Source organism: Paraburkholderia sejongensis (assembly GCF_020880815.1).
Classification (GTDB): Bacteria; Pseudomonadota; Gammaproteobacteria; order Burkholderiales; family Burkholderiaceae; genus Paraburkholderia; species Paraburkholderia sejongensis.
Genome location: NZ_JAJITD010000021.1, coordinates 1 through 57,671, shown reverse-complemented (window position 1 = coordinate 57,671; position 57,671 = coordinate 1). Strand labels below are relative to the sequence as shown.

Annotated in this window: 39 protein-coding genes and 7 pseudogenes; 30 read left to right on the top strand and 16 right to left on the bottom strand. The window is 57.9% G+C overall.

The genetic code is table 11. The features are described 5' to 3' along the window. The first annotated feature begins 455 nt into the window (after positions 1-455). On the top strand, positions 456-1,499 hold the full coding sequence (locus LJ656_RS30075; RefSeq protein ID WP_230513115.1) for an MFS transporter: 1,044 nt from the start codon (positions 456-458) through the stop codon (positions 1,497-1,499). A 50-nt stretch (positions 1,500-1,549) separates the two neighbouring features. Further along, positions 1,550-2,002: an alpha/beta fold hydrolase gene (locus LJ656_RS30070; RefSeq protein WP_230513114.1), complete on the top strand. Its 453-nt coding sequence runs from the start codon at positions 1,550-1,552 to the stop codon at positions 2,000-2,002. A gap of 157 nt (positions 2,003-2,159) precedes the next feature. Here the strand turns inward: LJ656_RS30070 and LJ656_RS30065 are convergent, their stop codons facing one another. The 3 genes and pseudogenes from LJ656_RS30065 to LJ656_RS30055 form a co-directional block, all read right to left on the bottom strand. Further along, on the bottom strand, positions 2,160-2,816 hold the full coding sequence (locus LJ656_RS30065; RefSeq protein ID WP_230513113.1) for an FAD-dependent monooxygenase: 657 nt from the start codon (positions 2,814-2,816) through the stop codon (positions 2,160-2,162). Positions 2,817-3,254: 438 nt separating this feature from the next. Continuing rightward, on the bottom strand, positions 3,255-4,154 hold the full coding sequence (locus LJ656_RS30060) for a LysR family transcriptional regulator (protein ID WP_230513112.1): 900 nt from the start codon (positions 4,152-4,154) through the stop codon (positions 3,255-3,257). A gap of 113 nt (positions 4,155-4,267) precedes the next feature. Next, positions 4,268-5,002 (bottom strand): annotated as a pseudogene (locus tag LJ656_RS30055) (IS6 family transposase). Between the two features lie 556 nt (positions 5,003-5,558). On the opposite strand from LJ656_RS30055, the pseudogene LJ656_RS30050 reads away from it, so the two are divergent. Continuing rightward, positions 5,559-5,847, top strand: a pseudogene (locus tag LJ656_RS30050) (DDE-type integrase/transposase/recombinase); the annotation flags it as partial. 554 nt (positions 5,848-6,401) lie between these two features. Here the strand turns inward: LJ656_RS30050 and LJ656_RS30045 are convergent. Further along, on the bottom strand, positions 6,402-6,731 hold the full coding sequence (locus tag LJ656_RS30045; RefSeq protein ID WP_230513111.1) for a TM2 domain-containing protein: 330 nt from the start codon (positions 6,729-6,731) through the stop codon (positions 6,402-6,404). A 508-nt stretch (positions 6,732-7,239) separates the two neighbouring features. Between LJ656_RS30045 and LJ656_RS30040 the strand changes: the two are divergent. The 11 genes and pseudogenes from LJ656_RS30040 to LJ656_RS29990 form a co-directional block, all read left to right on the top strand. Further along, positions 7,240-7,903 (top strand): annotated as a pseudogene (locus LJ656_RS30040) (IS6 family transposase); the annotation flags it as partial. A 373-nt stretch (positions 7,904-8,276) separates the two neighbouring features. Next, positions 8,277-8,534 (top strand): Mu transposase domain-containing protein, encoded by a 258-nt coding sequence (locus tag LJ656_RS35155; protein ID WP_425606039.1) that lies wholly within the window; start codon positions 8,277-8,279, stop codon positions 8,532-8,534. A gap of 75 nt (positions 8,535-8,609) precedes the next feature. Then, a complete protein-coding gene (locus LJ656_RS30030) occupies positions 8,610-8,849 on the top strand; it encodes a hypothetical protein (protein ID WP_230513109.1) in 240 nt (79 codons plus the stop codon). Positions 8,850-8,855: 6 nt separating this feature from the next. Continuing rightward, positions 8,856-9,627 (top strand): annotated as a pseudogene (gene istB, locus LJ656_RS30025) (IS21-like element helper ATPase IstB); the annotation flags it as partial. 494 nt (positions 9,628-10,121) lie between these two features. Then, positions 10,122-11,006, top strand: coding sequence for an alpha/beta hydrolase (locus tag LJ656_RS30020; protein ID WP_230513108.1), 885 nt, complete (start codon positions 10,122-10,124; stop codon positions 11,004-11,006). Between the two features lie 120 nt (positions 11,007-11,126). After that, positions 11,127-11,767, top strand: a pseudogene (locus LJ656_RS30015) (IS6 family transposase); the annotation flags it as partial. 118 nt (positions 11,768-11,885) lie between these two features. Continuing rightward, positions 11,886-13,253, top strand: a complete 1,368-nt coding sequence (locus LJ656_RS30010) for a right-handed parallel beta-helix repeat-containing protein (protein WP_230513107.1) — start codon at positions 11,886-11,888, stop codon at positions 13,251-13,253. Positions 13,254-13,516: 263 nt separating this feature from the next. Beyond that, positions 13,517-13,924 carry an IS66-like element accessory protein TnpA gene (tnpA, locus tag LJ656_RS30005; RefSeq protein ID WP_124522380.1) on the top strand — a complete coding sequence of 136 codons (408 nt, stop codon included), beginning with the start codon at positions 13,517-13,519 and terminating at the stop codon, positions 13,922-13,924. Continuing rightward, positions 13,921-14,268 carry an IS66 family insertion sequence element accessory protein TnpB gene (tnpB, locus tag LJ656_RS30000; RefSeq protein ID WP_230513172.1) on the top strand — a complete coding sequence of 116 codons (348 nt, stop codon included), beginning with the start codon at positions 13,921-13,923 and terminating at the stop codon, positions 14,266-14,268. Before tnpA ends, tnpB begins: the two co-directional genes overlap by 4 nt. A gap of 51 nt (positions 14,269-14,319) precedes the next feature. Further along, on the top strand, positions 14,320-15,867 hold the full coding sequence (tnpC, locus tag LJ656_RS29995; protein ID WP_230513106.1) for an IS66 family transposase: 1,548 nt from the start codon (positions 14,320-14,322) through the stop codon (positions 15,865-15,867). A gap of 874 nt (positions 15,868-16,741) precedes the next feature. Then, entirely contained in the window at positions 16,742-18,082 is a 1,341-nt protein-coding gene (locus LJ656_RS29990) for a sigma-54 dependent transcriptional regulator (protein WP_486651457.1), read from the top strand. Positions 18,083-18,117: 35 nt separating this feature from the next. Here the strand turns inward: LJ656_RS29990 and LJ656_RS29985 are convergent, their stop codons facing one another. The 6 genes from LJ656_RS29985 to LJ656_RS29960 all read right to left on the bottom strand — a co-directional run bounded on the left by LJ656_RS29985 (position 18,118) and on the right by LJ656_RS29960 (position 25,408). After that, positions 18,118-20,610, bottom strand: a complete 2,493-nt coding sequence (locus tag LJ656_RS29985; RefSeq protein WP_230513105.1) for a glycoside hydrolase family 2 protein — start codon at positions 20,608-20,610, stop codon at positions 18,118-18,120. A 149-nt stretch (positions 20,611-20,759) separates the two neighbouring features. Continuing rightward, positions 20,760-21,773: a DUF1839 family protein gene (locus LJ656_RS29980; RefSeq protein ID WP_425606038.1), complete on the bottom strand. Its 1,014-nt coding sequence runs from the start codon at positions 21,771-21,773 to the stop codon at positions 20,760-20,762. After that, positions 21,770-22,744: an amino acid--[acyl-carrier-protein] ligase gene (locus tag LJ656_RS29975; RefSeq protein ID WP_230513104.1), complete on the bottom strand. Its 975-nt coding sequence runs from the start codon at positions 22,742-22,744 to the stop codon at positions 21,770-21,772. Before LJ656_RS29975 ends, LJ656_RS29980 begins: the two co-directional genes overlap by 4 nt. A gap of 12 nt (positions 22,745-22,756) precedes the next feature. Continuing rightward, positions 22,757-23,989 (bottom strand): acyl-CoA dehydrogenase family protein, encoded by a 1,233-nt coding sequence (locus tag LJ656_RS29970; RefSeq protein WP_230513103.1) that lies wholly within the window; start codon positions 23,987-23,989, stop codon positions 22,757-22,759. After that, positions 23,986-24,237 (bottom strand): acyl carrier protein, encoded by a 252-nt coding sequence (locus LJ656_RS29965; protein WP_230513102.1) that lies wholly within the window; start codon positions 24,235-24,237, stop codon positions 23,986-23,988. Before LJ656_RS29965 ends, LJ656_RS29970 begins: the two co-directional genes overlap by 4 nt. 361 nt (positions 24,238-24,598) lie before the next feature. After that, the gene (locus LJ656_RS29960; RefSeq protein WP_230513101.1) at positions 24,599-25,408 is read right to left on the bottom strand and encodes a Crp/Fnr family transcriptional regulator; all 810 of its coding nucleotides are present in this window, start codon (positions 25,406-25,408) and stop codon (positions 24,599-24,601) included. A gap of 970 nt (positions 25,409-26,378) precedes the next feature. On the opposite strand from LJ656_RS29960, the gene LJ656_RS29955 reads away from it, so the two are divergent. The 4 genes from LJ656_RS29955 (at position 26,379) to LJ656_RS29940 (ending at position 31,266) form a co-directional block, all read left to right on the top strand. Further along, the gene (locus tag LJ656_RS29955) at positions 26,379-27,185 is read left to right on the top strand and encodes a Crp/Fnr family transcriptional regulator (protein ID WP_230513100.1); all 807 of its coding nucleotides are present in this window, start codon (positions 26,379-26,381) and stop codon (positions 27,183-27,185) included. A gap of 17 nt (positions 27,186-27,202) precedes the next feature. Then, positions 27,203-28,585: an undecaprenyl-phosphate glucose phosphotransferase gene (locus LJ656_RS29950; RefSeq protein WP_230513099.1), complete on the top strand. Its 1,383-nt coding sequence runs from the start codon at positions 27,203-27,205 to the stop codon at positions 28,583-28,585. A gap of 107 nt (positions 28,586-28,692) precedes the next feature. Continuing rightward, positions 28,693-29,964 carry a polysaccharide biosynthesis/export family protein gene (locus LJ656_RS29945; protein WP_329958914.1) on the top strand — a complete coding sequence of 424 codons (1,272 nt, stop codon included), beginning with the start codon at positions 28,693-28,695 and terminating at the stop codon, positions 29,962-29,964. Between the two features lie 57 nt (positions 29,965-30,021). Further along, positions 30,022-31,266: a glycosyltransferase family 4 protein gene (locus tag LJ656_RS29940; protein ID WP_425606037.1), complete on the top strand. Its 1,245-nt coding sequence runs from the start codon at positions 30,022-30,024 to the stop codon at positions 31,264-31,266. A 201-nt stretch (positions 31,267-31,467) separates the two neighbouring features. Here LJ656_RS29940 and LJ656_RS29935 read toward each other — a convergent pair whose 3' ends face one another. Further along, positions 31,468-32,733, bottom strand: coding sequence for an oligosaccharide repeat unit polymerase (locus LJ656_RS29935; RefSeq protein ID WP_230513098.1), 1,266 nt, complete (start codon positions 32,731-32,733; stop codon positions 31,468-31,470). 1,308 nt (positions 32,734-34,041) lie between these two features. Here LJ656_RS29935 and LJ656_RS29930 point away from each other — a divergent pair. The 4 genes from LJ656_RS29930 to LJ656_RS29915 all read left to right on the top strand — a co-directional run bounded on the left by LJ656_RS29930 (position 34,042) and on the right by LJ656_RS29915 (position 44,944). Then, positions 34,042-36,336 carry a polysaccharide biosynthesis tyrosine autokinase gene (locus LJ656_RS29930; protein ID WP_230513097.1) on the top strand — a complete coding sequence of 765 codons (2,295 nt, stop codon included), beginning with the start codon at positions 34,042-34,044 and terminating at the stop codon, positions 36,334-36,336. 580 nt (positions 36,337-36,916) lie between these two features. Next, positions 36,917-42,391 carry an autotransporter outer membrane beta-barrel domain-containing protein gene (locus LJ656_RS29925; RefSeq protein ID WP_230513096.1) on the top strand — a complete coding sequence of 1,825 codons (5,475 nt, stop codon included), beginning with the start codon at positions 36,917-36,919 and terminating at the stop codon, positions 42,389-42,391. Between the two features lie 203 nt (positions 42,392-42,594). Next, complete coding sequence (locus LJ656_RS29920) at positions 42,595-43,605, top strand: glycosyltransferase family 2 protein (RefSeq protein ID WP_230513095.1); 1,011 nt, start codon at positions 42,595-42,597, stop codon at positions 43,603-43,605. Between the two features lie 40 nt (positions 43,606-43,645). Continuing rightward, on the top strand, positions 43,646-44,944 hold the full coding sequence (locus LJ656_RS29915) for a lipopolysaccharide biosynthesis protein (RefSeq protein WP_230513094.1): 1,299 nt from the start codon (positions 43,646-43,648) through the stop codon (positions 44,942-44,944). A 446-nt stretch (positions 44,945-45,390) separates the two neighbouring features. Here LJ656_RS29915 and LJ656_RS29910 read toward each other — a convergent pair whose 3' ends face one another. The 3 genes from LJ656_RS29910 to LJ656_RS29900 all read right to left on the bottom strand — a co-directional run bounded on the left by LJ656_RS29910 (position 45,391) and on the right by LJ656_RS29900 (position 49,272). Further along, a complete protein-coding gene (locus LJ656_RS29910) occupies positions 45,391-46,959 on the bottom strand; it encodes a mannose-1-phosphate guanylyltransferase/mannose-6-phosphate isomerase (RefSeq protein WP_230513093.1) in 1,569 nt (522 codons plus the stop codon). Continuing rightward, on the bottom strand, positions 46,956-47,582 hold the full coding sequence (locus LJ656_RS29905; RefSeq protein ID WP_230513092.1) for a GNAT family N-acetyltransferase: 627 nt from the start codon (positions 47,580-47,582) through the stop codon (positions 46,956-46,958). The genes LJ656_RS29910 and LJ656_RS29905 overlap by 4 nt, the downstream gene beginning before the upstream one ends. 388 nt (positions 47,583-47,970) lie before the next feature. Then, a complete protein-coding gene (locus LJ656_RS29900; RefSeq protein ID WP_329958913.1) occupies positions 47,971-49,272 on the bottom strand; it encodes a glycosyltransferase family 4 protein in 1,302 nt (433 codons plus the stop codon). A gap of 356 nt (positions 49,273-49,628) precedes the next feature. On the opposite strand from LJ656_RS29900, the gene yfiR reads away from it, so the two are divergent. The 7 genes from yfiR to LJ656_RS29865 all read left to right on the top strand — a co-directional run bounded on the left by yfiR (position 49,629) and on the right by LJ656_RS29865 (position 56,306). Next, positions 49,629-50,249: a regulatory sequestration protein YfiR gene (yfiR, locus tag LJ656_RS29895; RefSeq protein ID WP_486651437.1), complete on the top strand. Its 621-nt coding sequence runs from the start codon at positions 49,629-49,631 to the stop codon at positions 50,247-50,249. Further along, a complete protein-coding gene (dgcN, locus tag LJ656_RS29890; protein ID WP_486651435.1) occupies positions 50,246-51,529 on the top strand; it encodes a diguanylate cyclase DgcN/YfiN in 1,284 nt (427 codons plus the stop codon). Before yfiR ends, dgcN begins: the two co-directional genes overlap by 4 nt. Further along, on the top strand, positions 51,526-52,047 hold the full coding sequence (yfiB, locus tag LJ656_RS29885; protein WP_230513089.1) for an outer membrane lipoprotein YfiB: 522 nt from the start codon (positions 51,526-51,528) through the stop codon (positions 52,045-52,047). The genes dgcN and yfiB overlap by 4 nt, the downstream gene beginning before the upstream one ends. Positions 52,048-52,392: 345 nt before the next feature. Then, entirely contained in the window at positions 52,393-54,837 is a 2,445-nt protein-coding gene (locus LJ656_RS29880) for a putative bifunctional diguanylate cyclase/phosphodiesterase (RefSeq protein WP_230513088.1), read from the top strand. Further along, positions 54,837-55,571, top strand: coding sequence for an iron-containing redox enzyme family protein (locus LJ656_RS29875; protein ID WP_230513087.1), 735 nt, complete (start codon positions 54,837-54,839; stop codon positions 55,569-55,571). Before LJ656_RS29880 ends, LJ656_RS29875 begins: the two co-directional genes overlap by 1 nt. 182 nt (positions 55,572-55,753) lie before the next feature. Continuing rightward, positions 55,754-55,951, top strand: a complete 198-nt coding sequence (locus tag LJ656_RS29870; protein ID WP_230513086.1) for a hypothetical protein — start codon at positions 55,754-55,756, stop codon at positions 55,949-55,951. Next, positions 55,944-56,306, top strand: coding sequence for a hypothetical protein (locus LJ656_RS29865; protein ID WP_230513085.1), 363 nt, complete (start codon positions 55,944-55,946; stop codon positions 56,304-56,306). The genes LJ656_RS29870 and LJ656_RS29865 overlap by 8 nt, the downstream gene beginning before the upstream one ends. 478 nt (positions 56,307-56,784) lie before the next feature. Here the strand turns inward: LJ656_RS29865 and vapB are convergent, their stop codons facing one another. Continuing rightward, positions 56,785-57,048 (bottom strand): type II toxin-antitoxin system VapB family antitoxin, encoded by a 264-nt coding sequence (gene vapB, locus LJ656_RS29860; protein ID WP_230513084.1) that lies wholly within the window; start codon positions 57,046-57,048, stop codon positions 56,785-56,787. 206 nt (positions 57,049-57,254) lie between these two features. Continuing rightward, positions 57,255-57,443 (bottom strand): annotated as a pseudogene (locus LJ656_RS29855) (NADP-dependent isocitrate dehydrogenase); the annotation flags it as partial. A gap of 11 nt (positions 57,444-57,454) precedes the next feature. Between LJ656_RS29855 and LJ656_RS35150 the strand changes: the two are divergent. Further along, positions 57,455-57,499, top strand: a pseudogene (locus LJ656_RS35150) (hypothetical protein); the annotation flags it as partial. Positions 57,500-57,671: the final 172 nt, after the last annotated feature.

Below are 57,671 nucleotides of genomic sequence, written 5' to 3'. Positions count from 1 at the left end.
TATTCTCGAGGCTGGGTAGGCGAAAATAAAACTGCCGTCCCGAGTCGTCGTACGTCATGCTAACGGCATAGTTCAATCCCGCTTCAGCACGCCAAAACCCAAGCCCATCAAGGGAAATTAGTCGCTGCCCGGCAGCCCCGCCGAACCTAGGAAAAAGATTCCTTTGTTATTGGACGAAGACGCTTATTTTAGGCCGGTTCTTCGGTGATACATTCGCTTCCACTTAGTAACCGTTCCGCCGGATATTTTAATTTCCATAAAATTCGAGATTTTCATTATCCGGCTGAATTTTTATTCCCAAGCGAATCACGAAAAGAGGAGTCTGGCGTGCGATTAATCCATCCCATCTTTTTTATTGCGTTAGGTCTGTTCGGCCTATGCACCATCGAATTCGGCGTGGTCGGCATCATGCCGGAATCATCCACCGCTTTAATGTGACCGCGCCGCAGGCTGGCATGCTGACCGGCATTTTCGCGCTCGTCGTGTCGGTCTTCGGACCGTTCCTCGTGTTGCTGCTGTCCGGCTTCAACCGCAAGACGATGCTGCAGATCGCGCTGGCCGTGTTTACGCTGAGCAGTCTCGGTTCGGCCTTCGTCACCAACTTCAACGTGCTGCTCGGCGTGCGGATGATCCCGGCGCTGCTGCATCCGGTCTACTTCTCGCTCGCGTTCGTCTCGGCGATTTCGCTGTATCGCAAGGAAGAGGCGGCCAAGGCGTCGTCGCTGGTGTTCCTCGGCACCACGATCGGCATCGTGCTGGGCGTGCCGATCACGACCTACATCGCCAGCACGTTCTCGTACGAAGCGGCGTTCTACTTCACGGCCGCCGTCAACGCGCTGTCGTTCTTCGGCGTGCTGCTGCTGTTGCCGCAGATGCCCGCCAGCAACAGCGGCAGCTCGGGTCAGCAGATGAACATCCTGAAGAAGCCGACGCTCTGGCTGAACATCGCGTCCACCGGCCTCATCTTCGCCGGCATGTTCGCGGCATACAGCTACGCGGCGGAATACCTGAAGACTGTCGCCGGCATGTCGAACAGCACGATCAGCGCGCTGCTGGTGCTGTTCGGTCTCGGCGGCGTGGCGGGCAACATGCTGGCCGGCAAGTTCATCGGCCGAAACATGATCGCGACCGTGATCGTTCACCCGATCCTGATCGTCGGCGCGCTGCTGCTCGTCATGTCGTTCCAGCAGCACGTCACGCCGATGATCGTGATCATGATCTTCTGGGGCGCCGTGCATACCAGCAGCCTCGTCATCACGCAGATCTGGCTGACTTCGGAAGCGCCGGAAGCGCCCGAATTCGCCACTTCGCTCTTTGCCTCGTTCGCCAATCTCGGCATTGCGGTGGGCGCCGCGGTGGGCGGCAAGTTCATCAACCTCTACGGCCTGCCGGGCATGTTCACCGCCGCGCTGCTGTTCCTCGGCGCCGGGCTCGCGCTGATCCTGATCCGAGTGTGGATGCAAAAGCCGCGCGCCATCGAAGTCAATCAGGCCGCCTGATCGCAAACCGGGAAGGGCCGCCGGCCACTCCGCCTAACCACGAACCCATCATGTCGAACACATTCAAGTCACATCGCAAAACGCCCGCGCGTTTCTCCCGTGCGCTGAAGCTGGGCCGCGCGGCCGTGCTGTCGGTCGCGCTCGGTCTGCCCGCGGCGCTGGTCTCGACCCACGCCGCGGCGGAACCGGTCAAGCCGGATCAGGCGGTCCGCAACGTAGTGCTGGTGCACGGCGCGTTCGTCGACGCGAGCATCTGGAACGAAGTCATCACCATCCTCACAGCCGACGGCTACAACGTCGCCGCGGTTCAACTGCCGCTGACCTCGCTCGCCGACGACGTCCACGCCACCCGTGAAGTGCTGTCGCACATGAACGGCCCGACGCTGCTGGCCGGCTACTCCTGGGGGCGGCGAGCCGGTCAGCGAAGTGGGTGTCGACCCAAAGGTGCGCGGCATGGTGTATTTCGCGGCCATCACGCCGGACGTGGGCCAGTCGCTGCGTGACCTGCTGAAGTCGTATCCGACCATGCCGGGTTCGGCCGCGATCTACGACGGCGAGAACGGCATGCTGTGGATGAAGCCGGATCTCTTCGCGTTCGCGCTGGCGCACGACTCGTCGCGGGCGCGCACCAACGTGATGTCGGTCGCGCAAAAGCCCTCGTCAAAACGCGTAAACGCCCTCGGGCTGCGGAATCACCGCGACGGTGGTTTTATTGCCCATGAACACGTGACTGGAACTGCGATCGATCGCATCCTCGCCAACCTTCACTTCGCTTAGCAGAAAACGCAGCGGATAAGTCTCGCCCTCGAAATCGATGCCAAGGCTGGTGCGCACCATGCTGCCCGCGCCATCGCAACCGATCAGATAGCTGTAGCGCCGCGTAACCACCTGACCGTCGGCCCCGACGATGTAGGCAGTCACGCCTGTCTCGTCCTGCGAGAAGTTTTTCAGCACGGAGTGCCAGCGCGGCGCGAGGCCAAGACGAGTCAGATGATCGACGAGAATGCGTTCCGATTTCGACTGGGGCAACACCAGCATGTACGGATAAGCCGTCTGTCCGGCAATCGAATTGAAGTCGAGCTTGAAAAGCTTGCGCGCGCCGCGATGGAAGGTCATATACCGCGTGGGATGCCCCGCCGCTATGAACTCGCCGTCCAGGCCGAGCATCGACATGAATTCGAGGGTACGGGCGTGCACGCCGAGCGCGCGCGACTCGTTGACCGGACCGGCGCGGGAATCGATCAAATCGAATTCGATGTTTTGCTTCGCGAGAAAAGCCGCGGCCGTGAGGCCGGTCGGACCGGCGCCGACGATCAAAACCCGTTTGGGCGCCGCCTCGCAGGCGTGCTGGTTTTCCGCAAGCAGTTGATGTGTTTTCTTTTATCGTTCACCTGTCCCACTTTCGATGTCCTGCCAAGCAACGTTATTAAAGAATTACGAATACTTTGATTTATGGACTACGCAAAAGCGTAAACATCAAGGCAAACGCCAATACCCGCCTTTCATCGGGTATATTGCGCGACGCGCTCCATGCTTGACAATCCAGCAGCCTCTCCGAATAGAACGGAATTTTTTTCTTTAGTTATTCGTTCAAAAAAGCGACAATACAAAAAGCATGCCATAATGGGAATTATTTCAATAAAAAGTCGGAAAAATGAAACGCGGAAACGCTATGTCGGTGAGTTTATAAATTTAACGGATCCGCCACGGTCCACGTAATGATCGGATATAAAATCCGATCTCTTCACGCTAGGCTCAAGATGTCGTCAACCCATGCTCGCCGCCGAGCAGAGTGCTGGCCGCGAATTCGATGAATGCGCGCAGCTTGACCGAGCGCCACTGGCTGGCCGGCCAGACCAGATGAAAGTCAATGGAGTTTTTCGTTTCTTCCTCGAGCACGGCCTTGAGTTCGCCGCGCCGCAGACATTCGCGCACGAGAAAATCCGGCAGGCAGGCAATGCCCAGACCGTCCACCGCCGCATGGTGCAGCATCTCCACGTGCGAGCAGATCAGCCGGGTGCGCAACTCGACACGCGCCACATCCGGCAGCGGCCACGGCGACAGCTTACCGGTCGTGGTCGCGCGAAAGCGCAAACAATCGTGCTGCTCCAGTTCGGCGACCGTGGCCGGCACGCCGTGCTGCGCAAAATAACCGGGCGTGCCCACCAGCCACATCTGGCAGGTACCGAGATGACGCGACACCAGCCGCGAATCGGTCAGCGCGCCGGTGCGCACCACCACGTCGAATCCTTCCTCGATGATGTCGACCAGACGGTCGCTGAAATCCAGCTCGACCTCCAGCTCCGGATAGTCCTTGATGAAGCGCATCAGCGTCGACTGGAAAGGCCGGCACACCAGCGGCAGGCTCACCTTCAAACGCCCTTGCGGACTCTGCTTTTTTTCCAGCAGACGCCGCGCCCCTTCCTCCATTTCCATGATCGCGCGCTGGCAATGCTCCAGATATTGCAGCCCCTCATCGGTGAGATGAATGGCGCGCGTATTGCGATGAAAAAGCCGAACCCCCAGGCGCTTTTCCAGCTTGGTGATCGATTTGCCGACCGCCGACGCGGAAAGCCCGAGCCGCTTGCCCGCTTCCGTGAAATTCGCGGCCTCGCAGACCTTAACGAAGGTCACGATTCCATTGAAATGTTGCATGAATCATCCCCGAATACGCGGTATGCGAAATGCATTGAAAATGGCGTTTTTTGTTCGGATGGCACTGTCAACTTGCCGAAAGTGAGGCGGCACGACGGCAGGTGTGACGAAAATCAGAAAGCAGCCGACAGATTTTGGGCGATTTCGGTGATTTCGCCCCACACAACGAATCGCGCAGCAAGTTGTTTTCGATAAAGTGAAGCGCGCAGCAGATGCCGATTGAGCGCGAAATGTTGCCGGATCGGCCCAAGGCACGTGAGAAATTTCTGTGTGCGTTTCGGGTCGCGAAAACCTCGCATGCGACGCTCGCGTTCGCGCATCGGTTGATGGCTGTTCCCGGCCCGGTTGTTCAGTCGGGCTGCCGCTTTGACGAACACGTGCTTTACGTTCGCAAGTTCCGGGATCTCAGCTTTTGCCGCCGGGTAACTACGCAACTGATCGGTGACGATCTTGCGCGGCACCCGGGCTCGAACGCAGCACACCTTGAAGAAGCGTTTGGCGGCGGCCTTGTCGCGTCGCTTTTGCAGCAGGATATCGAGTTCGGCACCATGCTCGTCGAGCGCACGCTACAGCAGGTACGGTTCGCCACGAAGCGTGACAAACATCTCGTCGAGGTGCAACGTACTACCCGACTTGCGTCGCACCGCTTTCACTCGACGAGCAAAGCCCTTACTAAACTTGTTACACCAGCATCGGATCATCTCGTATGTCACGATCACACCGCGCTCGAAAAGCAGTTCCTCGATGTCACGTAGGTTCAACTGGAAGCGGAAATACCATCGAACGGCACAGCTGATGACGCTAGCCGGGAAATGGTGACGGTGATAGAGCGATTTCGATTTCTTCATCGCGCCATCTTAGCCGACCAGTCACGCAACCTGACAACGCCCACTAAGCCCTTGCGCCCGGCCTCAGCATCGGATTTGAATAAAGATCTGGATTGACACCAATAGCATTGGGTAAAAGTGTCACTCGAAGCCTCGCGACAGAAGACGTGCGGGTGGCATCAAACACTCGTGCGGACACACGAATTCCTCGACGCAGGATATGTGACACTGCCAAGCGGATATAGACAGGACTAGCAAGAGTGCGTAGCGCTCGTTACGTTTCAAGCATTTGATGTTCGACCGAAAAATATTAATTAAACTATAAGAGTATGGGCGTGGTTGTTGTGTTAAATATTGAAAAATATTTTATTTTATTTATCTCCATTAGCATGCATACGGCATTTTTAATGAGTCAACAATTGGTTTACTATTCATTTTGGATTTTCCTGTTTGAATCCATCGGCTCTCGTCCGTCGTGGTGCCACTCCCGCGGCTCAGACTGGTCATGATGGCGCTGGCGACTTGCCGAATGTGAGACGGCAGAGTAACAGATAGTGCTTTGTCAAGTTGGCACTACGGCCAGTGGAAGTATTTGTATCGCGCAGTCGACAAGGAAGGCAACACGGTCGATTTTCTGTTGCGCGGCCATCGTGACAAGGCTGCGTCGCGGCGCTACTTCGAAAAGTCAATCGACCAAAATGGCGAACCGGAGACGGTGACAATCAACAGGAGCGGTGCGAACTTGTCCGCGCTGGACGCCGCTCAACGCGGAGCGGAAAACACCGATCAGGATTCGCCAGAACAAGTACCTGAGCAATGTTGTCGGGCAAGATCATCGGTCGAACAAGCGACGCACGCGGCCCTTGCCCGTACCGTGCAGTTTTACTCACTGGCAGCATAAACATTCCTACTTATACTGCCGGTCGTTCGCTATCTTGCCGTTACCGCGACAAAAACCCTCTGTATCTTGCGTCTGCCTGCAGTTCATCTGCTTTGTAATCGGCCGCCAGCCGTCCTGCCGAGACCGTCACATACGAGACCGACGCACTGATTTGAGCCGCAGGCGTCGCAGCAAGCGGGGCGCTGGCTGCGACGACCTCGGATTGCGCTGCCGGAGAACTCGCTGGGCTTTTTCCACAATCTGAAAGGGAGCCAGCGATCAATATTCCAGCGTGCCGTGCAAAAGCGCCCGCTTACCGGAAAGACTTCGGACTACGCGTGCCGTTCGTATCATCGGCGTGCCGCCTTTCGCACCACATGCCGGCTCCGATTGTCAACAGCAATGCAATGTCGCGAGCTGGCAGCTGATCCCATCTCCCTGCTAGGTAGCCCATCAATCCCTCGCAAGCATCAGCCAATGACAGATCAGTGTGCCCTTCGGCATTCATGTGCACGAATAGGGCGATCACCTCGGCTGTATTCACAGCGGCTTTCGCTCGTGGGACAATGTTGATTCCACTCCGCACATAGCGGCCAGATAGGCATTGTGCTCAAGAATCGACCCGCGAATCAGAAATACATCTAATATTAGCCAGGCGACTATCGGGATAAGTAAAAGTGGCCCCTCTCCAATAAGCGCGGACACCACCCCCGAGAAACTGAGGAGCAGTTGGGCGACGCCTAGTTGTGTGTCACCCAGATAGAATCGATGCGCGCCCAGCCCTCCAAAAAGCAGCCACAGTATATACGCTATCCCAGCACTTTTCTTGTGCTCGTCGTACGTCAACACGTGTCGCTGGTTGTCACCCATTTAACCATCCTTTGAATTTACTCTTCGCTCAAGTGTGACGGTGAGCACCTTCTTCTCAGATCTTTGGTCAATTATGAGTCTAGTCACAAAAATATGTCTTTTAAGTTTTGTTAAAAATTCGACATATCGATAAATCTGTTGATTAGATAAGTCCATTTCTAGGATCCCGCTTATGTTTTACAGTTTTGAATGCGACGTCCAACCAGAAGCTAAAGCGTTTTACCGATCAAGTTTCAATAACATGAAACGATGCCTCGGCTACGACGGGCACGAATTGAAAACTGCACTGCGCGGGGCGTCATCGGTCGACGCAATCATCCGGGATACTATTGACGATCGCAACGCCCGGTATTGTCTCCTTCGTCTTTGCGTACCAGATGGCCATCTCCATGGTTTGGAGAGCGGCTGCCGTCGACGTGCGAGTAATGGGCCACACCCCTATGTCGCACGCTGCAAGTGGTACCAGGGGAGTTGTCAGGTTGCGTGACTCGTCAGACAAGATGGCGCGATGAAGAAATCGAAATCGATCTATCACGGTTACCGTTTCCTGGCTAGCGTCATCGGCTGCGCTGTTCGATGGAATTTCCGCTTTCAGTTGATCCCGCGCGACGTCAGCAGCTGCTTTTCGAGCGCGGTGTGATCGTGACATACGAGACGATCCGAAGCTGGTGTAACAAGTTTGGAATGGCTTTGCTCATCGGGTGAAAGCGGTGCGACGCAAGCCGGATAGTACGTGGCACCTCGACGAAATGTTCGTCACGCTTCGTGGCGAACCGTACCGGCTGTGGCGTGCGGTCGACGAGCATCGTGCCGAACTCGAATCCTGCTGCAAAAGCGGCGCGACAAGGCTGGCGCTGAACGCTTCTTCAAGCGTGTGCTGCGTCCGAGCCCGGTGACGCGCAAGATCGTCACCGATCAGTTGCGTAGCTACCCGGCGGCAAAAGCTAAGATCCCGGAACTTGCGAGCGTAAAGCACGTGTTCGTCAAAGCGGCAGCCCGACTGAACAACTGGGCCGGGAGCAGCCATCAACCGATGCGCGAACGCGAGCGCGCATGCGAGGCTTTCGTGACCCGAAACGCACGAGGAATATCTGTCGTGCCTCGGGTCGATCCGGCGACATCTCGCGCCAAGGCGGCATCTGCTGCGCGATTCATTGTATGAGACGACATTACCGAAGTCGCCCAGATCCGTCGACTGCCTTCTGATCCTTCGGCACACCTGCCGCCGTGCCGCCTCACCTTTGGAAAGTTGACAGTGCCTTGTGAAGGTCCAGCGCTCCCATGCGGGCCTTGGTGAAAGATATGGTGCAAGGACCGATGCCTGTCCCCCGCACGACCTGCAGGAGAAGGGCGTCTTTGAATCGGGCGTCAAATACGTCAAGAAGTCCTTCATGCCGCTGCGCGCGTTCCATGATCTGCCGGATGCCAATCGGCAACTGCGCGAATGGATCATGCAGGAAGCGAGCGCTCGTGAACACGGCACGACACGCGAACAGCCGCTGACGCGCTTCGCCATCGAGAAGCCGCTGTTGACGGCGTTGCCCGATGTGCCGCCGGCGCTCGCAGCGTGGCACCGTTCATCGTGTCGCTCACACCCCGCATCACAAGGCGCTCTACTCAGTGCCGTTCGCTCTTGTCGGCAAGATACTTTGGGTGAAGGCGACCGACACGGTCTTGCAGTTGTTCCATCAGCATGAGCTCGTCGCTACGCACCCCCGGCTGAGTAAGCCTGGTGCTCGCTCGACCGTCCGCGACCATCAGCCGCTGGCAGCGCAGGCGTGGCTCGAACACGAGCCTCAATGATGTCTGGCACAGCCTAGGGAGGTCGGGCAGTTCTGCCATGCGCTCAGTCTGGCGCTGATCAACGACGAGGTGCTCGTGAACCTGCGTGGCGCGCAGGGCATCGTCTGGCTTCACGGGAAGGTGAGTGACGCCCTGCTGGAAGCCGGATGCGAACGGGCGCTGGCGCATGCAAGCCCTAGGTGGCGAACCGTCAAGACGATTCCGGACAAAGGTCTGGAGAGCGAGCCCATCGCAGAGCCCCCGCAAACGCTCACCGATACCTACGTGAATGGCGGCCGCTTCGGCCGCAATCTACAACCCCTGCTGATCCACTAAACGCCCATGAGTCCCAGTCCAGAACTGAACAAGACCCTCAAGCAGTTGCGCCTGTCTGGCGTGCTCAATTCGCTTGAGCAGCGCAACCGGCAGGCCATTGACGGCCAGCTCGCCTACACGGAATTCCTCGCGATGCTGCTGCACGACGAAGTCGCCCGGCGCGACTGGAAGAGGCCGCGCACCCGCCAAGCCGGTGCTGGCTTTGCAATGGGCAGGACCCTCGAAACGTTCGACTTCGACCGGCTGCCGAACCTGAATCGAACGCATATCCACGACCTTGCTACCGGTCGCTATATCGAAGAGAAGGTCGCGATTCTGATTGCCGGACCGACCGGTACCGGCGAGTCGCAGTTAGCCCAGGCACCCGGCAATTGCGCCGCCCGGCAGGGGCGAGATGTCCTGTTCGCCACACAGACCCGGCTGCTAAACAGCCTGCAGGCAGCGCGCGACCGGCACCTATGAACGCAAGCTGAAGCAGCTTGTGGGCGTACCGGTCCTGATCGTCGACGACTTCGCGCTCAAGTCGCTGCGCTTACCGCAAGATGAAGACTTCGACGACCTGGTCGCGCAAACATACGAGACCGCGGCGACGATCCTGAACAGTAACCTCGACTTCAGCGAATGGGGCGATGCTTTTGCCGGCAACTGTATCCTCGGCGCCGCGACACTCGATCGCCTGCGGCACGGCGCCTATTGCATCGTGCTTGATGGTGACAGTTTCTGGGCGCCCAGACCAATGCCCGAACCCGACCAGAGGCGGCTTGCGAAGTCGGATAAAAACGCATCCTTGAGTCCGTTCGAATCCGCGTTTTGCTCCACTTCAAACTGGCACCATTACGGCGATCATCCCCGTTGTCGTTACGCCGATCCGTGACAACTGTAGCCTGATGCGTTCGCCGATTGTGCTGTTCCTGTACATTCGGACGAAGTTATCCAGGTTGGGTGCGGGGTGCCACGTCAAACAGCTGGACGCAGCCATGCAGGGCGACCGCTTCTTTCTTCGCGTGATCGGGTGAGGCCATCGCATGGCGATGGCGGACCTTCTCCACGAGCTTATTTGACAATTTTCTTCTGGACACGCAGCCAAGCCGAGAAAAATAATAAGGCTAGCTGGCGGTAGTGGTTCCCGAAAGACGATCTGGGCGAGTTCTGCAGGAGGTGTTGGCGACTGCCTCATCGGGGAGACATTGCAGTTTGCACGTCATGCCCTTCAGCGCATTGGTCACTTGCAGAATACTGCGCTTCTGATAACGATCGCGGGTCGATAGCAATATGAGTACAACACCGAGACGAAGATTCATTTCGCTGTCACTGGCCGCGTGCGCCGCCGGCATCATCGCTTACCGGGTCCACAGACGCCACAAACCGGGACACATTGGCTACGGCAAGTCACCGCGCCAGCGGCTGAACGTATATACGCCCCAGTCCCGCACTGGCACAACCCACCCGGTCGTTGTGTATTTCTACGGCGGCGCCTGGCAAGGCGGTGCTCTCGCAGACGCTCGCCCAGTTGCACAGGCGCTCGCCGCACACGGCATAGTAACTATCACTCCGGACTACCGTGTCTATCCGCAAACCGTCTTCCCGGCTTTTCTGGAAGACCCTGCGGCGGCTGTGCGCTGGACGCGCGATCATGTGCACGAGTTCGGCGGCAACCATGACCGCATTTTCGTGATGGGACATTCATCCGGTGCGCATATGGCAGCGATGCTTGCAACCGACCCGCAATATCTGGCCGGGCAGGGCATGTCAAACACTTCTCTATCCGGCATGATTGGACTCGCAGGTCCGTATGCCGCAATCCCCACGCACGACCCTCACATGGACGAGATCTTTCCGGCCGCCTTACGCCAGCAGGCGCTGCCCATTGCGCTCGTCACGGGCAACGAGCCACCGATACTGCTTGCCGCCGGCACAGCAGATACCGACGTCGATCCAGCCAACAGTGATCGCTTCGCAGACGCGCTGCGCGCCCATGGCGATACCGTCGAACTCAAAAAATACCCGGGTTACGGCCACGATACAATCATCAAATCATTTTCAGCAGCGCCGAACGCAGTTTCACCGGTTCTGGCCGACGTCACCGCTTTCATCGCTGAGCATCAAAGATGCGATTTGACCACCAGCGCAGACAAGCCACATCTGTCATCCAGTTGAAGCGCCCTGCTTTAAAGGCTTCTGTCGCGCTAAGGCGATCGCGTAAAATAAGTGGAACGGCAACGCACGACGAAAAATGATGGCAAAGACGAAGACGCTCCCCGCTGGCGCCGGCAAGGACTGAAGCGGTTGCATTACCCACTGGACGTGATCGTGCAAGGTGTTCGGTGGTACGTGGCTTACTCGTTGAGCCTGCGTAACCTCGAGGAGATGATGGCGGAGTGTGGAGTTTTAGTCGCCCATTCAACCGTACATCGCTGGGCCATCAAAGTGTTGCCGGTTCTGGAGAAGGCCTTTTTCCGCAAAAAGCGAGCCGTCGGTCGGAGCTGGCGAATGGATGAAACGTCTATCAAGGTCCGAGGCCAGTGGAAGTATTTGTATCGCGCAGTCGACAAGGAAGGCAACACGGTCGATTTTCTGTTGCGCGGCCATCGTGACAAGGCTGCGTCGCGGCGCTATTTCGAAAGTCAATCGACCGCGAACCGGAGACGGTGACAATCAACAGGAGCGGTGCGAACTTGTCCGCGCTGGACGCCCTCAACGCGGAGCGGGAAACACCGATCAGGATTCGCCAGAACAAGTACCTGAGCAATGTTGTCGGGCAAGATCATCGGTCGAACAAGCGACGCACGCGGCCCCTGCCCGGCTTCAAGAATCTTCGTTGTGCCCGCATTCTGTTGAGCGGCATCGATCTCATGCGCATGATCGCCAAGGGCCAAATGGAAGGCAGGCGCATCGGATACACTCGTACCGAGCAGTTTCCTCACTGGCAGCCTAAATATTCCTACTTATACTGCCGGTCATTCGCCGTCTTGCCGTTACCCCGACAAAAACCCGCAAGACAAGGTCATGAGAATTGCAATAGCCCAAGCGAGCATTATGAAAAAACTATTCCGGACTGCTTCAGTGACTGTTGGTATCTGCCTGGCTGCGTGTGGAGGCGGTGGTGGTAGTGGCGGTAACTCCCACCCATCGACGATTGACAATCCGGACGGCCCATCGTCAGAGAACAATCCCAGTAGCGCATCGACCAATGCGCCAACAGGCGCGTCGGTCTCGGCAGGTACGCCAGCTCCGACGAGCACACCGTCTTCTACAGGCGGCTCCACGATCCCCGATGCGACGGTGTTTCCCGCCACTGGCGGCAGCGACCAGGCCGACTCGCTTCAACGGGCATTCGACGGATTGCAGACGGGACAGCGTTTGGTGTTTGCGCCGGGACAGTACGTCGTCACTCATTCGCTTGCTGTGAAAAACCCGCAAGTTGTGATCTCGGGATACGGTGCAACGCTAATCGCAACCACCGTAAACGATCAGACAATTGTGATGAGCGGCAGCAACTCGACTCTTGCAGGTCTCACTTTGATTGGAGCCGGATCAACGCGGCTCGCGACACCGAGTTCGACAAAGGTGGAGGTAACCGGCACCGGCGTTCAGGTACTTGATATCACAATCCGCGGCGGGGCCAGTGCGGGCATCTTCGTGTTTGGCGGCAACGATATTGCGATCGTGGGGAACCGGGTTCAGGACACGCTCGCCGACGGTATCCATACCACTTATGGTTCGCGCAACGTGCTCGTGCAGGGCAACACCGTCTCGGGTACGGGTGACGACATGATTTCCGTCGTGAGCTATCAGGGCGACGGGGCACTGAGTAGCAATATCCTGATTGCGGGTAATACGCTGTCGGGTAACTACTGGGGGCGAGGCATCTCGGTGGTCGGCGGCTCGGATGTGACGATCACCGGCAATACCGTGCAAGGTGTGCAGAAGGCCGCTGGTGTACTGATATCCCAGGAGGACAGCTGGCAAACTTACAACGCTACGAATGCCGTCATTACGAATAACCTGATTTCGGACATACAGAACTCGACGAGCGCGAATAACGGTCGTCTTCCGACGCAACAAGCTGCCATCGAGCTCGATACTGGAGCAGGCGCGGTGACGTTCGTATCCGTCACGAACAACCAGGTCTCCCGCTCGGCCTACGCCGGTTTCCGCGCGTTGGGCAACGTGTGTCAGCTTCTCGTTTCCGGCAATGTATTCGCGTCGATAGCAGGTACCCTGACCTCTCTGCTATCGAGCGGCTGTCCGGCGAGTCAGAGCGTGATCAGTTCGAACATGCTGGACGGCAAAGCGCTGCTGGGTCCGGTAGGCAGCTCGGCAACCGGCGCGCCTAACGTCACGGGTGCGAATACGACTTTTCTGCCGCAGATCAGAAACTACCTTAGGCAGACAGTGAATTGACGATGTTTGAGAACCCATGTGGCGTGTTACGCTGGCTCGGATTCGCAGCTAACGTGCCACATTGGCACTGAATGGAAGACCGCTTTGAGCAACGGGCGCGGCATCTCCGTCGATCGAGCGCAAAGAGGAATCAACCCGGGTCATCCACTATTCATTACTGTAGCTATGCTGATGTTGTGTAAGCGCGCGATCAGTACCGTCTTTCCCGCGAGGAATGGTTACGACAATCTGATTCCCATCACAATTTGATGGGAATCAGACTAATGGAACCGAAGGCCAAAGGCCGGCAACCCGGATCAAGGAATTACACGCAGGAGTTTCGAGAGAGCGTGGCGGCCGAGGCGAACGACCCGAATCGCTCAATCGCTGAAGTTGCTCGATCTCATGGGCTGAACGCCAATATGGTTGCGCAGTGGCGCCGGCGAAGTCTCGAGGCTCGCCAGGCTAGAGCTGACGAACCGATGTCCTGTGCGGAACTGCTACCTGTCACCGTGGTGGACGCGCCGATGCTCTCCACGCAACACGCCACGTCGCACGCAATGGCGGAGGAAATGAGGGAGATGGCGCCGACGAACTGCGACATCGAAATCGAAGTGGGTAAACGACGCGTGCGCATCCGTGGATTGTCGGTGGACCGCGCCGAGCAATTTCTTCGGGATTGCTTGAAGTGATCGGCCTACCTCAGAACGCTCGAATCTGGATCGCGGCCGGCACGACGGACATGTGCTGCGGCTTCAACTCGCTCGCGGCGAAGGTGCAGACCGTGCTGGAGAAGGATCCGTTCTCCGGTCATGTGTTCGTGTTCCGCGGCAAGCGTGGTGACTTGCTGAAGTGTTTGTACTGGAGCGACGGCGGGCTATGTCTGCTGGCGAAGCGGCTCGAGAAGGGACGTTTCGCCTGGCCGCGTGCCGATGCCGGCGTGGTCGCGCTGACGACCGCCCAACTCTCGCTCCTGCTCGAGGGATTCGATTGGCGGCAGCCGATCGACGCCGCGCGCCCGCGCAGCGCGTTGTAAACGTTCATTACGCGTGGGGGGCTCGAGGGTCGCGCCGTGTAAACTCACCGCATGTCTGCCCCTCCCACCGACCTCCCCGACGATATTGACGCGCTCAAGGCGATGGTCGCCAATCTGCGCGAGCAGCTCTCGTCGCGCGCGATCGAGATCGAGCATCTAAAGCTGACGATCGCCAAGCTGCGACGGATGCAGTTCGGTCGCAAGTCGGAGAAGGTCGAACGGGAGATCGAACAGCTCGAGCTTCGGCTTGAGGATCTGCAGGCTGACGAAGGCGCTGCCGGGGTGGCTCAGTCGAAGCCCGCCCGCAAACGTGCCGAAGCGACGGGACGCAAACCGCTGCCCGAACATCTGGAACGCGAAGAGCGCGAGTATCGACCGGAGCACGAGGCCTGTCCCGATTGCGGCGGCGCCCTGAAGGCGCTCGGCGAAGACGTGTCCGAGCAGCTTGAATTCGTGCGCAGCCACTTCCGGGTGATCCGCCATCGTCGTCCGAAGCTGGCCTGCGCGTGCTGCGATTGCATCGTGCAAGCGGCGGCACCGAGTCGGCCGATCGATCGCGGCCTGCCGGGCCCGGCCTTGCTGGCCCACATCGCGATCTCGAAGTTCGCCGACCACGTGCCGCTGTACCGTCAGTCCATGATCTACGCCCGCGGAGGCGTCGAGCTCGATCACGGCACGATGGCCTACTGGATGGGTTCGATCAGCGCGTTGCTCAGCCCGCTGGTCGACGCGCTACGCCGATACGTGCTCAGCGGCGTCAAGGTTCATGGCGACGACACGCCACTGCCCGTGCTCGCGCCGGGTAACGGTCAGACCAAGACTGGGCGTCTCTGGGTCTACGTGCGTGACGATCGGCCGGCGGGCTCGACCGAGTCGCCTGCGGTCTGGTTTGCCTATACGCCGGATCGCCGCGGTGAACATCCGCAGCGCCACCTGGCGGACTTCCAGGGCGTGTTGCAGGCGGATGCCTTCGCCGGCTACGCCGAGCTCTACAAGAGTGGGCGGATCCAGGAGGCGGCCTGTATGGCGCACGCCCGACGTAAGCTGCACGACCTGCATGTCGTGAGGAAGTCACCGATTACGACTGAAGCGCTCGAGCGCATCGGCGCGCTATACCAGATCGAGGCGCAGATCCGCGGCAAACCACCTGACGAGCGTCGACGAATCCGACAAACCCATGCGGTTCCGCTGCTCGACAGCCTGAAGCAGTGGTTCGAAGCGACGCTCCTGACACTGTCGGGGAAATCCGATACCAGCAAAGCGATCCAATACGCCCTGAACCGCTGGGCCGCGCTCGTCTACTACTGCAGCGACGGTCGAGTGGAGATCGATAACCTGCCGGCCGAACGCGCGCTGCACGGGGTGGCCATCGGCCGCCGGAACTATCTGTTCGCCGGCGCCGATTCCGGCGGCGATCGCGCGGCCGCGATGTACAGCCTCATCGGTTCTGCGCGTCTGAACGGGATCGATCCCGAAGCCTACCTGCATCACGTCATCGAACGCATCGCCGATCACCCGATTAACCGCGTCGATGAACTGCTGCCCTGGAATATCGTGCCGCTGCTGCCGGCCACCGCTCGCACCACGCCGGTTCACTGAACCGAACATCTCCGGCCGTCAACTCCCGCCGCCACGGTACGAATCGCACGCTTACGATGTTGTCGATGCTACCTAACATTTTAAACGCATTACCTTGCAATTTTTAACGTTCGGTGCAACGACAAGCAGCTACCATTGTTTCGTCGCACTACCGGGTGAGTCGTATTCGAGCGCCATCTCGCGCGGATTTTTCTGAGTACATGCACCATCGCCGGTCGACATGATCCTGATTGCGGCTACACGCATCGGACATGGCGGCCGATGCTATTTGGACGTCAAGGAAAGGCGCGACGGCAATTCCCTGTTGATAGGATATAGCTTGTGCGTCCGCGAGGGTGATCGATCCGTGCGATCGCAAGGTTGAGAACTGTATGGCCACATTCTCGAGATCGCAACTATGCAGCAGTCTCTCGCAACATGGGATCCGACATGGCGACGAGGTGACCGAACGCTTTCGCCTTCGGTCTGTGCGCCGCAGAGCAATGATCCGTATGTGGGCCACGATAGTCGAGGCACATTCCAAGGAAATGCGATGTTCTGGCTGGGGGAGTAGTTGACCCTCGCTGATTCTGCTGCCGCTCCCCACAAAGAATGTATTCAGCAGCAAGAATGCGGGTATGCGTACGCCTGGAGAAGCCAAACAAGATGTTCAGGTTCCCGGCTATAGCGCGGCACTGCTGGCTCCTTGCTTACAACGGTACCAACCTAGGTATGTAGGCCTTCCTGAATACCCTCTACAGGGTAAACATCCTTCTGGAAGACTTGGAGCTTTTTTTGAGATGGCTGAAAAGTGAAATACGGAGTCAATGATGACGAAACTGATGATTTACTGGACAACGGGGAGCTTGTGTTGAGATCCGCTCAACAGCGCCCGCTGATCTACCTGACGCAAATACCGCAGCGTGGTCTGTGCGAACAGCTGAAACGGCGAGACTGGCACGTGCAGGTCGTCGCGGATGTGGGGAATATCTACGCCGCAAGCGGCGAGGTCAGAGGAGGAGTAATCGATCTGAGCACCGTCCCAACAGAGGCGCTCAACGAGATATCCGCTGCATGCGCAAAATTGCGTGATGTGGCGTGGGTTGCGCTCGTCGACTCGAATCAGGCTCAGATGCCGGCAGTGCGATCGCTACTTAGGGACTACTGTTTCGATTACATCACGTTGCCTTCGGCGGACGAACGAATTGCGGATTCGGTAGGGCACGCTTACGGAATGGCGAGTCTGTCGGGTCAGCGTTTTGAGAAAGTTCCCGCGGTCGAAAAAAGCATGATTGGCACATGCGACGCGATGTTGGAACTCTTTGAGGCAATACGCCGAGTGGCGCGTACGGACGCTCCGGTTCTAGTTTCGGGAGAGACGGGCACAGGCAAGGAACTGACGGCCGTTGCCATTCACGAGAGTTCTCCGCGGCGCGCGGGTGCTTTCGTTGCGATCAATTGCGCCGCCATTCCTCATAATTTGCTGCAGTCGGAATTGTTCGGCTATGAACGTGGCGCGTTTACCGGCGCCAATACACGGAAGATCGGGCACATTGAAGCGGCCGACGGCGGCACGCTGTTTCTAGACGAGATAGGCGATCTGCCATTGGATAGCCAGGCGAGCCTGTTGCGGTTTTTGCAGGAACGCACGATTCGTCGGCTCGGCGGGAATGATCCGGTGGCTGTGGACTGCCGCATAGTGTCCGCTACCCACGTCGATCTGCTCGGCGCGATACCCGAAGGGCGCTTTCGCGCGGACCTGTTTCACCGACTCTGCGTATTGCGGGTCGATCAGCCTCCATTACGATCGCGGGGCAAGGATATCGAACTGCTCGCGTTGCACATGTTCGAGCGCTTCAGGTCAGACGCACCACATCGTGTGCGGGGATTTGCAGCTGACGCGATTGACGCCATGTACAAGCACGACTGGCCAGGCAATGTTCGAGAGCTGATCAATCGAGTCCGCCGAGCGCTGGTGATGGCGAAAGGCCGACTGGTGACCGCTGAGGATCTGGAGTTGCAGCGTAACCCGGAGGCTGCGCCATTGTCGATTGCCGCTGCGAGGCAAGCGATCGAACGGGAGACGATTGAACTGGCATTGGCCCGGAATCGAGGCCGCCTTGCCGGCGTTGCACGCGAATTGGGCGTATCTCGCGCGACCGTCTATCGATGGATGGATGCCTATGGAATTCCTCGGCCGCGAAATGCGACTGCCCAAACTCCGGACAATGGTTAGTCCAACCCGCGTGCGTCGCGGTTGGGTGAGTCAGGCTACTTACATCGTACGCGAGCGGTTTTGCTCGAGTTGACTGCCCGGACCTCGATCGTGGAGGGCTTGGTATTTGCATTTGCATCGAATGTTCTCACGTCGGAACGCGCAAAGGGATACGAGTGTGGAGCGCTGTCAATTACAAGCTCCACTCGAACAACAGCTCCCGGCGCGAGATGGAACCAGTTGTCCGATGGCAGAAAGCCAGGCGCGGAGATCTGTACATAGCGCGCAACTCTGCGTGTCTGGAGAGTGACCCACCATTGTCCATCGATCAATTCCACGTCGGCTTCGAGGCCGATATCGCCCCGCTCGAATATGGCGGCCTGTGTCCGGTCGAGAAAATAGAATGCCTGTGACAGGAGCCCACCGTTAACGGAATACATCGAGGCAATCACGGTATCGTGCTCTCGAGGACCGAACCGGTACGCGTAGGTGAAGTCGAAAAATTGCCCCAGCAGTTCGGCTGCGTTGAAGACGGCTGAGCTGTGTGCGTCGATCCGCACTTCGTGGCGAGCGCGAGCGAGCGGCATACTACCGTCGCGCATTGCCACGATTTCAACGTTGGCCTCGAGCGTCTGCTGACCATCATTGAATACATGGATGTCGAGACCGTTGAGGCCTTCGTCCGTCAGCAGAATCTGTCGAGACTGCAACGACTGCTTCATCGCGTACCAGCAGGACTTCGGGCGGCGGTACGCGTCAACGATACCCCAGCCTGCGCCTGGCACAACGTCCTGCATTTGCCAAACGAGCGCACCCGAGCAAACAGAGCCCACTCGCCGCCACTCCGCGAATGTCTCGGAAATCACATCTGCAATGACGGCACGAGAGAGTTCCAAGTATCGGGCCGGATCTTCGCTACGAAGGCGGCCCGCATCGACTCGATAGAGGTCATGCAGATAGTGATCGCGAACATCGTCGAAATCCCACGAGGCTCCAGGGTCACGCGGCACGGCCCGCTTCCAGCGCGGTTCGTGCGGCGCGGGCGAACCGATCGCTTCGAGTGTTGCATCGCATGGTATGTTGGCAAAGGCCAGACATTCACTCGCAAAGCGCACCGCCGCTCGGCGGGCGTCATTGAGCGACCGGCGGTAGGCACCTACGCCGTAGTAGTGCGATGCGCCTTCGTTCGGGTAAAAAGGCAGGACGCCTCCATGCGGAGAGTCGCCGACATAGACAGCATCGGGGCGGTATGTTGCAGTAATATCGGCAAGCGTATTCTCTGTGAGTTCGACGCTGTACTGCGGTTGCGGCAGTCCGACCATCGCGGCTTGCTGTGCAATCTCGCTACCGCCGCAGAGAACGGCGAGCGAGGGATTGCCGGCGGTACGCGTCGTGAACTGGATCGCTTCGCGCTCGACTAGTTCTGCAAAACCCGTATCAAGCAACGGATAGTCGAAATTAGCGAACATGAAATCCTGCCATACCAACAGTCCCAACTCATCGCAGAGGGTGTAAAACGCGTCCGCTTCGTAAGTCATCGTTCCGCCGACCCGAATCATATTGAAGCCGGCGGACTTTGCCAGGCGCAGATAGTGCTGATAAGCGGACGTGTCGGCGTGCAGACACAATGGATCCGCGCTACTCCAGCAGGCACCGCGTACAAAGAGCGGCGTGCCGTTGACTGATAACGCAAAGCCGCGCCCGTCACGCCCGCGCTCAAGCGTTATTGTCCGAAAGCCGGTTCGGCCTAGTGACAGCCTGACTCCGGCAATATCGGCCGTGACCTCGTATAGCGACGGTTCGCCATGAGTGTGGGGCCACCATAGTCTGACCTCGGGCAAGGTGAGACGCGCGCTGAAGGTGCCAGGGGCGAGTTCCGTAAGCGGCGCCGCGTGCTCTCCGCAACGCAGCCATGCGTCGTGTCGTTCCTCGACAGGCGCTGCCAGTTTGATCTCGACTTCGAGCAAGCCGTCACGGCCGCTCATCGATGCGCGCACGAAATGTTGCCAGACACGAACCGGGCCTCCCGGATCGACGATTTCGATAGCGCGCCACGGGCCGATCGGTTCTATCGAAGGGAACCAGCCGGGCATATGTCCGAGCAAGGTAGTGCGAACTTGGCGCAATGAGGGCGTATCCACCAGACGTGTACGCCAGCGCGCCCGTTTTGACGGCGCGGACGTACTCAGATGGCGTTCGAGCGAACGAAAGCAGATGTAAAGGGTGTTCGTGTCAGTGCCAATGTCGATGTCAATTTCATGACAGACGAACATGCTGTTCGATTTGAGTCGCAGCGCGTCGTTCCACCAGACCTCGGCGATGGTTGCAAGACCGTGAAAACGGATCAGGCGACGACCTGTGCCGGACAGACGTAACCGGTACCAGTAGTCTTGCTGACCCAGAGGCGAGGGATCGAGCGGATCGAACGCGCCGTGCATTGCGAGGGCTTGCGCTACCGTACCGGGCACCGGTGCTTCGAGCCACGCCGCTGAATTCACTGCTGCCAAGGCTTCCGGCTGAGCGACGGCGCCAGCAGGCGTGGTACACATTTGCCAGCTCTGGAATTGCGACAAGGGCGGCGTTTCGACGGCGGCGCCGTTGTCCGTTCGCGGCACGGTCGGAGTTCTTATCATCGGATAAACGTAGGGCTGGGTGGTGATTTCGTGAAAACTTCATCCGGCAGACCGGCCGGCGGCGTTCAACAAAACTCGCGATCGAGGCCACTCATCAGCGACGCATAAGCGTATTCCAGTATCTCGATGCTGCCTTCTCCACGATCCGCGTTGCCCTTTGAGCATGCACGCGCAAGGCGGAATTCGAGCACCATCGATTCCGATGCGATCGCGTCACACGCCGCAATTAATGTATCCAGTGAATTCGTGTGATCCGCACCGGAAGCGTTCAGCCAGCGAAAGTAGTGGCCCAGCAATTCGAAGTTTGCCCCTAGCTGCCTGAGCGTGTTGAAAGAGTAAGCGTGAAAATGCGCCATAGGACGGCAAGCGAGTTCGCTCGCGTCGCGGGCGAGTGCTTCTCCATACGCCGTAATCGGATTGGCGGCCGGCCGTCGCAAGAGGTGGCGCCGCAGCAGCGACAGCGAAGTCTCCCGCAGTTGCTCTGGCGGCAAAGGAGCAAAACGACGCCTGGCGCATTCTACATACGGCGGCAACACGGCGGAGCTGGACGTGTCCAGCAAGCCATCGTAGTCAGCGCCTTCGGCGAAGTAGTAGCCCGAATTGTGAAAGTAGCCGAGTTGGCGTCTGCTGCTATCAATCGCTTGAATGCCGATGGTGGTTTTTGTGTGCTGCTGCTGATATGCAACGCCTCGTGTGTCCGGCAAATGCCATGCGTCGACCTCGACGAGCATGACGCCGCCCCGTCTTAGCTGATTGTCCACGTGTACTTCAAGCGATTCGAAAATCGCGTGTTCCTGATTTTGCACGCCATAGAGCCGCTCGATGTCTTCGGCAGGGAATTTGAAGAACGTGAACTCATCGCCTTCGAAATCCAAAGCGACAGTGAAGGGCAACGCCGCATGCGGATCGAGCCCCCACCACGATAGAAGTTCGATCCACAGGTCCACATAGCAATTGGTTTGCTTGCGGACCATTTTCGGACCATGCAACGGATGGGGACGCCAGGTCTTCATGCGCTCTCGCGCCTCGCGCAGCGCATCAGCCGGCGCGCAGGTGACAAATGCGGCTTCGCTGGTCATGCATTGCCCCACAGCGCATTGCGGACTTTCTGCGGCCACTTTTCGATATCGAACCCGTGATGCCTGAAGAGGCCCAGTGTGAGTCGCTCCAATCCAAAGCCGACGCAGCCCGTGTGAGCAACGTCGCTGTCCTGTGTCTTGATTCCCCACAGCAGACCGAAGTGGTCCATGTGATAGTTAAAGCTGAGGCAAGCAGTCAGCCGGTCCTCGGCTTCGATCGGAATCAGCAACTCGAACTTGAGGTTCTGTTCACGCTGGCTGCGTGCGACGATTTTTCCGCCCCGGCCAAAGAACGGATCGTTGGCGAGATCGATGCTGTTCGGCAACTCCAGCATGTCAATCATCCTCGTACCGCGTTCAATCCACTCGCTGCGGAACGCCTGAATCTGCTCCGCAGAGCCAAGCCTGATGTACTCGCGCATGCGGAAAAGTTGCATTCGCGTCGGGTCGAGCGAGGGCTCGTGGCGGAAGCAATACGAAAAAGCATCGACAATGCGGCCTTCTTTCGGCAAAAGACCTCGCTGCGCGATGACCGGATAAACCGGATAGCACGCGGCTGGGGTCAACACGACATACGTGGGCTTCTGATGTTCGGTCCAGTCTTCGTCGCGCTCGAGACACTGCAGTACGCGTTGTTGCTCGTGCTCGCCTCCGCAAAAGCTATGTACCGTGCCAGCGAGTTGGGGGAAGCCCTTCAGGTATTCGCTACGTTCAAATTCGGTGCGGCTCATGGCAGGCGGGAAGCGCAGTACTTCAGCGTTCTGATCGGCGCCGAGGCGTGTGATCAGTGCATCGAGCCCATCGACTACCCGCTCGAATTCGCCGCTTCGACCGAATAGACCTTGCACGCCCGTCGGTATCAACAGACCAGCTTCGACGAGCGCGTCCCGGAACGGATTGACACCGGCGCGGTCGACAACTGCATCGGAGGTTTCAATGGATTGCTGATGGATCGTAGCTGAATCGCTCATTAATATTTTTTCCTAGGAGACGGGACGCTGTGCAAGCATCAGGTTCGCGGTATTGGCGTCGATACGGTCGTTGTTGATCATCAGCGGCGCGGAATAGAGATCGCGGAGATGTCGGCTCAGGGTGAACGGTGTGCCGTTTTTGTAGGCCGCCATACCGCAGATCATCATTGCGTGATGGACAATCTGCAAACAGGTCGTGGAGACAAATGTCTTCAACGTATTGATCTCGGCGGCATCGGCCATCGACGCTGACCATGAACGCTCGCCCCGCGGCTCAGCCTGCAGGCGTAGCGCACATGCAATCCGCCCGTCGATCGCCTGCATCAGTGCTAGCGCTTCGGCAATGCGTCGGCCGGCGGGCGCGTTTCCGTTCGCATTGCTTTGCGCCTGGCTGCGGAGATAGCGGTTGGCACGTTGAAACGCGTCGTTGGCGATACCTGCCCACAGCGCGGCCCAGAGAATATGTGAAACAGGCACCATCGTCTGCTCGGCGATCTGCGCGAAGGGCAGCGGGAAAATCTGCTCCAGTTGACCCTGCGCTTCGAGAACGAAGCCTTCGCTGCAAGTACCGCGCATGCCGAAAGTGTCCCAGCTACTCCGCCGGGTCAGCGTCGCGTCTGATTTGAGCAACGTGACGAGAACCTGCTCCGCGGCCGCCGCCGCTGGATCCCGTCGTGCTGTTGCAAGGATGGCGTCGGCATGGGCGCCGTATGAAATCGTCGGAGTCAGCTTGTGAAGCTTGAGTCTGCCGTCTTGTGCTTCGATTGCACATTTGCTGCGGCGCAGGTTGCCGCCCACTTCGTCTTCGGACGTTGCTGAGGCGAGTAGCCATTGACGCTCGACCAACTGTTCGATGAAGACGTTGTGCCACGTCCCTCCCTGTGCATGTTCGACGATGCACGCAACCTGAATCTGATGCATCGCGAACACCATCCCTGCAGACGAGCAGGACTGGCCAATGATTCGGCAAGCCGACGTGATATCTGCCAGCGTTGCACCGAGTCCGCCTAATTCACGGGGAATCATCGCACCGAGCAGGCGTTGCTCGCGCATGGCCTCAATCGCTTCAGTGGGAAACCGCGCATCGCGATCCACCGCCTCCGCAAACTGCGCAGCGATTTGAGCCACGGTATAAGCAGCCTTGTCCACCGCATCGCCGCCACGTTGGGCCGAGAGCTGGGGAGGTATCGAGGATGGCACGCCGCTGGCACGCGGAGCACTGGCATTGAGTTCAGGCATGTTCATACGGAAGACACACCGCACTGAAGCGCGGTGACGGCATCGGCGAGCGAATTCACGCTCTGGAACAGATGACGGTTGAGCATCTGGTCCGGGATTTCGATGTTGAATTGCCGCTCGATCGCCAGCATCAATTGGATCGTGTTCAACGAAGAAAGTCCGGCTTCGTAGAGATCGTCGTCGTCCGCGATACTGTCTATCGGCACTTCGAAACGCGCCGTGTCTTTGATGATTTGCCTAAGTTCTTTCTTCACCTGATTCTCCGCGATAAATTGTGGTCCAGACGTCGGCGGGAAAAACGGACATGAAGCCCACGCGGCGTATGTATGTCAGTAAACCACTCAGTACGGGGTCGGCTCTGTGCGTGAGGTTACAACTAGTTACAGTAGGGTGGGGGTGGAATCACTTCGGAGCAAAATGCGAGTGAAAATACAACGCGTCACGCGGTGCATCCTCGGAGTACATTTCTTTCCTGGTCCGGACTGATCACTTCAAAACGGCCGCGATAAAGATTCGGCTGGCACTGCCGGAGATGGCAACGGTCGACTTCTTGCTGGGGGCGCAGAGGTGGGCGAGAGAGTGCTGTTATACCTGATGGGGCATTTCGCGGAGGAACTAGGGCGGTGCTTCGCCTGCACGACGTCCAGCTGTCATGCGCACGCTGTCTGGAAATATCCGGTTCATTTCCTTGCGGATTGCTCTGTGGCAATCACATGCGTGCATATCGAGTCCATGCAGATCGGCGAGGATGATCGATCTGCGACGTTGATGAATCAACCCCATCTTCTGTAAGTCGCCAGCCGCATCGGAGATGCTCTCCCGCCAGACTCCCAACATTTGCGCGAGCATGCTGTGAGTCACCTTGATCTCTACGCTGCGCGATCGGTCATACGCGAGGATGAGCCAGCGGCACAACTGCTTCTTTAGAAGGTGATGCCGACTGCAAAAAGAAATCTGTGCGATCTGCGCCATCAGAAACTGAATGCAACCCATCACCAGGCTGCGAAGCTCTGCGGAAGAAGCTAGTACGTTGAATAGAGCTTCTGTGCTCACTCGATACGCAAACCCGTCACGGCAGGTCACAAGCCGGTAGGGCGTGACACTGTTCGTACCGACGACGTGCTGGCCGAAGACGCCTTCACTGCCGATTTCGGCCACCTCGAGCATCATGCCGTTGGAGAGGACATATTGGAGCGAGAAGACCGCCGTGGTCGGCAAATAGACGTGTTCAAAGCTATCTCCCGGTTCACAGAGTACTTGCCCTAATTGCAGATGAACCAGTTGCAACTGGCTTAGCAGTGCGTCGCGCGGACGGGGGTCGAGTGCATCGAGCTTGCCAAGCAGGCGATTTGCGTCGTATCGATGAGGCAGTTCAATGATCTTGCTGGACTGCGTCGGCATGCAGTCGTACTCGCGATGGATCACGGTTGATTCTCGAATGCGTAATAAGGGAATGCTTGGGATTTTCAGGAAAATTCTCAAGGAAATATGAAATGGCTATCAGCGAGACGGTTGATTTATATGATCGTTATCCTGAATTTTCATATCAATACCGGCAGATCTATATTTATAAGCTAGCATGAATTTAACGGCTTGTATTTGAGATCTCTGAGATATGACAAAGATTGACATTTTGCGGTCGCGTGCGAATTTCGCTGGGTGAGTATGGACGTCGTTGCAAGGCCAGTTTTAATTTAACGATTTCTTATCTTGAAATTTTAACAGTCGAAAAACAATTTGCGTTGGCAAATCATTCTTGAAGCAGAAGTTCGACTCAGTAAAGAATACGTAAATCGCTTCGTGCAGAGCGCACGCGAGCGACATAGGGCGAGTTGTTTAAATAATATTAAATCTATAAAAATCAAGTATTTAAATTGTACGTGTTGGATGGATTACCGAAAGGTCTGCGGCCAGGGAGCTCGTCGCTGAGACGTTTTCTATCTCCTGAATCCTCACCAATCACAGTGGCGGCTTTTTTTGGCTGAAAAATGCATTCTGCAGATGGCTGGCGCACGAATGAGATAGCACAGGGAGCGCTTATTCTTCACGATCTGGGCGGCACTAATTGAAGGGTGCCTGAGCATCACGAAGCTTATTTCGAATTTGGTGTCCAGAGATGAGACGGTTTCGCGTCGTTAAATAGCTCATTTCCGTTACATCGAATGCCGTTGGGTTATCCACCGGCCTCTTTAACGGTGGTGGCACGCAATTCGCTTTTAGGGGTGTCGCTGGTCCGGGCTTCAGACTCAAAGCTGCGAAGGGACGCGCATGACGACGAGCACAAAGCCGCCGACGCGACCATAACGCAGAGAATGGCGACCCCTCTCCGGGTACCGGCTCTGGTGGATCAGCTCCCGTGCGAACAATCGCGCTAACGCCAAATCTGGATACGAACATGTCTTGTCTCGATCGTGACCTTTGCTCGAATCATTTCCTTGGTGCGCTCGCCGAAGAAGACCTGCGTGCCCTCAAACCGCACCTCGAACTCGTACGTGTCAAAAGCTCGCAACTACTCTGCGACGCGGATGCGCCCGCGACACATTTGTACTTTCCGACGACGGCGGTGATCTCATTGCTCTATCTGATGGAAGACGGGGCCATTGTCGAAGTCGCTTCAATTGGCAAGGAAGGCCTAGTTGGTCAGGAAACGTTGACCGGTGGCGGCAATACACCTGGCAGGGTCGAAGTGCGTTGCGGCGGTCTGGCTTATCGCATCGCCGCGAATGCAATGAGAAACGAGTCGGAGAAGTCGCTTGGAATCTACCGGGCGATGGTGTCGTACATGCAGGCGCTTATGACACAGATTGCCCAGAGTGCGCTTTGCACACGCCACCATTCGATACGTCAGCAACTTTGCCGATGGCTGCTGGTCGCCCACGATCAGCTCGATAGCGATGAACTCACCGTCACGCAACAGATGATCGCGAACATGCTTGGCGTACGCCGTGAAGGTGTGACCGACGCCGCGGGACAGCTTCAAGAGGCAGGATTGATCCTGCAGCGCCGCGGACGGATCAATGTACTCGACCGGCAGGGCCTGGAAGAGCGTGCGTGTGAATGCTACAGCATGATCCGCCGCGAATTCGATCGACTGCTGCCACATTTGGATGAAGATGTCTCCGCCGAAGAAGTACTGCAAGTTTCTCCGTCGGGAAGGCCGTTGCGTAGTCACAGTCGTGCTGCTTTCTCGCGCTCGGTCTGAGATCTGGAGAGTCGATCATGTTTGGAATCGTTTCCAGGCTTTGTGATGTCCTGTTGATTGCGCTGGGAGCCTGCCTTGCGCACGGAATGCGTTATGACGGCTCGTTCGCGCTGACTAACGCGGAACGCTTTCTGGTCGTGCAGTCGTGCGTGTTCGCGCTGCTCGTGTTTCCGCCGCTAGGCGTCTACCGCTCATGGCGCGGCCAGGCGCTACACCGTCTACTGTCACTTGTGACACTAGCCTGGTTGGCCGTCGTCGTGCTGGGTTTGTGCGTGGTGTTTTCGCTGCATCTGACCAATGACATATCGCGACTTTGGTTCGGACAGGCGGTACTGACGTCCGGCGCTCTGTTGGTCGTCGAAAGAGTAATCGTGCGCGGTTTTCAACACTATTGGCGAAAGAACGGCAAAGACCAGCGCAACGTGGTGATCGTCGGCGCCGGCAGTTATGGGCGCGCTGTACTCTCCAAATTGCTGGCCGATGCGCCTGCAGGCTTCAGACCGATTTATGTATTTGACGATGCCGCCGAGGCCACGGGCCCGCGGCACCGCGTGAGTGGCGTGCCGGTCATGACCGATTTTCGCGAACTGAAAAGGCGAGTGCGTGCGCGCGAGGTCGATGAAGTGTGGCTGGCCTTGCCACTATCGCACGAGCGCGCGATCCAACGAATCGTTCGCGATTTCCGCAACGATTTCGTGAACCTGCGCTTCTTGCCGGACGTCCGCAGTATGACGTTGCTGAACCGTTCGGTTACTGAAGTTCTGAACATGCCCGCAATCAATCTCGCCACTAGTCCGGAGCAGGAGCCGCAACTCTGGGCAAAATTCATGTTCGATCGCGTCTTTGCGCTAGCCGTTCTGATTCCGCTTCTACCGGTCTTTATTGTCCTCGGCATTGCGGTAAAGCTGTCTTCTCCGGGACCGATATTGTTCCGCCAAAAGCGCAAGGGAACCGATGGACGCGAGTTCAATATTTTAAAATTCCGGACGATGAAGGTCCACAGTGACGGCGCCGGCACCATACGCCAGGCGTCTCGCAACGATTCGCGAATTACCCGAGTTGGGGCTTTCCTGCGCCGCACTTCACTTGACGAACTACCGCAATTCCTCAATGTTCTATTTGGGCAGATGTCGGTTGTTGGACCGCGTCCGCACGCGATCGAGCATGACGATTTGTACAAAGATCTGGTGGATGGCTACATGTACCGCTATCGGATTCGTCCGGGCATTACCGGCTGGGCCCAGGTGAACGGCTACCGAGGTGAGACGCGCAAGGTGGAGAAGATGGAAGCGCGTGTGAAGTTCGATCTCTTCTACATCCAGAACTGGACCTTCTGGTTCGACATCAAAATCATCCTGATCACATTGGTAAAGGGCTTCGTGGGGCGAAACGCGTTTTGAAAGACGGTGTGAGGCATGACCATGATACAGATTTCGCCGGCGTACGCCGTAAAGCCACGGCACACATACGTTCCTGAGTTCAGGATCAAGAGACTGGAGAAGCAAAGATGTTGAAGTTCCCCATTGTTGGGACCGTTGCAATGGCGGCCGCATTGTCGGGTTGCTCACTGGCGCCGGGGCCGGCACTCGACGCGAGCCGGATGAATGACGATCTTAGCCGGCCGACGGATACGGCCGTGTACGACGTCAAGCTGATTACGCCGCAACTCGTTTATCAGCTCAAGGAATCGGACGAAGCCGACGCGTATGCGCGGGAGAACAGCATCCAACCCGGCTTGCCGGCGACGCAAACGGACTATCACGTCGGATTCAACGACGTACTGGGCATTACGGTTTGGCGGCATCCTGAACTGACGCTGGGTGGCGGCGGTCAGTCGAGCTCGACCGATTCGAGCGCGTTGCAGGGGATGAGCGTTGTCGGCAGTGCCCAGACATCGCAGAGTGCGTTCGCCACTAATGGCCCCGGCGATCTCGATGCTCAAGGGCAACGCGTTGCGGCTGACGGCACAATTTTCTTTCCGTCGCTTGGGCGTGTGCGTGTCGACGGAATGAGTACCGTCGAGATTTCGAAGTTGCTCTACGGCAAGCTGAAAGATCGGCTCAAAGACCCGCAGATCGACGTGCGTGTGATTCAGTATCGCAGTCAGCACGTACAAGTGACAGGGGATATCAAGAGTCCTGGGCAATTACCGCTGATCGGTACCCCAATACGCGTGGTCGATGCGATCAGCCGCGCCGGTGGTGCGAATCCGGATGCGGATTTGCAACGCGTGCTGGTGTCGCGCGGAGGCAGAGTCACGACGATCGACGTCACCCGGATCTTGAATCGGGGCGACATGCGCCAGAACATCGTCTTGCAAGCCGGCGACATCGTGAATGTACCGGATCACACGCAGAACCGTGTGTTTGTGATGGGTGAAGTGTCCAAGCCGCACACCATGTATATGAATCAGGGGCAAATGTCGTTGGCGGATGCGTTAACAGCGGCCGGGAGCATCGACGTGACTGGCGCCAATCCGCGTCAGATCGTCGTAGTCCGTCACCCGGACCCGCCTCTTACGCAGGCTGCCAACGCGCAGGGCGCCCTCGAGGAAGGGTTCAAGAAGCCGAGCTACAAACCGGCAATGAACAAGCCGGAAATCTTTCGCCTCGATATGACCCAGGTGGACGCAATGATGCTCGCGACGGAGTTTGACATGAAACCGCTCGACGTCGTGTATGTGGGAACAGCACCCGCGGCGCGCTTCAATCGTCTTCTCGCTCAAATCCTGCCATCGGCTGAGTCGTTTTACCTGCTGTGGTCGGTGGCGCGTCACTGAAAGAGACGCACGGTTCATGTGAATGACAAACAACTGTAAATGTAGGATAACAAATTAATGAATCATCGCGAAGTTGCCCGCAGTCGGAGCGGGCGTGTCCGTGAAAAACTGAAAAGGGAAGAGGTGGCCGGCGTAGCTGTCGTGGCGTCGGTCGTTGACTCGGGCAGTGCGGTTTCTGGAGCGGCGGCCGTTGCCGACAACAGGAGCACCGCAGACGAAATACCCCTGATGATCGCCATCAACGGAAAGTTTACCTCGCAGCGTCTGACCGGCGTGCAGCGTGTTGCGCATGAGCTTACATACGCATTGTCCCGCCTGCTGCCTCACGAAAGCCCGATCTTGCTCGTGCCGCGTGACTATCTGGACGACCAGCTATCGCCGTGGGTCTCCCGTCGTGTGGTGCGGCGTTTTCGCGGTGTGCTGTGGGAGCAGCTTGCCCTTCCGTTCGCGGCAAACGGACGAACGCTGTTGAGCTTGTGCAATGTCGGCCCAATGTTCATGCGCCGGCAGGTGCTGATGATTCATGACGCCGCGATCTTCGACTTACCGGAGGGATACTCGGGAAAATTCCGGCTCTGGTATCGGTTTTCGTTTGGGGTGCTCAAACGCAATGTTCGGCACATTCTGACCGTATCCGCGTTTTCGAAGGCGCGTATTGCAACGCAACTGGGCGTGTCTCCGGACAAGATTTCGGTGATAAGAAATGGAGTAGATCATCTCGACCGGGTCGTCAGCGATTCTTCGATATTGAACCGGTTGGGCGTTGAGCCCGAGGGTTTTGTATTGATCGTAGGGTCGCTTGCGCCGGGCAAAAACCTCACACGTGTTCTCGACGCGATTGCGCTGCTGGCGCGTGACTCAGGCGGACCGAAGTTCGTGATTGCGGGTGGCAAGAACGTCAAGATATTCGGCACAGAGGCGCGAGATGGCGGAGCCGCTCCGGAAAACATCGTTTGGGCGGGCTATGTCAGCGATGGAGAACTGAAAGCGCTTTACGAGCGTGCGGTGTGCTTTGTCTTTCCATCACTGTATGAGGGATTTGGTCTGCCTCCCCTTGAGGCCATGTACTGCGGGTGTCCGGTGATTACTTCGCGGGAGGGCGCGTTAACGGAAGTCTGTGGCGATTGCGCTCTGTATTGCGACGCACGCTCCGCCGAAGATATCGCGGCGAAGATCACGCATCTGATGGGCGATGCGGACGCCCGCGAAACCATGCGAACAAAAGGCCGTGAGCACGCGCGGACCTTCCGCTGGAAAGACGCGGCGGCTGAGTTGCTAAGTGTGCTTCGAGGGCTCGAATAATCATCTGCGGAACCGCGAAGGGGTGATCGATCCGTCTTCACGAGGGCGATCATGTCGTCGCCCGTACCCGTGACAGCGTTTACTGTCGGCGAGCGTGTCCCGCACATCGCTCGCAAGTATTCATGCGCGCTAGTTCGAGTACAGCACACCCATCACAGACATCTCTCATTGCGCCACAGAGCGTGACGACTATGTGCGTCTCTAAGGCCTTTTCATGAAGTGAAAAACCACGAAGAGAACCCCAAGCGGTACCAGATTTCTGCCGCTGAAGAGGTTCGGGATGCGCAGAATCTCGAGCAGGCAGACATACAGCGCGGAATGAGCGCAGCACCAAAAGCCATCGCCCGATCGCCAGCCCGTGTAACTCCTGTTGAAACTCCAGCCGATAAATACCGCAATGAAAAGTGCGAACCACCCCCACTCATAAAAATGCACGAAGATTCCCGACGGATTGTTGAACTCGGGATCAGCGTGGTTGTTCAGGAATGACTCAAAATCGGCACTGGAATCCAGCAATGGCTTGATGAATTCGCCGATAACCGGAAAGTGGATCAGCCAGTCGAACGTATACATCGGGCTGCCGCTGCCCCATCCGAGCATTGTCAGCATACCCGACCCGTTGTTCAACGCGGTGGAGTAATACAAGGCCAGCCGCTCGATGGCGAAGTCGAAAATGTTGTCGTAGATATTGATGTAGTAGGTTTCCCATGACCGGTGGTACTCGTTCACTATGAAGAGGCCCAACATGGGACCGATTGCGGCGAACGGGCCAAACGTCAAAAGCTTCGAACGCCGGGAGCGCCCTCTGAATCGCACATACATCAGCACCGCGGGCAGCGCCACTTCGATCACGGCGAGCCGCTCGGCAAATACGAAGCTTCGAAGGAGTGTCAACAAGCCGAGTACGATTAGGTAAAGCTTGTAACGATTGAATCCTCGTTGTACCTGTTTGAACACGTAAAAGTACAGTGGCACGTAGGCCATTGTCGCTTCGGTCAATGTGCTCAATCCAGCGATGCGTCCCTTAATTTCCAGCAGTTCATAGACGGTCGTAGTTCCGCGAAAGAACGACAGGATCATTGCGGGGTGGCTGAGTACCTGGCCCATCATGATCGCGTAGCCGAGGATCGCCAGAAAGAAGACGAAGTCAAGTACCCGGACAGGAATCTCGACAGGCGTACGGGGCACCACAGGTGTAGACGCTCGCCCTATCGACGAGACGACCATCACCACTACCAGAAACAGCCCGCCCGCGAACGCGTAGAAGCCGGTGTAGTAGATATGGGTAATGGCCTTCTGTTCGCCGAGCAGTTCTATGGAAAGCAGTACGTAAAGCGGAAGAATGAAGAACAACAACAGGCGTGTCGGATCCTCCCACCAGTATCCGTTGTACGCTGTCTGACCGCTTGTGCGCACAGAGGCGGTGTCCCAAGACATTGTCGTCAAAGAATCGTGAGTGTCATCCATTGCTGCTTCTCCTTGCCTGCCCGGAGAGCAAGCACGTCGATCTGTTTCGCGAGTACCGATGTGTGCGTAGCACTGTCTTTGCGTGGAAACTGTTGCCGCGCTTTCGCCCGTCTGGAACATCGCTGGCACGAATTTCGTCGCTAACGTGATGCGTTGGCCGCGAAACGCGTCACGATGCAGCCGCTGGGTACGGTGCGTCGGCATGGACGTCTTTGTGAGCCCGCGCATGATGCTTTCGCATTGCGGAGAAAAAGATCGCCGGCAGCCTGCAGCAGCGTGAAGAGCGCGGAGGGACGAAAATCGTCAAGCATCCACTACATCGGATCGGCCTATTCTTTCGTGATCGATCGCACGAATTCGCACAGCGCGAATAAAAAAGAGAGCGCTTGTTTAAAGACGCCGCTTCCACTCAAGAATAAAAAGTGACGTACCTTAATGGTTAAATTAACGGGGTACTTACCATGTGCTGGATGGCAAAATTGGCTTCTTAAGATAACATGATTTTCTATTTGTCATCGCGCGAATTCATTGGTTTGACGTTATTTAAAAATATCGGCAGTTTAGAATGTCAAATTACGTTTGGTCAAATACGTACCACATGGAGATGCTGTAAACATGTAAATTCTGTGCGGAAGATTGTGTTGAGGATGCTTTGGGTAAGGGAAGTTACCGACTTTTCGGTATAACATGTCTTTCGGATGTGTATATAAAAACCCGTATGAATCAATATGTTGAAAACGTGTGTTCGATTGGTTACATATGAGACGAAAGCAGGCGTCGCGCGGTTGAGGCAGTTTTGATGCACCCGAAAGGGCCATGTTTTATTTTGAAATTCTTCCTGGAAAACGGCGTGACGTGGCAGCAGTTGGCGCAGTTATCGCCGTCCGTTGTGCAATGGTGGTTCGGTTGCCTTCCTGGTCTTCCATTTATCGCCAGCCAAAACACAAATAAAAAGCTAGAGCGCTACTCGTTGTCAGAAAACGAGACGCTTTTGAGGCGTAATTGAGTGCCTCTCATCCGTGTAGTAATGCTGTGCGCTTGCGCCATCAATGAATTCCCAACGTTGGCACGCAAATCGCATGAGGCATGCCCGGTTCTGCGAGAGGAGTGCGTGACGGCGTGCAAAGATCGCTCAATACGTGTCAACACGATCGTAAGCAGAGAAATTGCAGAGTCCTCATACGGTATCTACCGCGTCGGCGGACTCGGAAGGCCTCCACTTCGTTGGACGAAGTGTTGGCGCGACGGCCGCAAATGCATGCCGGTCAATGAAGGACAGATACATCTATTGTTAAATTGGATTTTTACATGAAAACGCGACAAGTCCACACCGGCTACGTGAATTCGCCGCGCGTCAGCGATGGTTTCGCGCTGCGGGATCTGGTCCGCTTGATCGTCGATAACCTATGGGTTGTGATCGGCATCACCGCGGCGACCGTCGTGCTCGCTGGGCTGTATGCCATCTTTGCGGCGCCGCAGTACTCGGCCGACGCATTGGTACAAGTAGAAGTGCCAAAGCAGAATGAACTGGCCCAGTTGGTGAGCAAGCAGCAAATGCAGAGCATTGCGTCGCCGAACGGTCCGCCCACGAACACCGAAATGGCAATTATCAGAAGTCGGGCGGTGCTTGCTCCGGTCATTTCGCAGAACGGCCTCGATATCGTGGTAACGCCGAGCAGATTCCCCGTGCTCGGCACGCTCGCTGCGAGCTTCTCTACGCCCGGGACGCTGTCACGAGCGTGGCTCGGACTGTCATCCTTTGCATGGGGCGGGGAAGTGCTGGATATCTCTCAGGTGAATGTGCCGATTGCGCTGCAGGACAAGAAGCTGGAGCTGAAGGTGCTCGACAACCGGCACTTCCAGCTATTCGATCCGCACGGCAAGTTGTTGGCCGAGGGAGAGGAAGGGAAACTGGCGCAGACCGGCGACGTCTCCATTCTGGTGAACAGACTCATCGCGCCTTCGGGAGTGAGCTTCACGGTTGAGCGTCTGAACGAGGTGACCGCGGTCGATCTATTCGCGCCCCATCTCAAGGTTGCGGAAATCGGCAAGGAAACCGGCATCGTGCAGGTCAGCTTCGAAAATCGCGATTCCGCGGTTGCAACGGCGGTCGCGAATTCGATCGCGAGGAACTACGTCTCCGCGCATCTCACGCGCGATCAGCAGGAAGCCAGCAAAATGCTCGCGTTCATTAATGGCGAACTGCCAAGCTTGCGAGACAACCTGAAGCGCGCCGAGGGCGAGCTTCAGAAGCACCGAATCACATCCAGTTCGATGCAGGCGAGCACGGAGAGTCAGAGCTACCTGCAAGGCAGCATCGAGTTTTCAAAACAGATTGCGGCACTGAACCTTCAGCGCACGGAGCTGCTCGATCGCTTCACCGCTCACAGCCCACAGGTGAAGACAGTCGACGCACAACTCGCCGAATTGCATGCGGCACAAGACAAATTCGAAGCACGTTTCAATGCAATGCCTGAAGCGGACCGACAATCAGCTGATCTGACGCGCGACGCAAAAGTGGCCGAGGACATTTACGTCGCGATGGTCAACAAGGCACACGAGCTCTCTGTATCACGCGCAGGCACCGTAGGCAACGTGAACGTGATCGATACGGCAGTGGAGCCCTCAACACCTGTGAAGCCGCAGCGCGGCATGGCAATCGCGGTTGCTCCCGTGCCTGGTTTTTTTCTCGGCGTCCTATTCGTAATCGCGCGTAGATATCTATCGCAATCTGTGAGCGAGCCAGAGCAGATCGAGACCCGGCTGCGGTTGAAGATGTTGGGCGCGGTGCCGTTCAGCAGCAAACAGGCAAATCTCGAACACGCGCCGGCATTGTTTGGCGCGGCGGCGGCGTTTGCGCAACGGGTAGGCGGCAGGCGCGCGCTCGCACCTCCGTACCGTCCGAGCGCCGATGCGCTGCTCGCGGCGACGTATCCAAACGATCCGGCGATCGAAGGTTTGCGTCGTATCCGTACGATGCTTGACTCGACTTTGCTCACGACGCAGGACCGCGTCGTGATGGTCACCGGCGCGACGCCTTCCACGGGCAAAACTTTCGTTGCGGCCAATCTCGCGGTGCTGTGTGCTCAAGCCGGCAAGCGCGTATTGCTGATCGACAGCGATCTGAGACGCGGGCGGCTCGGCGCGCTTTTTGGACTGCCGCACGCAGTGGGGCTGACTGAGTTGCTGACCGGCGATGCGCCGCTGGAAAACACGGTCTATCGAACCAGTGTTCCGCACCTGTCACTGTTGCCCGCAGGCATGCACCCGGATAATCCCGCCGAACTGCTTGCGACAGAGAAGATGCGAAAATTGCTCGATCACTTCATTGCGCACTATGACTTGGTGCTATTCGACACGCCTCCAGTACTCGCGGTGACGGACGGGCTGATCGTTACCCGTCATGCGGGCGCGACTGTACTCGTATTGAGGGAGAATGCGCAGACTGAACAGGAGGTCGAGGAAACGCTCAAGCATCTGGATAGCGCAGGCGCATTGATTGCGGGCGCGATATTCAACGGCATGTCACCGCGGCGGAGCTACCGGCGCAGCTATGAGTACATCCACGCTTATACTAATGATGCGAAGGCGTCGGTGGTCTGAGTCTCGCGTGGCCGACGGCAGCAGGTGCTGACGATGCCGTTCGATAGCGCATGACCACAGTAGACGGTGAGCGGCGGCAAGCTGCTCTGGTCAACATGCTCGCGTCGCCCCGCAAACGGTGACGTCGGCCACCCACAATCGAAAACCGATAGCGCGCGGCCTGTCATCACACGATCCGCGCGACGTCCCACGCGACCTGGACGGGCCGCCGCCCGCTCACCGTCCCGTCGTTTATACGCTGCGCGACAGCAATCGCTACGCTATTCAGGTTTGGAAGTTGAAGCCACTGCACATCGCAATTCGTCTTCATAAAACCGTGATCTGTTTCAACTCGGATCTGTTCGCTTGATTAAATTATCAATAAACATTTTATTTAAGAAATCGCGTACGCAATTTTCAATCTTTGATCATCGCGGCGCGGTGCGTCAGATAGATTTATATCAATTTCAAATGAATGCATCAGTTGCGGATGCCGGGCATGGACGAAGTCACAGCACGCCGTTGAGAGCCATTATTTGTCGTATAGACGCAGCCTGCGGTAAATCGCAGGTCGACATTGATTATTCAAACAGGATTGGCCGTGAATAAATCGTTTCGCTCAATATGGAATGAAGCTCTTGGCAGTTGGGTCGCCGTTTCGGAATCAACCATGGCGCGCGGCAAGCGCTCTGGCGCAACTGTCGTGGAGAGCGGGGATGACGCTCTACCAGCGGCGCGCTGTCCGCACCGCATTATTGCCGCGCTGGGGTTCTCTGTTGCTGTTGTGTCGACGATGGGTACCGCCTATGCATCCACTTGCGGCGACGGCTCCGCAGTCTCGACCGGTGGGACCTGCGTGCCGGGCACTTTCAATCCTGCGGATAATGATGACCTCGCGGGGGCCGTGGCCGTTTCCGGCGCCGATGTGGTTCACTTGTCCGGCGGATGGACCGGCGGCTGGAGTGATGCCGGCTACACGATCATGCCGCTCGGCAGCACGACGATCGTCTCGGGCACTGCCAACCAGCCACGTCTCACTCTTGGTGCGGAGGTGCAAAGCGTCAGTACGCCCGCCTCGATCACCGGCGGCAACATTATCGTGGCCACCTATAACTCGGGCAACTTCGTCGCTTCGAACTGGGACACGGCAAATGTGCCGGTTTTTCATAACGTCGATGGAAGTCAGTATGTCGACGCGCGGATTGGGACAGTCTCCAGCACAGGCGGTACCCTCGACGTCGCGATTGGAAATCCGGCCAGCGTTCCGGCGTCAGCGGGCAATAGCATTGCAATGGCGGCGAAGGAGACCGACCTGATCTACGCCGACGGCACCGGCGCCGCGCCGAGCGTGGTCACTTGGGACTCGCGTAATCAGGTCGATTTCGTATCGCTCGCTCCGGGCGGAGGCGCCAGCACCTATACCATGCGCGTTCCATCGTACGCCGGTACTTTTCAGGCTTTCAACGGCAGCAGGTGGAGCGTCACCGATACAACCTCGCTAGCCGCCTACAATGATTTTCTCGTACGGTCGCTTCAGAGCGGCGCATTGAATTCGCAGTCCGCCTACGACACCGCGTTCAATCAGGCCGTCAGCTTCACGCAGCAAACCGTTCAATACACCAACAATGTGTCCGCGAGCGATGAAGTGTCTCTCCCCACCGGGAACCTCTCGGTCATTCATGGCACGGGCGCGAACGCGATGCTACATGTCGGTGCCGGTGGGCAGATCGACGTGCGTAGCGACAGCGGCCAAAGTTTCGCCGTCCTCGCGGAAAACGGCGCGCACTTCGTCAACGATGGACAAATCTCCGGAGGCTTCACGCTAGTTGGCCTTCAAAGCGGCGCCCAGGGCGTCAACAATGGCGTGATCTCATCCGGCTACGCGTCGGGCAATAACTTCAACACCGGCACGGCGGCCCAGCCCGACAACTTTGGCTATAACGCCTATACCGAAGGCTTCGGCGTATCGGCCAATGGAGCAGGCACCCGCTTCATCAACAACGGCATAATGAATGTCGCTGCCTGGAACTATACGGGGAGTAACAACCTCGCGCTGCAAAACTATGCGGTGGCCGTGTCGGGTACTGCAGCGGCGTCGAACGCGGGCGTGATCAACGTGGGGGTCAACGCGACAAATCTGAACAGTCAGGCGATCGGTGGCCTGGTGTCAGACGGCAGTTTTACCAATTTGGCGGGCGGCACGATCTACGTCGGGCGCGCGGCGCAGTATGACGCCGCTTCTCCGGAGGCCGCGGCAGACGTGGCGCTTTCCACGCAATCGTATGGCGTGCTGCTCGGCAGTTCGGGGACAGCGAACAATCTCGGCGATATCGTTGTCGGTGGCCAGGCGCAAAACGCCACGGCAATGGCGAGCATCCATTCAACGTCAGGCATCTTGAACAACGGTGGCAACATCATCGTGAACGGTGCGGCTTCAGGATTGCCGCTTGCAAATGTCGGCATGCTTGCCGACAACACCGCCGCTACCGTCAGCAATACAGGCACGATTGAGTTGAGCGGCGTCAACGGTATCGGCATCGAAGTCATCGGCACCGGCTCCACGCCGACCGCTGCAACGTCGACGGGAACGATCACCGTTGCCGGTGGCGCCGATCCGGCCTCGGGCACGCGCAACTACGGCGTCTGGGCGCAAGGCGCGAACGCCACCGCAACGGTCGATGGCGCTGTCAATCTGACCGGGACCGGCGCGATCGGCGTGCATGCGCGTTCAGGCGCGACCATCGATGTCGGCGCGAACGCGGTCCCCGACTTCATTTCCGGCGCCGGGCAGATTGGCTTCTTCGCCTATGGCGCCGACTCGAGGATCAACGTCGCCGCACAGCGACTCGCCGTCGGCACCACCGACTCGACGTTGTTCCGCGTCGCCGGTGGCGCGGCGTTCACCGGCTCTTCGACGGCAGGCCCTCTGACGATGAATATCAACGGGCAGAATGCGCGCGGAGTCGTGGCAACGGATTCAGGCTCCAGGCTCTCAACCGGCAATTCTATCTATAACGTCAATGGACCGAACGGCATCGCCATTACAGCCCGGGGCGGTGCGGCCGGCAGCATCGATTCGGCGAGCGTCGTTAACCTGAACGCAGCCGGAGCGATCGCCGGCCTCGTGGATGGACAGCCGTACGACTTGACCAACGCGCCGAGCGGCGCACCCGTGGCGACCGTGTTGACGAACAATGCGGCCGTGCGATCGGGCACCGCCGGAGTGACCGGCTTTGTCGCGCAGAATCTTGGGGTGCTCGCGAACAACAGCACCGTCACGTTGACGGGCGCCGGTTCGACCGGTGTCGTCGTTGGTTCGCAAGGAACGGTCAGCAATGCGTCGACGATTTGCGTGTCGAACGGGACGGGTGCTTTGGTGCAGGGTGCAACGGCAAGCTTGATCAACAACGGCACCACCGAAGCGGATGACGGCATCGCAGCTATCCGGTTGACCGGCGCAGGCGCGTCCGTTGGGCTGCCGGGCAGCGCAACCGTGATCGCGGGCGGAACGGCGGACGGTATTCAGATCGATGCGAGCGATTCGGCAGGCAGCGCCACCGCGGGCCCCGCATCGATTACGGTGAGCGGTTCAGGAAAGGGTATCGACAACCTCGGCGAAAATTCGACTATCGCGTTGAGCGGCACCAGAATCGGCACGACCGGTGCAGCGAGCGATGGCGTGTCGTCGACCGGCGCTCGTGCAACGATCTCAGCCGACGCCGCGACCATCATCAAAACGGCGGGCGACCACGCAGTCGGTCTGTTTGTTTCGGGGGCTGGTTCGACGGTGACGAATTCGGGTGCAGCAGTCACCACCACCGGTCAGAACGCGATCGGGATCGAGATGATCAATGGCGCCAGCGCGACGCTCACGGCGGGTAGCGTGTCCACTGCGGGGCAGGCCGCGCCGGGTGTGCAAGCATCGGGCGCAGGATCATCCATCTTGTCGAACAATGGAACGATCATTCGTACCGCAGGAGCGGCATCAATCGGCGCCGATGCGAACGCCGGCGGATCGTTGGCGCTAAGAGGTGCGCAGATCGCGACCACCGGAATCTCCGCGCACGGCGTGGTGGCTGCCTCGGGCGGCACGGCCACGCTGGCAACGACCGCGATCAAAACGACCGGCACGCTGGCAGACGGCGTGGTTGCACAGAACGGCGGCACCGTCGCCGACACGGGCTCGACCATCAGCAGCGCTGCCGCGAATGGCGCGACGGCGGATAGTGGTGGCGTGCTGACATTGAGCGCCACGACGCTCAACGGCGCTACGTCCGGCGTCGTCACTTCGGACACGCTCGCCAATGGCGCGACCAGCGTCGTGACAGTCAACGGCGGCAATGTGACGTCTGCGACGGGCCCGGCTTTCCTCGCGAATGGCGGCACGGCCGATCTCATCGTCCAGAACGGAACGGTGGCCACTGCGGGCAACGGCACGCTTCTGAACCTGACCAACGGCAGCAACGTCACGTTCACTGCGTCGAACGAGAACCTCACCGGCAATATCTTTGCGGATGTGGCCAGCACCGGAAATGTATTCCTGACCAACCATACGACGCTTACCGGCCAGATCGATCCTGTCGACGTGACGATAGACGACACCAGCGCGTGGAATGTCACTGCCAATTCCACACTTGGCGGTCTGACCAATGCGGGCAACGTGGTCTTCGTCGCGCCGACCGGCGACCCGACGCTGGCGGGCAGTTACAAAACCGTCACCACGAGCAGCTACGTCGGCAACGGTGGCGCGATCGCGTTGAACACGTACCTGGGCGCCGATGCATCGCCAACGGATCAGCTCGTCCTGAACGGCGGCAGCGCCAGCGGTACGAGCGCACTGAAGATCAGCAACACGACCGGCTCCGGTGCACATACCACGAGCGATGGGATTCCCGTGGTCGTCGCCACCAATGGCGCGTCGACCGCCGCTTCCGCGTTCCATCTTGCGCGGCCCGTGCAGGCCGGCGCGTACGAATACCTGTTGTATCGTGGCAGCCAGAGCAGTGCGAATAGCTGGTACCTGCGTTCCGATCTGATCCCGACTTCAACGACTACACCGCCCGGCGTGCCGGCTCCGGCCGCGGCCGCGGCTGCGGTACCCGCAGCATACCGACCGGGCGTGGCGGGTTACACGATGACGCCGTCGCTGAATATCGACTACGGCTTCGCCACGCTGGACAGGCTGCACGAGAGAGTGGGCGATATCGCGAACGTCGAGAAGCAGCAGCCCGGCAATCAGAACGGAGTGTGGGGGCGCATCGGTGGTCAGACACTCGACGCAGACGCCGGCAGCCGCTTCGCCGCCGACGAGAAGACGTTCTTCGCGCAGTTCGGCAAGGACTGGACTCTCGACCACGCAGCGGGCGGCGGTAGCACTCACGCGGGCGTGACGGTAACCTTCGGAACAGCGGATGCCAGCTTCAGCGACATGGCGCGTAGCATCAATCGGGCGCTGTCGGCGTCGACCGGTTCGACGGAGATGCATGCGCAAAGCGTGGGCGGCTACTGGACCCGTTACCTGTCGGATGGCACCTATTTCGACAGCGTCGGACAGCTGACGCATTACAGCAACCGCTATAGCGATGTGTATGGCAGCAGTGCGTCGCAGAACGGTTTCGGGGTCGCGTTGTCCCAGGAGGTCGGCAAGCCGTTCTACCTGGGCAGCAGCGCGGTCGCGATCGAGCCGCAGGCCCAACTCATGTACCAGTACCTGAAGCTCAACGGGTTCGAGGACAACATCTCGGCGATCACCGGTACGACCACAAACGCGCTGCGCGGCCGCCTCGGCGTGCGCGTGTTCCGGGCCAACATGGAAAACGCCACGCGCACGAGCACCACGACGCCTTACTTCACCGCCGATGTGCTGCACGACTTTTTCTCGCCGGGGCAGACAGCGGTTGGTGGAACGTCGTTCGATTTGGGCCTTGGTCGAACCTGGTACGAGTTGGGAGTCGGCGTGGCCACGAGTTTCGGCAAGTCGGGCGAGTTCTACGCCAACGTGAAATACTCGCGCAATCTAGAAGGACAGTACCGTCAAGGAGTGATGGGCAAGGCGGGCTATCGATACAGCTGGTAAGCGCAACGGCGTTTGCTCGCCGCAATCTGGGGCGATGGCGGTAGTCTCGCGAACAGAAACCCGTGATGCGTACTGTTAAGCTTGCGCGTGCCGATGCGGTTCCGCGCCGGGCTCGTCCGTCTGTCCCCTCTATATCCTAGCAATATCGCAAGATTCGCTGATATTGCTCCTGTGATCGATGCTTCCTCCTTTGCAACAGAGATATGAAGTCTGTCACCATCGCGATCTGCAACTATAACTATGAGCGCTTCCTTGCCGACGCTATCGACTCGGCTCTCGCTCAGGACTATCCCGCGACGGAAGTACTGGTCGTGGACGACGGCTCGACCGATGGTTCGCGCGAGCTGATAGAGCGATACGGCACGCGTATTTCGACCGCGTTCAAGGAAAATGGCGGACAGGTCTCGGCATACAACCGGGCGATTGAAGAGGTCGACAGCGACGTCGTCATCCTGCTGGACGCCGACGATATCCTTTACCCGGACGCTGTGTCGGCAGTCATGCAGAAGTTCGGGCGGGGCGCTTATGAAAAGGTGCAGTTCCGGCTCGATGTCATGACAGGCGCTGGCGAACTTACCGGTACGCACATTCCGCATTCGGATGCTCCCGTCGACAGTGGTTCGTTGCTTCGCGACGGCTGGCTTTATCCGTCGCCGCCCGCATCCGGCAACGCATACAGCACGAAGGCGCTGCGCCGTTTCTTTCCGATTCCCGAAACGGCGGAAACGCGGTATGGAGCGGATTTCTTCGCGATCTACGGCGCGGCATTGCTGGGCCCCGTCGCTTCCATTGCCTGCTCGCTCGGTGGTTATCGAGTGCATCAATCGGCAACGTCGACTGTTTCTTTCGCCAACGCCGAGGACGCTGAGAAGGTGCCAAAGGCACTCCTTACCCGATGGACCATCCTGCGTCAGATAGCGCACGACCGGCTCGGCATTGAGTTGCCCGCGACGTTCCACGACTTCTCCTATGAGAAAGCGATTTTCTGCACGCAGGTGCATGGTGCGTCGATCGTCAAGCGTTATAAATGGTTTGCGCTGAAGTCCCGAAACTATCTGCATTCCATCGTCGCCAATCCGTTCTGGAGTATGAAGAAGAAAATCGGTCTGCTCGCACTGTCGAGTCTGTGTCTATTCCCGTACTCTCCCGTGTCGGACTACGCGGTTCGATATATCGCCAACCCGCTGGCGCGCCGCAGCCGCGCGGCACGCTGATGCCACTCCCGTATTCGACACAGGCTCGAGAGAAATCGTTATGAACAGGAAGGAGAACATCCGGGTACTTGCATTCGTCTATGGCGGCTACATCATGAGGTATCTGTACCTCATCGTCGTGATTCCCTTTTACGGACGCGTGCTCGGCGTCGCGGAATATGGCCGCGTACTGGCGGCCATGTCGCTGATGAATGTGATCTGGATGCTCGTGAGTTACGGCTTCACCTTTGTCGGCATGCGGGAGATTTCGAATACGCAAGCGCTTGGAGAACACCACGCGATCTTCTCATTGCACTCGAGCGCACGCCTGTTGATGGGTTTGCTCGGCGGTGCGGTCGGCGTCATCGCCACGTTTTGCTCGCCGGCTCTTGCGGAACGGCCGGCGATCGGCATTCTCGCCACTTCGCTCGGCATCGTATCGGGCTGGAACCTCGGCTGGCTTTTCCAGGGGCGTCAACGATTTCGTACGCCGATCATGCTAGAAGTGCTCGGCTTCGCCGTGAGCCTCGTGCTGATCCTGTCTCTGGTTAGCGGCCCGGCGGATTCGTCGTGGGTGTTGGGCAGCCTGCTGATTGCCGGTGTGGTTTCGTCGGTGATTGCTTATGGTCTGACGATCTTCGAGATCGGCTTGCCGGTGATTCGCTGGCGTGGCGTGCCGCAATTGTTTCGCAGCTCGACCATGTTGTTTTGCTACTCGACCGGATCTGCGGTTCTCACTGCTTCTTCTACTTACCTGCTTACGCTGCTGTCTACGTCCTCGCAAGTCGGATACTTCGGTGCGGCGGAGCGCTTCGCGACGATCGGACTGAGTCTCATGGGACCGGCGGGGCAGGTGTTCATACCGACCATCACGCGGCAACTGGCGCAAGGCGATCACGGCGGTGCACGCGCAACGACTCGCCGGGGTGCCGCCTTGCTGATGGGCTACGGATTGCTCGCGCTTGGCGGCGCGCTTGTTCTTTCGCCATTGCTGTTGCCGCTGATTCTCGGCAAGGCATTTGCGCCGAGCGCCGCGGTGTTGCAATGTCTCGCGTGGATGTTTCCGTTTGCGGCGTTCAATCAGTTCGTCGGCTTTTACGTTCTCGTTCCGCGCAAAAAAGACCGGCTGCTAGCCGTGGCCGGGGTGATGTCCGGGCTCGCCAATCTGGCGGCGGCACTCTTTCTTGCACCTCGACACGGTGCGATGGGCATGGCGCTGGCTCGGGTGGTCGGTGAAACGACGCTTTCGTTGATCCTGCTTTGCTTCATGGTCCGCTCAGGTCTGCTGGACGATAGCGTGCCGGTAGTAGTGAGGGATATGCTCGTTAAGGCGCGTTTCGGGGCGGTGTCGGATGAGTAGAGGTGTGCGGGAAGTTTGAGTGGCGTTTTGGGGTCACGCATTGCACGCCATTTCGGCGGTGCGACGGAGTTGGCCTTCTGCAAGCGTCCCGCTGCTGATTGCACAGAAAGGTTGGCAAAAGCAAGTGGATGGATTTAGGCGCGCATCTTGATTACGGTGCGAGTGGTAGTAGTACGCACGCTTTAGCTGCGGTCGCGAGAAGAGAGAACTAGAGTTGCAGTTCGCCGGTCTGCGCGTCTACGCATGCCGGTTGCTTTCGACATGCGTTACGTGTGTACCAGGTCGGGTATTCGATCGCACCGTGTGCGATGCCAGACCGGATTGAACCGATATCAAAGTTGTACCTGCGACAACAACGGGTCTTGAAGGGGCGCAGAGGCTAGCGGCCGTTATCTGGCCTCGCAGCTAGCGTCCGCGTTCTTTCCGGTCACTTACCAAGCGTCGCTTTACGCCGTTACCGAAGGTACGATTAGTGCTGGCGTCACGGCATTTTCCACAGCGGCCGTTCCTGCGCGTCCATATTGATCGTCGAAGCGCACGATGTCGTCTTCGCCGAGATAGTGCCCGGACTGTACTTCGATCATTTCCAGCGGCGTCTTGCCGGGGTTCTCGAGGCGATGCACCATGCCGACGGCAATGTAGGTCGACTCGTTCTCGCTGAGCAGGAAGTTCTGCTCGCCGCAAGTGACCCGGGCAGTTCCGCGCACGACGATCCAGTGTTCGGCGCGATGATAGTGCATCTGGAGCGACAACTTCTTGCCCGGATCGACAACGATACGCTTGACCTGAAAACGCTCGCCGCGATCGATCGAATCATAGTGTCCCCATGGCCGATGAACCTTGCGGTGGTCTTGCGCCTCCGCATGGTGCTCGGATTTGAGCCGTCCGACGATCGCTTTGACCTGCTGCACGTCGTTCTTGTTGGCCACGAGCACTGCGTCGGCGGTTTCGATCACCACGACGTCCTTCAGGCCGACACACGCAACGAGGCGTCCTTCCGAATGCACGAAGCTATCTTCAGTTCCTTCGAACATCACCCGGCCGCGCGCCACGTTGCCTTCTGGGTTTTTTGGCATGATTTCCCACACTGCGTCCCACGATCCCACGTCGGACCAGCCAGCGGCGAGCGGCATCACGACACCGCGTGGCGTGTCGTCGTGGGAAGTAGAGGCGAGGTGCTCCATCACAGCATAGTCGATCGAATCCGACGGACATGCCGCGAACGACGCAGTGTCTGCCTTGAAGAAGCCGCCCTCGGTCGTCCCGTTGCTCCACGCGGCATCGCAGGCGGCAAACATCTCCGGCTGGAGTGTCTCAATGGCGCGAAGCCACGTCGATGCCCGCACGACGAAGATACCGCTGTTCCACCAGTACTCGCCGGACTCGAGATATCGCTGCGCCAACTCCTGGTGAGGCTTCTCCACGAAATCTTCGATCAGGTGAGCGCCCGACGCGCCGCTCGGGCCGGACAGCGGTGCGCCGAGCTTGATATATCCGTAGCCGGTTTCGGCGTGACGCGGCAGAACACCGAGCGCGACGATAGCGTTTTCCCGCGCGTAGGCGGCCGCTTGCGCCACCGCAAGCTGGAACGCTCGGTTGTCCGATACAGCGTGGTCCGCCGGCATTACAACCAGCACCGGGTCGCCGTGACGGGCGCGGGCATCGAGGGCCGCGAGTGTAAGCGCGGGCGCGGTGTTTCGCGCGGCGGGCTCGAGCAGGATGCGGGCAGGCTTGCCGCTCACGCGCACCTGAGTGGCGCTCATGAATTTATGATGCTCGCCGCAGACCACCAGCAATTCGTTGGCGAGCTCAACTTCATCCAGGCCGTCGAGACGTACGGCGGTCGAACTCAGCAGCGATTCGTCGGCGATCAGCCCAATCAACTGTTTAGGATGATGCTCGCGCGATAGTGGCCACAAGCGGGTACCTGACCCGCCCGCGAGGATCACGGGCAGAACGAGGGGAGCGGTTTCAGTAGGGTGGCGATGAGCTTCGCCGGATGTGATCTGTTTCATTGACTAACTCCGGGAGTGGCGTTGAGGCGGCACGACAGGCTGCCGAGTTTGCCGTCTGCGCGCCGCTTCGCATGTTCAGATTCGGCCGTCTGCGCGACCGCTTCGTTGCTGCGTTCTGCCGACGCGCGGTTCATACGCCACGGGTTGTTGAGCGACTTCTGGGTATCGACGCCGGCGCGGATCATGCCGATGAAGGGCATGCCATGTTGCAGGAATGGGCCGTCGGCTTTGCGAAAGCCGAAGCGTTTATAGAATGTTTCACGATGCGCGGGTGAATGTGTTCTCACCGGGGCATGGGGCCAGCGTTCATCAGCGGCTGCCAGGGTGCGCTCCATTAGCCGCTCGGCGGTATCGTCATCGCGGCGTGTGGGGTGGGTGAGCGACTTGTCGATCATTGCTTCTGGATCGACCTCGTCGCCGGGCCGCAGACGCGCGTAGGCCACGACCAGCGATTCTCCGCCGATCGTGTCGACAGCGAAAACGTGCACAGCGGTCTCGTCCTTGCCGTCGATGTCCTGATGCATGTGAGCATCCTCAACGACCAGAATGGCGTTGCGCGCGCGCAGAATCTGATAAATCTCCACTGAACTCAATTGACCGAATTCGCGGCATTTCCAGTCCATGATGTGTACCTCGTTCGATTACCGGGCGAATCAATTGGTCCGCATCGCATTCTCTTCCGAGGTCACGAAGCGAAGCACAGCCTCTCCAGAGGAAGATTATATTAACGAGCACCACGTCGGATCTCTGTTCGACAGAATACCGACCGACAATTCGTTCGAATCGAATCGTTATCCGAAGCATTGTGACATCAAGCGATGGATTGCACGCGCACTGCATTGGAATCGAGCGGCTATTGCCACGTCGATGATGTCGGCAATCGGGCTAAAGGGGCGCGTGCCGACGCGACTCGCTGTTGCCGCGATCGCCGAGTAAACAGTTAGAAATGGATCGACAAAGTCGCCACGCAAAGACAAAAGCTCCGGGGCGGGCTAATGAGAGAGCGCGCCATCAAAGCGCGCGCGCCAGCTCTGCTTCGGTGCGCAGCCCGAGGCTATCTTTGGACTCTGTGTTTTCATAGGTGTCGGGCACGGAACTAACAGCGCACGCGGCTTCGATAAGTGTCTGTGCTGGCACGACGCTGTGTTCCGACGTCGGCAGCGAGCTGTCTTCATCAGCAGGTGTGGCGCGTTGTGCCTGCAGTTCGCGATGACCCTCTTCGACTAATTCCAAAAGCGCACTGCGGAATCGTTCGGCTCCAAAGCGCTGCGCGTTCGCGCGGCAGGCTTTCGCATCGAATGTGCCTAGCGGCATGGTCTCAAAGAGCGCCAGCGTCGCAAGCAGCGCCTCGGGCGTTTGGGTATCGAAGAACATCCCGGTGGGATACGGATGGGGAGCGGCCCTGACCGATTCACGGACGCCGCCCTTGCCATACGCGATTACCGGCGTTCCACACGCTTGAGCTTCCACCGGCGAGATGCCAAAGTCTTCCTCGGCGGCAAAGACGAATCCTTTGGCCCGTTGCAGATGATCGTGCAGCACATTGAATGGCTGATACCCGAGCAGCGTGACATTGGGTCCGGCCAGTGCGCGGATCTTCGCCATTTCCGGGCCGTCACCGATCACCACGAGCCTGCGTTCCGGTGTGCGTGAGAACGCGTCGACGATCATGTCGATCCGCTTGTACGGCACCATGCGGGACGCAGTCAGATAGAAGTCGTCCTTTACTGTGCACAGGTTCAGATGATCGACATCGACCGGCGGATAGATCACCGTCGATTCGCGTCGGTAAACCTTCTGAATGCGCCGGGCGATAAAGCGCGAATTCGCCGCAATCAGGTCGACACCGTTCGCCGAGCGCGCATCCCAGTTACGGATGTAGTGCAACAGCGTGCGTGCGAGCAATGATTTGAAACCGCGGGCCAGCCCCGCCTCGTTCAGATACTGATGCTGCAGATCCCACGCGTAACGCACCGGCGAATGAACATAACTCACATGCAGTTGGTCCGGCCCGTTGAGTACGCCCTTCGCGACGGCATACGAACTGGAAAGGATGACGTCGTAGTCCGACAGATCGAACTGTTCGATGGCGAGAGGAAACAGCGGCAGATACGCACGATATTTCGTCTTCGCACGCGGCAACTTCTGGATGAAGGATGTGTGAACAGGGCGCCCGTGCAAACACGAACGGTCCTCAAGAAAGTCCACGAGGCTGAAGATGTCGGCCTGTGGAAAGCATTCGATCATCTGCGCGAGCACGCGCTCGGCGCCTCCGTTGACAACCAGCCAATCGTGAACGATAGCTACTTTCAAAACCAGATTCCTTTCGAGTTTTATCGCCAGCCGAGCTTCCCCTGGCCGAGATTGCGCAGTGAACTGTTAGACGGCACCACGCTGCTGTCGGCAGATTGTCCTTGTAAAGGCCACGCTGCTATGTACGAGACATTACCGTCGAGAGGGCATCCAAATAAAAAGTCGGAGAACGAACGACTTGGCATTGATACTTCCATTAAACGTCACGTAGTGGCGAGTCGGGTTGACAATGTATAACTTTGTAGGGCGAGAAAGTCGGTACTCTTGAGGTGGAATTTGAAGGGATTGACCGTGAGTTGAGTGCAGCAATTGCTAACGACGGCTCAAGGAATCAGGTACGGAATAATTAGGCCCGGATGCCTCGTAACGTTACAGAGAGAGTATGGAATAACGGCGTACGCCCGCTGAGGCCGGGACGGAGGTTTTGCAAAAACCTCCTGACCTTCGTCGGTATGTGTGGCGTGGTTCTATGTGTGCTAATGCCGGCGGCATGCGCTTTCGCGGAACGTCTGGATCGTGGCGACATCGACGCGCCCCCAAACGTGACGCGTGCAGTGCTCGACATCATCAGCTACGCGCGTTGGCCAGTTCAACCCGATGTGTATCGACTGTGCATAGCCGGGAGCACGGAGTATCTACGCGACATGACTGTTCAGACGAATGCTGTCGCCGGTCGCCCGGTGCAAATGCGGGATCTGGACTTGCGTGGTGAGCCGTTGTTATCGAACTGTGATGTGGTCTATCTCGGCGCTCTTCCGGGCGAGGCACGCAAGAATCTGCTGGCTGGCTCGCGGCAGTTGAAGATTCTGACCATTGAGGAGCGGGGCGAAGATTGTACCGACACTGCGATGTTCTCTCTGCGCGCACTCGGCAATCGCTTGTCGCTGAAGGTGAACCTCGACGCTATCGCCCGCAGCGGGATAAAAATCAATCCGAATGTATTGTTGCTTGGGCGTCGTAAGCCTGTCCAGCCATGAGTAAGCCATATGCCAATGACCGGCAATGCCCACTCACGCTCAACGCGGTGCTGAGGCGAGCACACTTGAGCGTAGCACTGAGTACCGTTCTGCTCGTCGGAGTGTCGTTTATCTTCGCTGGTCTGATCATGTTGCGGATGTATATCAACTACAACCTCGAACTGGTGGCTCGTGCAGCGAGTTACACTGTCGAAGCCGCGTTGGTCTTCAACGACCAGGGAGCGGCGGTCGATTCGCTGACGCTGGTGGTATCGCGTGAACGCGTCGAACGAGCGGAGGTGTTGACCGAAGACGGTGAACTGTTCGCCGCATGGATGCACAGCGAACCCGGCCCGAGGTTTATGGCCGAACGGAGGCTTGCGAAGCTAATCCTGCCGGGGCCCGTCATCAGATCCATCGTGCACGATGGTATGCCTGTCGGAAAAATCCGGCTGTACGGGTCGGGCGAGGACCTATTGAAGTTCCTGAGCTTGAGTATTGCCGGTGCAGTGCTGTGCCTTGCGTTAAGTGGTATGGGCGCGCTCTATCTTTCACACCGCACCCGCTCGGAGATCGTGTTACCACTGCAACAACTGGCGAAAACAGCTTACATCGTAAGACGCGAGCGTATGTTTGACAAACGTGTCGCTCCGACGGCGATTCTCGAACTGCGAGAACTGGGAGACGACTTCAATGCGCTGCTCGACGAAATGGAATGCTGGCAGAAACAGGTGGAACTCGAGAACGCTTCTCTCGTACACCAGGCCAGCCATGACCCTTTGACCGGTGTTCGAAATCGCGCTTTCTTTGAAGCACAACTGCAGCGATGCGTGAGACATGGGCTCGAATCTGGCGAGAGGGTGGCTGTGCTTTTTATCGACGTCGACCGTTTCAAAGCGGTTAACGACGAACTCGGCCACGAAGCAGGTGACGCGGTGCTATGTGGCATTGCCGCCCGGCTCAAGTCGAGTGTCCGTGAGAGCGACATGGTCGCGAGGCTTGGCGGAGACGAATTTGCTATCGTGATGAAACCCATAGGGGAAACAAACCATGCAGTGGCCTTGGCCGAGAACATCCGGCTCCGAATTGCAGAACCGATTGCGCTGCCGTCAGACGAACATTTGACTGCGTCTCTGAGTATTGGCATAGCGATATTTCCCGATCATGCAACCGATGCCGCATCGCTTTTACGTACCGCGGACGCTGCAATGTATAGAGCGAAGCGGCACAAGCGCGGTACTTATTTTCTCGCTGGCGGTGGCCGGGACGTGCAAGTCAGAAATGGTTGGAGAAGTCCATGAGCCTGTATGTCAGGAACCTCGCAGGAACGACCGCCCATGGCGTTTTTTGTCTGATACCGATGTTAGCTTTGCTGACAGGTTGTCAATTGTGGCACAGGCATAACCATTTTAGCGATGCCCAGATTGCCGCTCTGGAACGCACCGGATTCACTCGAATAGTCGACAGTAACTCAATGGAGTTCGACGGAACAGACCGATTGCTGTTCGCGAGAGGTGAGGCGACTTTGGGACCGGAAGCCCGGCACGCACTCGAACGCATTGGCTACGTGCTGATCAACATGCACGTCGAGCACATCTGCGTGAATGGATACACCGACGCGGATGGCGGCGTGAACTATAACCAGCAGTTGTCAATACGTCGGGCGAAGGCCGTCGTACGTGTGTTGATGGATATCGGCATTCCCGCGAAAGACATTGAGATGCATGGGTATGGTGAGTCGAGCCCGGTAGCGGACAATGCCACGAAGGCTGGCCGGAGCCAGAACAGGCGGGTCGCAGTGGTCGTTTCGTCCGAATAGGTTCTCGATCACAACGCGAAGCGCTTGCTATAGGCACGCTTCGAAGTAGCAAAGCTCATAAAGAAATTGAAATATTGTCAATTGAATGCATTCTTTAGATGCGCCCGGCTAGACTGATCAACGTGGCCGTAGAAGTTCGCAAACTTAAAGAAAGCGTGGAGTGGGTAGGGATCGGGAATGAGGTCGGTAGATCTGATCTTCGGCACATGACATCTCCCAGCAAACCACCGAACGCGCATTGCTTCATTGTCGCGTTGATTTTGCCAACCAGAGCAGCCGTCGTTTATCAAGGTTCTAATTAACTGCCACTTTTGCGCGCATGGCTGATTGTTTATGGATAGCGTCTTGAAAAACCCGCCGACGTACCTGAGCGCGCAGCTGCTGCGGATCACAGGGCCATTCTTACTCGCAGTCCTTGCAGTGCTCATACTTGCTACGGTCAGCATCAGGGTCATGTCTTCCGCGCGCACTTATATTGTTGGTGAGAGCGTGTGGTCTAAGGATCAGAAGGACGCCATCTTCTATGCGGAAGTCTATGCGGAGACCGCCAGCGAAGAGGCATACAAGCAGTATATATCGAGCGCCGACAATCTGCGCAAGCTGAGGAGTGTCCGGCTAGAACTTGCGAGGGGCGCGCCCGATGCGGCATTTGCCCGTACTACATTGATTGACAGTGGAATCGCGGCGGAGGATGTCAGCGATGTGATCTGGGTTTCGAGAATTTTTCGACATACCCGTTACTTCAACGAAGCGATGAGCTACTGGTCGCGCGGCGATGTGGAACTCGAGCGGCTGGACGAGATAATGCAGACTTTGCGAGAGCAGTTGCAAAGCCGTGCGGAAGTGACAAGCGTCACAGACTCTCTCAAACGACGGATCTGGCAGATTAACGCCGATATCCGGCCACTCGCGAGCAAGTTCTCTGATGTGATCTGTACAGCATTTCGTAGAACCGCCACGCTCCTGATGGCCACCGACCTGTACGCGTCGATCTTGTTGATGTTTCTGTCGACGTTCCATGTGAGACGTTCGATATCGGAGCGTAAAAAGATAGAGATTGCGCTTCTAAAAAGTGAGGCGCGAGCGAAGGCGACGCTGGGATCTATAGGCGAGGCAGTGATCGTCACGGGGGCGTCGGGCTATGTCGAATTCATCAATGCTGCAGCCGAGCGGATATCCGGCCGGTCTGCGGCTGACTGTGCCGGCAAGCGCTTGCAGGAGACGCTTCGACTCGTGCACGAAGGGAACCGGGAGCCGGTCAACCTCGTATCGAACCGATTTGCCGAGCGCGATGAGGTCGGCATGGCCGCGGACATGTTGCTTCTGCGTGGCGACGGCAAGGAGATATTTGTACAGGCAGTGACGTCCCCGATTTGTGACACTGGCAGTGGCTCGGATACAAATGGCTATGTACTGATACTTCGCAACATGACGCGTGAGCGCGAATACCGTGAAAACCTCGCGTGGCAGGCCTTGCATGACGCATTGACCGGGCTTGTGAACCGCGCCGAATTCGAGCGCCGCCTGAGCGTCGCGCTACAGACGCCGCGCGAAGATCCGCTGGCGAAGGAAACATCGGCGCTTCTGTTTCTTGATCTCGACCGCTTCAGAGTTGTCAACGATACCTGCGGACACGCGGCGGGAGATTCGATGCTCCGCGAAGTGGCGAAGCGTTTCCAGCAATGTCTGCGCGCCAACGATACTCTCGCGAGATTTGGGGGTGATGAGTTCGGCGTGCTGTTGCAGGACTACTGTTCGGCGGACATCGAACGGGTGACAGAAGAACTCCGAACATGTCTGAACGAGTTCGTATTCATGTGGGATGCGCAACCGTGCACAACCAGTGTCAGCGTTGGCGTCCTGAAAATCGTCGATATTGACAATGGGATGACGGTTGAGCAGGCGCTCAGGCTAGTAGACGTTGCCTGCTATATAGCTAAGGAGAGAGGTCGCAACCGCGTGCAAATGGCGGACCTGTACGATAGCGAATTGCTGCACTACGTGGACGAAGCCTCGTGGGGTCGGCGCGTCAAGCAGGCGATGGAGGCCGATGAATTCTGCCTTTACGTCCAGCCGATTGTTGAAATCAACGAAGCGGATACGCTCGGAAACCCGCGCGGATATCACGCCGAGCTTCTGCTGCGGATGAACGCGAGAAGCTCTGGAGGCGGCGTTGTGGCGCCAGGTCTGTTCATTCGCGCGGCGGAGCGGTATGGGCTCATGCCCGCAATCGACCGTTGGGTGATCCGGACAGCGCTGGAGCGATTGTCTCGCATCGAAACGCCGTACTTTGCGCAATACGGCATCAACCTGTCGGGGACGTCGATCGGGGATGAGCGCTTCCTTGATTTTGTCCGCGAGCAGTTCGCCCGTACAGGTGTCGCACCGAGTCTCATCTGCTTTGAGATCACGGAAACAGCGGCGATTGCGAATCTCACTTCCGCTGTCCGGTTCATGCGTGAGCTCACCAAAATGGGTTGCCGGTTCGCACTCGACGACTTCGGGGCGGGGATGTCTTCTTTCGGCTATCTGAAGCAATTGCCGGTGGAGTACCTAAAGATTGACGGTAGCTTCGTCAGGGACATAAATCACGACCCAGTCAGTTGCGACATCGTTGCTGCGATCAACGATATGGGACACGCGATGAAGTGCAAAACGATTGCCGAGTACGTGGGTAGCGCGGAGGTTCTTGAGGCGCTGCGCAGACTGGGTGTGGATTGCGCGCAGGGTTACTACTTGGGGCAGCCCGCCCCTTGGATCGAGGCCGAGGTTAGTACGCAGGAGGTGTAATGGGTAAGTCGTTCTGCAGGGAAGGCAATCTGAAGGACATCGCGAGCTATCCACGCTGGTTGCAGGATGTGGTAGACGAAACGCTGGCGGTGAGGCAGGAAGTGACCGGGCATCCGCTGTTTGTCGCGATGCGTGATAACTGGATCGGTGAACGGGAGATGCGTGCATTTCTCGTGAATGGTTGGCCCGTCGTCAACCAATTCCCGCAGTACATGGGCATGAATTTGCGTAAGCTTGGCCCACATGAGACAGCCGGCACGAGAATGGCTCGCCGGTATCTCACGCGCAATATCCGGGTCGAGCAGAACCACGCCGACTACTGGGTTGATTGGGCCGCTGCGTACGACGTATCGCGCGAGGCGATGCAGAATGCGACGGGACCTTCGCTTGCGTATGCGCTGAGCCATTGGTGCTGGAAATCCAGCAGTAGTGATTCGCTGCCGGCAGCGATTGCCGCGATCAATTTCGCTATTGAAGGTGTTACAGGCGAGTGGTCGACGCTCGTTTGCAGTAGCGGTGAACTTGAAAGTAGCTATCCGGAAGAAATCCGGAAGCACGCAATGCGGTGGCTGAAAATGCACGCGCATTATGACGATGCCCATCCATGGGAAGCACTGGATATTGTCGCGACGCTGCTCGGGCATGAACCGCTACCGCAGGAAGTGCGCGACGTCAAGCGCAGCATCACGTATAGCTATGAGTATTTCAAGGTAAGCCTCGATTGCTGCTGTTAGGCGGATGCTTTTAATTCGAACAGGCGCTGAAAAGGGCGGACGTGCGTTGCTATGAAAAAAAGGGCCTTCACGCCCACGGACGTGTGCACTTGAGCCAGCATCATCGTTTCCTGACGCTCAAGACGCGGACAGCGTGCGATGGGTTTTGCCCACGTGAAGCAAGTGACCGGGTCATCGACTAGGTGCAACTTTCGATCCAACTGCTAGAAGAGAGCGCGAAGGATGGCGATATGCGCGGCACGGCGCTATTCGAAATTGGCGCGGATGGTTTTGATATGGGTGTCGATCCCGGTCGCTACGGGCGCTGTGTGGTTAGCAGCTTCCGTATCGACGCGACCGAGCAAACAGATATCCGAAGCGGCAGAATCGCAGATGATTGAGCTATTAAAGCAAGGGCGATTCGGCGAGATATATGACCGGGCCGACAACGCGTTCAGGATCGCGCAGCGACGCGAGAGCAGCATTGAAACGATGAGGATGGCATTCGCGGCGCGTGGGATGATTGTCGACGACAGCGACCTGATGACGACATGCTTTCCCCGTCAGGTGAGAATGGTGCGCTTGCTGAAAATGTCGACGGGTGTGGATTTGACTGCCACAAGCATATGGTATGTCTTCGATGATCAGGCGACGCTGCTGTTCTTGCAGCTAAATGACGGGGAGGACCGTACCGCGCGGCAAACGACACAATTTCACGCGTGTACTACGCTGACGTCGGCAGCACCCCATCAATGACTGTCGTGGCGCCGGAGAAGCCGTTTCGCAACAACGCTTCATATCTTTTCCCGCTCGGTATTGCGCTGGCTTAGTGCTGGCTTTGTCCAGTCTTCGAAGCGAAGCCCCCCGCACGTGTCGGAACTCCCGCGCGTTGTTGGTCACTAAAATGGCGCCCACTGCGAGCGCATGGCCTGCAACGGCCGGATCGTTTTCGGCGACCGAGATACCAAGATTGGACAGTTCGACGCGCACTCGTATCGTTCCGTCTGCAGCCGTCGCATCCCATGGCAAACCACTGTCGAGGCGTAGAACGAAAGCGGCCACCAGTTCCGCATGCGTCGACGAGGCTTTCTTTCCCTCTGAGGCAAAGCGTATTTCGGCGTACGTGACAGCAGAAAATGCGCAGCGTTGCAGGCCTGCAGCCTGTCCAGAATGCACCGGGGCCGCTCGCGCATGACCAACGAGCAGATGCCGGTATCGAGCATGTAGATTTGAGTCACGGCGCCGACTCCTCAGCGTTATCGGTATTGCTGCACCGACTGCACCGGCCCGTCTGGAAGATGGCGGGGCGGTCGGACATGAAGTCTGCATCGGCGCGCGGTTCGTCGGCGAATGAAGTCCAGCTCGGACGCGCGGGCCGCAACATAATAGTATCGCCTTCACGACGTATCTCGAGTTCCGTCACGCCTTCGAATCGCATCTCCTTCGGAATGCGAACGGCCTGGCTGGTGCCATTTTTGAAGATGGAAACAGTACGCATGCGAGTGTGCCTATAGAAAGTTAACGTTTAGACGCGCGGAGGCATTCTGTTTATACGTCAGCGCTCATGTTTTCTCAATACGAGAAAAAACGAGCGAACAAATCGGAGGCGATGACATTGACAATAAAGTTGCGTGGGTCGTGAGTGTCACGACGCACAGTATCAACCGCGATAAGCTGCCCCAATCGGCGGGGCGGCCCTGGAATTTAACTCTCGCGTGCTGCCAACGCCGCGTTCATCGTCGTGCTCGGGCGCATGACGTTATTCAGCTTGTCGGCGTCAGGCTTGTAGTACCCGCCAACGTCGACCGGCTTGCCTTGTACTTCCGATAATTCGGCCACAACGAACTGCTCGTTGTGAGTCAGTTGCTTCGCAAGCGGGGCGAATTGCGCAAGGCGACGCGCTGGTGCACAATGCGCATTTGTGCGCGGACCTTGGCTACTACTATCACGACCACGACGTGGAGGAGAGAGCGCGTCGCTTCGGCGAAGTGGTCGAGATGACCTTGCCCCTGTTTGACGAACCCCATAACCGCGGGAGTTATGCGGCCTGGCCTTGTTGGGCTGCCAGCCATTTCTTCTCGAACGTCATGGGGCTGACGTAGTCGAGTGTCGAGTGTAACC

Bases quoted from the DNA above. Each gene is read 5' to 3' on its own strand.
- LJ656_RS30075 (WP_230513115.1), top strand. From the start codon at position 456: ATGCTGACCGGCATTTTCGCGCTCGTCGTGTCGGTCTTCGGACCGTTC.
- LJ656_RS30070 (WP_230513114.1), top strand. From the start codon at position 1,550: ATGTCGAACACATTCAAGTCACATCGCAAAACGCCCGCGCGTTTCTCC.
- LJ656_RS30060 (WP_230513112.1), bottom strand. From the start codon at position 4,154: ATGCAACATTTCAATGGAATCGTGACCTTCGTTAAGGTCTGCGAGGCC.
- LJ656_RS30045 (WP_230513111.1), bottom strand. From the start codon at position 6,731: ATGGGTGACAACCAGCGACACGTGTTGACGTACGACGAGCACAAGAAA.
- LJ656_RS35155 (WP_425606039.1), top strand. From the start codon at position 8,277: ATGTGCCGCCGGCGCTCGCAGCGTGGCACCGTTCATCGTGTCGCTCAC.
- LJ656_RS30020 (WP_230513108.1), top strand. From the start codon at position 10,122: ATGAGTACAACACCGAGACGAAGATTCATTTCGCTGTCACTGGCCGCG.
- LJ656_RS30010 (WP_230513107.1), top strand. From the start codon at position 11,886: ATGAAAAAACTATTCCGGACTGCTTCAGTGACTGTTGGTATCTGCCTG.
- tnpA (WP_124522380.1), top strand. From the start codon at position 13,517: ATGGAACCGAAGGCCAAAGGCCGGCAACCCGGATCAAGGAATTACACG.
- tnpC (WP_230513106.1), top strand. From the start codon at position 14,320: ATGTCTGCCCCTCCCACCGACCTCCCCGACGATATTGACGCGCTCAAG.
- LJ656_RS29985 (WP_230513105.1), bottom strand. From the start codon at position 20,610: ATGTGTACCACGCCTGCTGGCGCCGTCGCTCAGCCGGAAGCCTTGGCA.
- LJ656_RS29980 (WP_425606038.1), bottom strand. From the start codon at position 21,773: ATGACCAGCGAAGCCGCATTTGTCACCTGCGCGCCGGCTGATGCGCTG.
- LJ656_RS29975 (WP_230513104.1), bottom strand. From the start codon at position 22,744: ATGAGCGATTCAGCTACGATCCATCAGCAATCCATTGAAACCTCCGAT.
- LJ656_RS29970 (WP_230513103.1), bottom strand. From the start codon at position 23,989: ATGAACATGCCTGAACTCAATGCCAGTGCTCCGCGTGCCAGCGGCGTG.
- LJ656_RS29955 (WP_230513100.1), top strand. From the start codon at position 26,379: ATGTCTTGTCTCGATCGTGACCTTTGCTCGAATCATTTCCTTGGTGCG.
- LJ656_RS29950 (WP_230513099.1), top strand. From the start codon at position 27,203: ATGTTTGGAATCGTTTCCAGGCTTTGTGATGTCCTGTTGATTGCGCTG.
- LJ656_RS29945 (WP_329958914.1), top strand. From the start codon at position 28,693: ATGTTGAAGTTCCCCATTGTTGGGACCGTTGCAATGGCGGCCGCATTG.
- LJ656_RS29940 (WP_425606037.1), top strand. From the start codon at position 30,022: ATGAATCATCGCGAAGTTGCCCGCAGTCGGAGCGGGCGTGTCCGTGAA.
- LJ656_RS29935 (WP_230513098.1), bottom strand. From the start codon at position 32,733: ATGGATGACACTCACGATTCTTTGACGACAATGTCTTGGGACACCGCC.
- LJ656_RS29930 (WP_230513097.1), top strand. From the start codon at position 34,042: ATGAAAACGCGACAAGTCCACACCGGCTACGTGAATTCGCCGCGCGTC.
- LJ656_RS29920 (WP_230513095.1), top strand. From the start codon at position 42,595: ATGAAGTCTGTCACCATCGCGATCTGCAACTATAACTATGAGCGCTTC.
- LJ656_RS29915 (WP_230513094.1), top strand. From the start codon at position 43,646: ATGAACAGGAAGGAGAACATCCGGGTACTTGCATTCGTCTATGGCGGC.
- LJ656_RS29910 (WP_230513093.1), bottom strand. From the start codon at position 46,959: ATGAAACAGATCACATCCGGCGAAGCTCATCGCCACCCTACTGAAACC.
- LJ656_RS29905 (WP_230513092.1), bottom strand. From the start codon at position 47,582: ATGGACTGGAAATGCCGCGAATTCGGTCAATTGAGTTCAGTGGAGATT.
- yfiR (WP_486651437.1), top strand. From the start codon at position 49,629: ATGCCTCGTAACGTTACAGAGAGAGTATGGAATAACGGCGTACGCCCG.
- dgcN (WP_486651435.1), top strand. From the start codon at position 50,246: ATGAGTAAGCCATATGCCAATGACCGGCAATGCCCACTCACGCTCAAC.
- yfiB (WP_230513089.1), top strand. From the start codon at position 51,526: ATGAGCCTGTATGTCAGGAACCTCGCAGGAACGACCGCCCATGGCGTT.
- LJ656_RS29875 (WP_230513087.1), top strand. From the start codon at position 54,837: ATGGGTAAGTCGTTCTGCAGGGAAGGCAATCTGAAGGACATCGCGAGC.
- LJ656_RS29865 (WP_230513085.1), top strand. From the start codon at position 55,944: ATGATTGAGCTATTAAAGCAAGGGCGATTCGGCGAGATATATGACCGG.
- vapB (WP_230513084.1), bottom strand. From the start codon at position 57,048: ATGCGTACTGTTTCCATCTTCAAAAATGGCACCAGCCAGGCCGTTCGC.